At 42.7% G+C, this 56,998-nt stretch carries 68 protein-coding genes, 2 rRNA genes, 2 pseudogenes and 1 other annotated feature (1 of these 73 cut by a window edge); of the genes and pseudogenes, 1 reads left to right on the top strand and 71 read right to left on the bottom strand.

Annotation, left to right across the window (positions count from 1 at the left end):
• The 61 genes and pseudogenes from sat to GQY27_RS17675 all read right to left on the bottom strand — a co-directional run.
• Positions 1 to 324, bottom strand: the 5' end (the start) of a protein-coding gene (gene sat / locus GQY27_RS17975; protein ID WP_160036633.1) for a sulfate adenylyltransferase. Its footprint begins 846 nt before the window's first position; 324 of the gene's 1,170 nt are visible here — the first part of the coding sequence; the start codon lies at positions 322 to 324; the stop codon falls past the left edge of the window.
• Positions 325 to 372: 48 nt separating this feature from the next.
• Entirely contained in the window at positions 373 to 1,065 is a 693-nt protein-coding gene (locus tag GQY27_RS17970) for a phosphoadenylyl-sulfate reductase (RefSeq protein ID WP_160036632.1), read from the bottom strand.
• 326 nt (positions 1,066 to 1,391) lie between these two features.
• Positions 1,392 to 1,787, bottom strand: coding sequence for a 30S ribosomal protein S9 (rpsI, locus tag GQY27_RS17965; RefSeq protein ID WP_160036631.1), 396 nt, complete (start codon positions 1,785 to 1,787; stop codon positions 1,392 to 1,394).
• Between the two features lie 19 nt (positions 1,788 to 1,806).
• Positions 1,807 to 2,244 (bottom strand): 50S ribosomal protein L13, encoded by a 438-nt coding sequence (rplM, locus tag GQY27_RS17960; protein WP_160036630.1) that lies wholly within the window; start codon positions 2,242 to 2,244, stop codon positions 1,807 to 1,809.
• 167 nt (positions 2,245 to 2,411) lie between these two features.
• Positions 2,412 to 3,227 carry a tRNA pseudouridine(38-40) synthase TruA gene (gene truA, locus GQY27_RS17955; protein WP_160036629.1) on the bottom strand — a complete coding sequence of 272 codons (816 nt, stop codon included), beginning with the start codon at positions 3,225 to 3,227 and terminating at the stop codon, positions 2,412 to 2,414.
• Positions 3,228 to 3,400: 173 nt separating this feature from the next.
• The gene (gene rplQ, locus GQY27_RS17950) at positions 3,401 to 3,766 is read right to left on the bottom strand and encodes a 50S ribosomal protein L17 (RefSeq protein WP_160036628.1); all 366 of its coding nucleotides are present in this window, start codon (positions 3,764 to 3,766) and stop codon (positions 3,401 to 3,403) included.
• 35 nt (positions 3,767 to 3,801) lie between these two features.
• Positions 3,802 to 4,746: a DNA-directed RNA polymerase subunit alpha gene (locus GQY27_RS17945; protein ID WP_160036627.1), complete on the bottom strand. Its 945-nt coding sequence runs from the start codon at positions 4,744 to 4,746 to the stop codon at positions 3,802 to 3,804.
• A gap of 132 nt (positions 4,747 to 4,878) precedes the next feature.
• Entirely contained in the window at positions 4,879 to 5,274 is a 396-nt protein-coding gene (gene rpsK / locus GQY27_RS17940; RefSeq protein WP_068537278.1) for a 30S ribosomal protein S11, read from the bottom strand.
• A gap of 19 nt (positions 5,275 to 5,293) precedes the next feature.
• Positions 5,294 to 5,662, bottom strand: a complete 369-nt coding sequence (gene rpsM, locus GQY27_RS17935; protein ID WP_160036626.1) for a 30S ribosomal protein S13 — start codon at positions 5,660 to 5,662, stop codon at positions 5,294 to 5,296.
• 21 nt (positions 5,663 to 5,683) lie between these two features.
• Positions 5,684 to 5,797 (bottom strand): 50S ribosomal protein L36, encoded by a 114-nt coding sequence (rpmJ, locus tag GQY27_RS17930; RefSeq protein ID WP_003333770.1) that lies wholly within the window; start codon positions 5,795 to 5,797, stop codon positions 5,684 to 5,686.
• Positions 5,798 to 5,955: 158 nt separating this feature from the next.
• Positions 5,956 to 6,171 carry a translation initiation factor IF-1 gene (infA, locus tag GQY27_RS17925; protein WP_017692098.1) on the bottom strand — a complete coding sequence of 72 codons (216 nt, stop codon included), beginning with the start codon at positions 6,169 to 6,171 and terminating at the stop codon, positions 5,956 to 5,958.
• Between the two features lie 2 nt (positions 6,172 to 6,173).
• A pseudogene (locus tag GQY27_RS17920) lies at positions 6,174 to 6,480 on the bottom strand (KOW motif-containing protein).
• Between the two features lie 130 nt (positions 6,481 to 6,610).
• Positions 6,611 to 6,733, bottom strand: a pseudogene (locus GQY27_RS22100) (type I methionyl aminopeptidase); the annotation flags it as partial.
• Positions 6,734 to 6,846: 113 nt separating this feature from the next.
• Positions 6,847 to 7,491 carry an adenylate kinase gene (locus GQY27_RS17910; RefSeq protein WP_160036625.1) on the bottom strand — a complete coding sequence of 215 codons (645 nt, stop codon included), beginning with the start codon at positions 7,489 to 7,491 and terminating at the stop codon, positions 6,847 to 6,849.
• Positions 7,492 to 7,602: 111 nt separating this feature from the next.
• On the bottom strand, positions 7,603 to 8,901 hold the full coding sequence (gene secY / locus GQY27_RS17905) for a preprotein translocase subunit SecY (protein WP_160036624.1): 1,299 nt from the start codon (positions 8,899 to 8,901) through the stop codon (positions 7,603 to 7,605).
• Positions 8,901 to 9,341 (bottom strand): 50S ribosomal protein L15, encoded by a 441-nt coding sequence (gene rplO, locus GQY27_RS17900; protein ID WP_160036623.1) that lies wholly within the window; start codon positions 9,339 to 9,341, stop codon positions 8,901 to 8,903. The genes secY and rplO overlap by 1 nt, the downstream gene beginning before the upstream one ends.
• Positions 9,342 to 9,388: 47 nt before the next feature.
• Positions 9,389 to 9,574 (bottom strand): 50S ribosomal protein L30, encoded by a 186-nt coding sequence (rpmD, locus tag GQY27_RS17895; protein WP_160036622.1) that lies wholly within the window; start codon positions 9,572 to 9,574, stop codon positions 9,389 to 9,391.
• A 12-nt stretch (positions 9,575 to 9,586) separates the two neighbouring features.
• A complete protein-coding gene (gene rpsE / locus GQY27_RS17890) occupies positions 9,587 to 10,084 on the bottom strand; it encodes a 30S ribosomal protein S5 (protein WP_160036621.1) in 498 nt (165 codons plus the stop codon).
• A 26-nt stretch (positions 10,085 to 10,110) separates the two neighbouring features.
• Positions 10,111 to 10,479: a 50S ribosomal protein L18 gene (rplR, locus tag GQY27_RS17885; protein WP_160036620.1), complete on the bottom strand. Its 369-nt coding sequence runs from the start codon at positions 10,477 to 10,479 to the stop codon at positions 10,111 to 10,113.
• A gap of 119 nt (positions 10,480 to 10,598) precedes the next feature.
• Complete coding sequence (gene rplF, locus GQY27_RS17880; RefSeq protein WP_160036619.1) at positions 10,599 to 11,141, bottom strand: 50S ribosomal protein L6; 543 nt, start codon at positions 11,139 to 11,141, stop codon at positions 10,599 to 10,601.
• Positions 11,142 to 11,171: 30 nt separating this feature from the next.
• A complete protein-coding gene (gene rpsH, locus GQY27_RS17875; RefSeq protein ID WP_160036618.1) occupies positions 11,172 to 11,570 on the bottom strand; it encodes a 30S ribosomal protein S8 in 399 nt (132 codons plus the stop codon).
• A gap of 31 nt (positions 11,571 to 11,601) precedes the next feature.
• Positions 11,602 to 11,787 carry a type Z 30S ribosomal protein S14 gene (locus GQY27_RS17870; RefSeq protein ID WP_010348808.1) on the bottom strand — a complete coding sequence of 62 codons (186 nt, stop codon included), beginning with the start codon at positions 11,785 to 11,787 and terminating at the stop codon, positions 11,602 to 11,604.
• Positions 11,788 to 11,858: 71 nt separating this feature from the next.
• Positions 11,859 to 12,398, bottom strand: coding sequence for a 50S ribosomal protein L5 (gene rplE / locus GQY27_RS17865; RefSeq protein WP_160036617.1), 540 nt, complete (start codon positions 12,396 to 12,398; stop codon positions 11,859 to 11,861).
• 32 nt (positions 12,399 to 12,430) lie between these two features.
• Positions 12,431 to 12,784, bottom strand: coding sequence for a 50S ribosomal protein L24 (gene rplX / locus GQY27_RS17860; RefSeq protein ID WP_076315706.1), 354 nt, complete (start codon positions 12,782 to 12,784; stop codon positions 12,431 to 12,433).
• A gap of 68 nt (positions 12,785 to 12,852) precedes the next feature.
• The gene (gene rplN / locus GQY27_RS17855) at positions 12,853 to 13,224 is read right to left on the bottom strand and encodes a 50S ribosomal protein L14 (protein ID WP_160036616.1); all 372 of its coding nucleotides are present in this window, start codon (positions 13,222 to 13,224) and stop codon (positions 12,853 to 12,855) included.
• A gap of 34 nt (positions 13,225 to 13,258) precedes the next feature.
• Entirely contained in the window at positions 13,259 to 13,525 is a 267-nt protein-coding gene (gene rpsQ, locus GQY27_RS17850) for a 30S ribosomal protein S17 (RefSeq protein WP_160036615.1), read from the bottom strand.
• 52 nt (positions 13,526 to 13,577) lie between these two features.
• Positions 13,578 to 13,775, bottom strand: coding sequence for a 50S ribosomal protein L29 (gene rpmC / locus GQY27_RS17845; RefSeq protein WP_160036614.1), 198 nt, complete (start codon positions 13,773 to 13,775; stop codon positions 13,578 to 13,580).
• Entirely contained in the window at positions 13,765 to 14,199 is a 435-nt protein-coding gene (rplP, locus tag GQY27_RS17840; RefSeq protein WP_160036613.1) for a 50S ribosomal protein L16, read from the bottom strand. Before rplP ends, rpmC begins: the two co-directional genes overlap by 11 nt.
• 2 nt (positions 14,200 to 14,201) lie before the next feature.
• A complete protein-coding gene (gene rpsC, locus GQY27_RS17835; RefSeq protein ID WP_160036612.1) occupies positions 14,202 to 14,864 on the bottom strand; it encodes a 30S ribosomal protein S3 in 663 nt (220 codons plus the stop codon).
• A 13-nt stretch (positions 14,865 to 14,877) separates the two neighbouring features.
• Positions 14,878 to 15,210, bottom strand: a complete 333-nt coding sequence (rplV, locus tag GQY27_RS17830; RefSeq protein WP_160036611.1) for a 50S ribosomal protein L22 — start codon at positions 15,208 to 15,210, stop codon at positions 14,878 to 14,880.
• Positions 15,211 to 15,246: 36 nt separating this feature from the next.
• Complete coding sequence (rpsS, locus tag GQY27_RS17825; protein ID WP_160036610.1) at positions 15,247 to 15,525, bottom strand: 30S ribosomal protein S19; 279 nt, start codon at positions 15,523 to 15,525, stop codon at positions 15,247 to 15,249.
• Between the two features lie 75 nt (positions 15,526 to 15,600).
• Entirely contained in the window at positions 15,601 to 16,431 is an 831-nt protein-coding gene (rplB, locus tag GQY27_RS17820) for a 50S ribosomal protein L2 (protein WP_160036609.1), read from the bottom strand.
• Positions 16,432 to 16,460: 29 nt separating this feature from the next.
• The gene (rplW, locus tag GQY27_RS17815) at positions 16,461 to 16,751 is read right to left on the bottom strand and encodes a 50S ribosomal protein L23 (protein ID WP_160036608.1); all 291 of its coding nucleotides are present in this window, start codon (positions 16,749 to 16,751) and stop codon (positions 16,461 to 16,463) included.
• Entirely contained in the window at positions 16,751 to 17,374 is a 624-nt protein-coding gene (gene rplD / locus GQY27_RS17810; protein WP_160036607.1) for a 50S ribosomal protein L4, read from the bottom strand. The genes rplW and rplD overlap by 1 nt, the downstream gene beginning before the upstream one ends.
• A gap of 26 nt (positions 17,375 to 17,400) precedes the next feature.
• Positions 17,401 to 18,024 (bottom strand): 50S ribosomal protein L3, encoded by a 624-nt coding sequence (rplC, locus tag GQY27_RS17805; protein ID WP_160036606.1) that lies wholly within the window; start codon positions 18,022 to 18,024, stop codon positions 17,401 to 17,403.
• 38 nt (positions 18,025 to 18,062) lie between these two features.
• Positions 18,063 to 18,371, bottom strand: coding sequence for a 30S ribosomal protein S10 (gene rpsJ, locus GQY27_RS17800; RefSeq protein WP_017692074.1), 309 nt, complete (start codon positions 18,369 to 18,371; stop codon positions 18,063 to 18,065).
• A 461-nt stretch (positions 18,372 to 18,832) separates the two neighbouring features.
• A complete protein-coding gene (tuf, locus tag GQY27_RS17795; protein ID WP_160036605.1) occupies positions 18,833 to 20,023 on the bottom strand; it encodes an elongation factor Tu in 1,191 nt (396 codons plus the stop codon).
• A 109-nt stretch (positions 20,024 to 20,132) separates the two neighbouring features.
• Entirely contained in the window at positions 20,133 to 22,211 is a 2,079-nt protein-coding gene (gene fusA / locus GQY27_RS17790) for an elongation factor G (RefSeq protein ID WP_160036604.1), read from the bottom strand.
• A 47-nt stretch (positions 22,212 to 22,258) separates the two neighbouring features.
• Positions 22,259 to 22,729, bottom strand: a complete 471-nt coding sequence (gene rpsG / locus GQY27_RS17785) for a 30S ribosomal protein S7 (RefSeq protein WP_047914093.1) — start codon at positions 22,727 to 22,729, stop codon at positions 22,259 to 22,261.
• 105 nt (positions 22,730 to 22,834) lie between these two features.
• Positions 22,835 to 23,257 (bottom strand): 30S ribosomal protein S12, encoded by a 423-nt coding sequence (gene rpsL, locus GQY27_RS17780; RefSeq protein WP_160036603.1) that lies wholly within the window; start codon positions 23,255 to 23,257, stop codon positions 22,835 to 22,837.
• A gap of 146 nt (positions 23,258 to 23,403) precedes the next feature.
• Positions 23,404 to 23,655 carry a ribosomal L7Ae/L30e/S12e/Gadd45 family protein gene (locus GQY27_RS17775; RefSeq protein ID WP_160036602.1) on the bottom strand — a complete coding sequence of 84 codons (252 nt, stop codon included), beginning with the start codon at positions 23,653 to 23,655 and terminating at the stop codon, positions 23,404 to 23,406.
• Positions 23,656 to 23,865: 210 nt separating this feature from the next.
• Positions 23,866 to 27,480: a DNA-directed RNA polymerase subunit beta' gene (gene rpoC, locus GQY27_RS17770; RefSeq protein WP_160036601.1), complete on the bottom strand. Its 3,615-nt coding sequence runs from the start codon at positions 27,478 to 27,480 to the stop codon at positions 23,866 to 23,868.
• Positions 27,481 to 27,610: 130 nt separating this feature from the next.
• Positions 27,611 to 31,162: a DNA-directed RNA polymerase subunit beta gene (gene rpoB, locus GQY27_RS17765; RefSeq protein ID WP_160036600.1), complete on the bottom strand. Its 3,552-nt coding sequence runs from the start codon at positions 31,160 to 31,162 to the stop codon at positions 27,611 to 27,613.
• Between the two features lie 410 nt (positions 31,163 to 31,572).
• Positions 31,573 to 32,172, bottom strand: coding sequence for a class I SAM-dependent methyltransferase (locus tag GQY27_RS17760; RefSeq protein WP_160036599.1), 600 nt, complete (start codon positions 32,170 to 32,172; stop codon positions 31,573 to 31,575).
• Positions 32,173 to 32,329: 157 nt separating this feature from the next.
• Positions 32,330 to 32,695 carry a 50S ribosomal protein L7/L12 gene (gene rplL / locus GQY27_RS17755; protein ID WP_160036598.1) on the bottom strand — a complete coding sequence of 122 codons (366 nt, stop codon included), beginning with the start codon at positions 32,693 to 32,695 and terminating at the stop codon, positions 32,330 to 32,332.
• A gap of 56 nt (positions 32,696 to 32,751) precedes the next feature.
• Complete coding sequence (rplJ, locus tag GQY27_RS17750) at positions 32,752 to 33,255, bottom strand: 50S ribosomal protein L10 (protein WP_160036640.1); 504 nt, start codon at positions 33,253 to 33,255, stop codon at positions 32,752 to 32,754.
• A 161-nt stretch (positions 33,256 to 33,416) separates the two neighbouring features.
• Positions 33,417 to 33,567: a sequence feature (ribosomal protein L10 leader region), on the bottom strand.
• A 72-nt stretch (positions 33,568 to 33,639) separates the two neighbouring features.
• Complete coding sequence (gene rplA, locus GQY27_RS17745) at positions 33,640 to 34,332, bottom strand: 50S ribosomal protein L1 (protein WP_160036597.1); 693 nt, start codon at positions 34,330 to 34,332, stop codon at positions 33,640 to 33,642.
• An 82-nt stretch (positions 34,333 to 34,414) separates the two neighbouring features.
• On the bottom strand, positions 34,415 to 34,840 hold the full coding sequence (gene rplK, locus GQY27_RS17740; RefSeq protein ID WP_160036596.1) for a 50S ribosomal protein L11: 426 nt from the start codon (positions 34,838 to 34,840) through the stop codon (positions 34,415 to 34,417).
• A gap of 73 nt (positions 34,841 to 34,913) precedes the next feature.
• Positions 34,914 to 35,447: a transcription termination/antitermination protein NusG gene (gene nusG / locus GQY27_RS17735; protein ID WP_160036595.1), complete on the bottom strand. Its 534-nt coding sequence runs from the start codon at positions 35,445 to 35,447 to the stop codon at positions 34,914 to 34,916.
• Between the two features lie 22 nt (positions 35,448 to 35,469).
• Complete coding sequence (gene secE, locus GQY27_RS17730) at positions 35,470 to 35,661, bottom strand: preprotein translocase subunit SecE (RefSeq protein WP_160036594.1); 192 nt, start codon at positions 35,659 to 35,661, stop codon at positions 35,470 to 35,472.
• 21 nt (positions 35,662 to 35,682) lie between these two features.
• The gene (gene rpmG, locus GQY27_RS17725) at positions 35,683 to 35,832 is read right to left on the bottom strand and encodes a 50S ribosomal protein L33 (protein ID WP_072735843.1); all 150 of its coding nucleotides are present in this window, start codon (positions 35,830 to 35,832) and stop codon (positions 35,683 to 35,685) included.
• A 415-nt stretch (positions 35,833 to 36,247) separates the two neighbouring features.
• Positions 36,248 to 36,892: an RNA polymerase sporulation sigma factor SigH gene (gene sigH / locus GQY27_RS17720; protein WP_160036593.1), complete on the bottom strand. Its 645-nt coding sequence runs from the start codon at positions 36,890 to 36,892 to the stop codon at positions 36,248 to 36,250.
• A gap of 171 nt (positions 36,893 to 37,063) precedes the next feature.
• Positions 37,064 to 37,588, bottom strand: a complete 525-nt coding sequence (locus GQY27_RS17715) for an NYN domain-containing protein (RefSeq protein WP_160036592.1) — start codon at positions 37,586 to 37,588, stop codon at positions 37,064 to 37,066.
• A 13-nt stretch (positions 37,589 to 37,601) separates the two neighbouring features.
• A complete protein-coding gene (gene rlmB / locus GQY27_RS17710; protein ID WP_160036591.1) occupies positions 37,602 to 38,342 on the bottom strand; it encodes a 23S rRNA (guanosine(2251)-2'-O)-methyltransferase RlmB in 741 nt (246 codons plus the stop codon).
• A gap of 75 nt (positions 38,343 to 38,417) precedes the next feature.
• Positions 38,418 to 38,894, bottom strand: a complete 477-nt coding sequence (locus GQY27_RS17705) for a Mini-ribonuclease 3 (RefSeq protein ID WP_160036590.1) — start codon at positions 38,892 to 38,894, stop codon at positions 38,418 to 38,420.
• Positions 38,891 to 40,288, bottom strand: a complete 1,398-nt coding sequence (gene cysS, locus GQY27_RS17700) for a cysteine--tRNA ligase (protein WP_160036589.1) — start codon at positions 40,286 to 40,288, stop codon at positions 38,891 to 38,893. Before cysS ends, GQY27_RS17705 begins: the two co-directional genes overlap by 4 nt.
• Positions 40,289 to 40,334: 46 nt before the next feature.
• Positions 40,335 to 41,018 (bottom strand): serine O-acetyltransferase, encoded by a 684-nt coding sequence (gene cysE / locus GQY27_RS17695; RefSeq protein ID WP_160036588.1) that lies wholly within the window; start codon positions 41,016 to 41,018, stop codon positions 40,335 to 40,337.
• 471 nt (positions 41,019 to 41,489) lie between these two features.
• Complete coding sequence (gltX, locus tag GQY27_RS17690; RefSeq protein ID WP_160036587.1) at positions 41,490 to 42,944, bottom strand: glutamate--tRNA ligase; 1,455 nt, start codon at positions 42,942 to 42,944, stop codon at positions 41,490 to 41,492.
• 24 nt (positions 42,945 to 42,968) lie between these two features.
• Positions 42,969 to 43,457 carry a 2-C-methyl-D-erythritol 2,4-cyclodiphosphate synthase gene (ispF, locus tag GQY27_RS17685; protein WP_160036586.1) on the bottom strand — a complete coding sequence of 163 codons (489 nt, stop codon included), beginning with the start codon at positions 43,455 to 43,457 and terminating at the stop codon, positions 42,969 to 42,971.
• Positions 43,454 to 44,149 (bottom strand): 2-C-methyl-D-erythritol 4-phosphate cytidylyltransferase, encoded by a 696-nt coding sequence (ispD, locus tag GQY27_RS17680; RefSeq protein WP_160036585.1) that lies wholly within the window; start codon positions 44,147 to 44,149, stop codon positions 43,454 to 43,456. Before ispD ends, ispF begins: the two co-directional genes overlap by 4 nt.
• 73 nt (positions 44,150 to 44,222) lie before the next feature.
• The gene (locus GQY27_RS17675) at positions 44,223 to 45,311 is read right to left on the bottom strand and encodes a PIN/TRAM domain-containing protein (protein WP_160036584.1); all 1,089 of its coding nucleotides are present in this window, start codon (positions 45,309 to 45,311) and stop codon (positions 44,223 to 44,225) included.
• Positions 45,312 to 45,503: 192 nt separating this feature from the next.
• Here GQY27_RS17675 and GQY27_RS17670 point away from each other — a divergent pair, with 192 nt between their 5' ends.
• Positions 45,504 to 45,899, top strand: coding sequence for a nucleoside triphosphate pyrophosphohydrolase family protein (locus GQY27_RS17670; protein ID WP_160036583.1), 396 nt, complete (start codon positions 45,504 to 45,506; stop codon positions 45,897 to 45,899).
• A 157-nt stretch (positions 45,900 to 46,056) separates the two neighbouring features.
• Here the strand turns inward: GQY27_RS17670 and pssA are convergent, their stop codons facing one another.
• The 10 genes from pssA to GQY27_RS17620 form a co-directional block, all read right to left on the bottom strand.
• Positions 46,057 to 46,782, bottom strand: a complete 726-nt coding sequence (gene pssA, locus GQY27_RS17665; RefSeq protein ID WP_160036582.1) for a CDP-diacylglycerol--serine O-phosphatidyltransferase — start codon at positions 46,780 to 46,782, stop codon at positions 46,057 to 46,059.
• Between the two features lie 58 nt (positions 46,783 to 46,840).
• Entirely contained in the window at positions 46,841 to 47,917 is a 1,077-nt protein-coding gene (disA, locus tag GQY27_RS17660) for a DNA integrity scanning diadenylate cyclase DisA (protein WP_160036581.1), read from the bottom strand.
• A gap of 14 nt (positions 47,918 to 47,931) precedes the next feature.
• Positions 47,932 to 49,299, bottom strand: coding sequence for a DNA repair protein RadA (radA, locus tag GQY27_RS17655; RefSeq protein ID WP_160036580.1), 1,368 nt, complete (start codon positions 49,297 to 49,299; stop codon positions 47,932 to 47,934).
• A 204-nt stretch (positions 49,300 to 49,503) separates the two neighbouring features.
• Complete coding sequence (gene clpC, locus GQY27_RS17650; RefSeq protein WP_160036579.1) at positions 49,504 to 51,948, bottom strand: ATP-dependent protease ATP-binding subunit ClpC; 2,445 nt, start codon at positions 51,946 to 51,948, stop codon at positions 49,504 to 49,506.
• Positions 51,949 to 52,146: 198 nt separating this feature from the next.
• Positions 52,147 to 53,214, bottom strand: coding sequence for a protein-arginine kinase McsB (mcsB, locus tag GQY27_RS17645; RefSeq protein WP_160036578.1), 1,068 nt, complete (start codon positions 53,212 to 53,214; stop codon positions 52,147 to 52,149).
• 29 nt (positions 53,215 to 53,243) lie between these two features.
• A complete protein-coding gene (gene mcsA, locus GQY27_RS17640) occupies positions 53,244 to 53,765 on the bottom strand; it encodes a protein-arginine kinase activator protein McsA (protein WP_160036577.1) in 522 nt (173 codons plus the stop codon).
• Between the two features lie 51 nt (positions 53,766 to 53,816).
• Entirely contained in the window at positions 53,817 to 54,278 is a 462-nt protein-coding gene (locus tag GQY27_RS17635; protein ID WP_160036576.1) for a CtsR family transcriptional regulator, read from the bottom strand.
• A gap of 380 nt (positions 54,279 to 54,658) precedes the next feature.
• Positions 54,659 to 55,834 (bottom strand): GNAT family N-acetyltransferase, encoded by a 1,176-nt coding sequence (locus GQY27_RS17630; protein ID WP_160036575.1) that lies wholly within the window; start codon positions 55,832 to 55,834, stop codon positions 54,659 to 54,661.
• 232 nt (positions 55,835 to 56,066) lie between these two features.
• Positions 56,067 to 56,183, bottom strand: a 5S ribosomal RNA gene (rrf, locus tag GQY27_RS17625).
• 135 nt (positions 56,184 to 56,318) lie between these two features.
• Positions 56,319 to 56,998: ribosomal RNA gene (locus tag GQY27_RS17620) — 23S ribosomal RNA — on the bottom strand; the annotation flags it as partial.

Genomic DNA, 56,998 nt, shown 5'->3' with positions numbered 1-56,998 from the left:
ATCTTCTTGACCTGTAAGTGCAATGGTCTCACCAATCTGAAGGTTTTGTGCAGTCTCCATGTCAACATCAAGCGTAATAGGTATGCTCCAAACTGTACCATCCGCAAGTCTCATTCCTTCAATTACTGACTGATAGTCCGCTTCATTCATAAAGCCCGTAAGAGGAGAAAATGCTCCTACCCCTATGAGATCAAGATCAGAAATGGTCCAATTGTTAATCGGTAAGCGTCTTAGTTTCTCAGCTTCTTGAAGCATTTCTTCCCTATTCCTATCTTCTACAATTCGATTCACTAATGTACCACCGTGAGGTAATATCGATGCCATGATCTCATCTCCCTATAGTCATATACGCTTTAGCAATGTAATAAATATTTATTTATGAAGTCCGCATTCAGTCTTATCATTGCCTGACCAGCGACCTGCGCGCGGGTCTTCACCTGGCATTACCTGTCTGGTGCACTGCTCACAGCCGATACTAGGGTAGTTCTGATCATGCAATGGATTATAGATCAAATTATTATCTTTAATGTATTTCCATACGTCCTCATTCGTCCATCCAGCAATCGGGTTAAATTTCATAAGTCCAAATTTCGTGTCATACTCTACCTTCTTAGAGTTAGCACGAGTTGGCGCTTGATCACGACGAATTCCCGTAATCCAAGCATCGTATTGAGATAAAATACGCGTAAGCGGCTCTACTTTGCGAATATTACAGCAAGCGTTAGGATCTGATTTCCAAAGCTCTGGACTATAAGTAGCAGCTTGCTCATCAGGTGTCAGCGTAGGAGAAACACGAACAAAGTCAATATGATAACGTGCCACAAGTCGATCCCTTGTTTCATAAGTTTCTTTAAAATGAAAGTCTGTATCAAGATAGAAGATATCGGTAGCGGGACTGATTTTTTGTATCATATCCACTAAAACAACATCTTCTGCACCAAAACTACATGCAAGAGTAATGTTCGGAAATGTCTCAACAGCATATTGAATAATCTCTTCAGGAGAAGCATCTTCCAGTTCAATTGCCTTGTCTTTTGCCAATTCTTCTTTTTCTAACAGATTCACAATGTAACCTCCCATAGGGGTGATATTTTTTACACTAAACCGATATATATGATATGAATTACAATTAAGTATAAATATTTCCAGTTATATGTCAATGCTATTTCCAAGGTAAACTGTCAGAATTAAAAGAAATTATTTATATTCTAATCATATTCCTTCGATGTGAATCAAATTCTTACCACATGAAAACAGTAAATTTGTAACGATATAAAAAGGAATAAGAAGCATTTTGTCTATATAGACCTAATAAAGTAACTAAAATTGATTCTTTATACAACAAAAAAGCCCTCTCTTCCGAAGAAGAAAGGACTTTTGATCCGAACAAATTAACGTTTGGAGAACTGAGGTGCGCGACGAGCTGCTTTAAGACCGTATTTTTTACGCTCTTTCATACGTGGGTCACGTGTTAAGAAGCCAGCTTTTTTCAAGCTTCCACGGTACTCAGGATCTACTTTAAGAAGTGCACGGGCGATACCGTGACGAATTGCTCCTGCTTGACCAGTAATACCGCCACCGTGAGCAATAACGAGAATATCGTAGTTGCTTGTAGTTTCAGTCAGTTCAAGTGGTTGTTTAACGATCAGTTTGAGTGTTTCCAAACCGCCGAAATAATCGTTGATATCACGTTTGTTAATGACAATGCGTCCTTCACCCGGTACAAGGCGAACACGAGCTACCGAATGTTTACGACGACCTGTCCCATAGTATTGTACTTGTGCCATGAAACTGTCCTCCTTTTAATTATCCGCGAAGTTCGTAAACTTCAGGTTTTTGTGCTGCATGTGGATGTTCAGCGCCAGCATATGCTTTCAATCTAAGTTTCATTTGGTTACCCATACGAGTTTTAGGAAGCATGCCGTGTACAGCAAGTTCGATCATACGTTCAGGTTTGTTTTTTACCATGTCTTTTGCAACAGTGACTTTAAGACCACCTGGGTGCATGGAATGACGATAGTATTTTTTGTTGTCCATTTTCTTACCTGTAAGAACAATTTTCTCAGCGTTGATGACAACAACGAAATCACCAGTGTCAACGTGTGGAGTAAATTGTGGCTTATGTTTACCGCGGATCAAAGCCGCAGCTTCGCTCGCCAAACGGCCAAGCGTTTTGCCTTCAGCGTCAATGATGTGCCAGTTACGCTCTACTTCATTAGGCTTAGCCATATAAGTGGTACGCATGAAAAGATCCTCCTTTAAATATCGCGTTCATAATACGCATAAATAGTTATCATTTATATTCGTTAAAAGTTGCTGTTAGTTTGATGGATTTACGTGTGTTGCATATCGTTTACTTAAATGGGGCTGTGGGAAAGCCATTAAGAAAACACAACTTATATATTACACGATTAAATGCTACTTCGCAAGACATTATCGCAGGTTTTTTTTAGGAGATGTTCATACTCAACATTCCATAACATTAAACCCTTACTAACCGCTGTTGGGCCAGCCGCAGAACGGTCTTGTGCAGCTAGGATATGTTTCATATCCTTAGGCTGACGTTTCCCTTCTCCTATTTCCAGGAGCGTACCGATAATAATCCGCACCATATGCTGAAGAAAGCCACTACCCGTCAAATAGATATGAATAACACCTTGATCTCGCGGATGATCCACTCTGCACATGGAAGTGTCGTGGTCCAATCGCGCTTCATATAAAGTCCTGACATGGGAATCCTTCGTTGAATGTCTGGATGCGAAAGAAGTAAAGTCGTGTGTACCTAGTAAGTACGGCAAACTTTCATTCATTGCCTTAATATCGAGCTTGCCTGGATGGTGCAACTGTATCCGGCGATTAAATATATCTACAAATTGATTAGCATTAATTGTGTAACGATAAGTCTTTCTTTTGGCAGAACGCCTGGAGTGAAATGAGAGTGGTACTTCGTATGCATCTGTTATAACGATGTCGTCAGGCAGTCTTGTGTTAAGAGCCATGCACCAGCGCTCAAGAGGAATCTTGGACTCTGTGTGAAAGTGAAACACTTGCCCTCTTGCATGGACCCCAGCATCAGTACGTCCCGAAGCATGGATTTTGATTTCCTCTCCAGTCAGATAGTTAATCGATTTTTCGATAATATCTTGTATTGTGTTGCCTATGGGCTGTGTCTGGAAACCAAAGTAATCCGTTCCATCGTAATTCACACGCATACATATATTCCGCATTATTCTCACCTCATCATACCATACTAATCAAAGCATCCATTCGTAATGACAGCATCACAATGAAAAAGAGCTCCTCTCGGAGCTCCTCCCCAAACTACAGCGCAGCACTAGCGAAAAAAAGGGGCAGTTCAGAACCTAGATCCTGTCCACCCTTCCTTCACTCTCGCTTCATATTACACGCGGTCTACTAATTCCAAGTAAACCATAGGTGCAGAATCACCGCGACGAGGTCCCAGTTTCATGATACGAGTGTATCCACCTGGACGCTCAGTGTAACGTGGTGCAATATCGCTGAACAGTTTTTGAATTGCATCCTGTTCACCATCAATTGTTTCACGGCGCACATATGCAGCAACTTGACGACGTGCGTGCAAATCACCTTTTTTAGCTTTAGTGATCAGTTTTTCAGCAATAGAACGAACTTCTTTTGCTTTCGCTTCCGTCGTTTGAATGCGCTCATACAAGAACAGATCCGTTACGAGGTCACGGAACAATGCTTTACGAGCACTGGAGTTACGACCCAACTTTTGGTATGCCATGTTTTCCCCTCCTTCACTTCAAGCAATCGTGTTGCTTATTCTTCTGTACGAAGACCCAAACCAAGCTCTTCGAGCTTCTCTTGCACTTCTTCTAAAGATTTACGACCCAGGTTACGAACCTTCATCATGTCCTCTTCAGTTTTTGTTGTAAGTTCTTGAACCGTGTTGATACCAGCACGTTTCAAGCAGTTATAGGATCGAACAGATAGATCGAGCTCTTCGATCGTCATTTCGAGTACTTTTTCTTTTTTGTCTTCCTCTTTTTCGACCATGATTTCTGCATCTTTCGCTTCGTCTGTTAGACCCACAAAGAGCAGTACATGTTCAGTCAAGATTTTAGCGCCAAGACTTACAGCTTCTTCTGGACGAATGCTGCCATCAGTCCAAATTTCAAGTGTAAGCTTATCGTAGTTTGTTACTTGACCTACACGCGTATTTTCAACACCGTAGTTGACACGCGCAATCGGGGTATAGATCGAATCCACAGGGATGACGCCGATCGGCTGATCATCGCGTTTATTCCGATCTGCCTGGACGTAGCCGCGACCGCGATTGGCATAAATACGCATGTGAAGTCTCGAACCTGGACCAAGAGTAGCGATATGAAGATCCGGATTAAGGATTTCAACATCACTATCCGCACGGATATCTCCGGCTGTAACAGCCCCTTCACCTTCAGCATCAATCTCAAGAATCTTCTCTTCATCAGAGTGAATCTTCAAAGACAAAGCTTTAAGGTTCAGAATGATTTCCGTAACGTCTTCCATTACGCCAGGAACTGTAGCAAACTCGTGCAACACTCCATCGATTTGCACCGATGTAACTGCCGCACCTGGAAGTGAGGAAAGCAAGATACGGCGCAGCGAGTTACCCAGCGTCGTACCATATCCGCGTTCCAGCGGTTCTACCACAAATTTGCCATAAGTGCCATCATCGTTGACGTCTACCGTCTCAATTTTTGGCTTTTCGATTTCTATCACTGCAATACCCCTCCTTCAAAACGTCGGTCCGATATGAAATATTTACCTTATCTAGTGTTACCATGTAGTATGCCTAAACAACCATTATTAACAGATTGTGCCGGATTATACCACACGAAGGGGCAAATCTCATTAGACACGACGACGTTTTGGAGGACGGCATCCGTTATGTGGCACAGGAGTTACGTCTTTGATCAGGTTAACTTCAAGACCAGCAGCTTGCAAAGAGCGAATCGCTGCTTCACGGCCGGCACCTGGACCTTTAACCATAACTTCAACTGATTTCATGCCGTGTTCCATTGCTGCTTTAGCTGCAGTTTCTGCTGCCATTTGAGCTGCGAATGGAGTCGACTTACGGGAACCTCTAAATCCAAGACCGCCGGAGCTTGCCCAAGAGATAGCGTTACCGTGTGGATCCGTAATAGTAACAATTGTGTTATTGAACGTGGAACGAATATGAGCCACGCCAGACTCAATATTTTTACGGTCACGACGTTTAGTACGTACGACTTTTTTCGGTTTAGCCATTGTAGATTATCCTCCCTTCTTATTTCTTTTTATTTGCTACAGTACGACGAGGACCTTTACGCGTACGAGCATTTGTTTTAGTACGTTGTCCACGAACTGGAAGTCCACGACGGTGACGAACACCACGGTAACATCCGATTTCAGTCAAACGTTTAATATTTAAAGAAATTTCTCGACGAAGGTCACCTTCTACTTTAACCGTTTTGTCGATACTTTCACGTAATTTGCTCACTTCATCTTCCGTAAGATCACGGACACGAGTATTCGGACTAATGCCTGTTTCGCTCAAAATTTTCTTGGAAGTCGTTGAACCGATTCCGAAAATATATGTCAAGGCGATCTCAACGCGTTTATCACGTGGCAAATCCACACCAGCTATACGAGCCATTTTACGCTACACCCCCTTCTATTATCCTTGTTTTTGTTTGTGTTTCGGATTTTCGCAGATGACCATTACATTACCTTTGCGGCGAATGACTTTGCATTTCTCGCAGATAGGTTTTACAGAAGGTCTTACCTTCATGTTGATTACCTCCTCAAAGTTTTACGATGAGTAAAACTGACTTCGAAAGCATGCTAACAGCCAGATGATACACAATCTATCTACATAGCGTACACTAGATTAGGATACCATGCAAAGCTGATATAAACCTTCATCGTTATTTCAGAAAATAAGCCTTACTATTTACGATAAGTTATACGCCCTTTTGTTAGGTCATAAGGCGATAACTGAACAACCACTTTATCTCCTGTCAGAATGCGGATAAAGTGCATCCGCAGTTTGCCGGAAACGTGAGCTAGAATTTGATGACCATTCTCAAGCTCTACTTTGAACGTTGCGTTGGGAAGCGGCTCAAGAACCGTTCCTTCCACTTCAATGACATCTTCTTTGGCCACAGTTAGTCTCCTTTCTCTTCAGCTTTGAACTTCGCCTACATTTAAGAACTGCTGAACTGCATAACGCAGTTTTCCGTTCGTTACCCGTCCAACTTCGTTTAAGCTGTTCACAACCTCGCTGCTAATCATCGGCTGGGGTTCCAGGTGAAGAAGGTTCTTCTTCTTTCGTCCGTCAAACTTACGTTTGTATCCGTCAGCAATATACACGAACCTGTTGTCCTCAACAGCAATGACTACTGCAATCTGACCGGCATCTCTGCCTCGAAGTATTTTTACGATCTGTCCGACTTGTGGGATCTTTTGATTCATCGTCTCATCACCTACGCATCTCGCTTTCGTAAAAATTACATCCTGTCTGGTTAAGAACAAAAGAAAGTTCTTGAGCACACAGCACATTGTCATACGACATTGTATACAGCCGAACATTGTTCGACGCTTCATGCACTCTTCGTTCATCGACTGAAGTACAAATACTGGCAGGAAAACCGTTATAACCTGTGAAAGACGGCACAGCCCCTTGACTGCGATTATGTTGATCAGTCATTTGGTCAAGTTCTCCGGACAAAACCCGAGCAATACCGTGAATTGCAGGATCAACCTGCACTAATGTGCGAGTTAACCTTACATCACAGTTTGATCCCAGTTCTGCATCGGACTTACAAATGATCATTACCATTAACCTCGCAGTAAGGATACGATCTCTTGCGACACCGCATGAATTTCCTGTTCCCCGTCGATTTGACGCAGAAGACCTTTGTTCTCATAAAACGTGAGGAGTGGTGCAGTTTTGTTGATATATTCGTCAAGACGTGTACCTACGCTCTCTTCATTATCATCAGAACGTTGATACAATTCGCCGCCGCATTTATCACAAATGCCTTCCTGTTTAGGAGGGTTAAAAACAACATGATACGTAGCACCGCAATTTTTACACAAGCGACGTCCTGTTAGACGAGCAAGAAGCTTGTCACGGTCTACTTTCAAGTTGATGACATGGTCCAAACCAGTATTAAGTCGATTCAGAATACCGTCAAGCGCTTCTGCTTGAGAAATGGTTCTTGGAAATCCATCCAACAGAAACCCTTTCTTGCAGTCCGGCTGATGTAGGCGTTCTTCAACAATACCGATTGTAACATCGTCTGGTACAAGCAGTCCTTGATCCATGTATTCTTTAGCTTTCATCCCGATAGGAGTTCCTTGTTTGATCGCTAAGCGAAATGCATCGCCTGTTGAAATGTGAGGAATGCTGAATTCATTTACAATTGCTTCTGCTTGTGTCCCTTTCCCTGCCCCAGGAGGGCCCATGAATAAAATGTTCACGTTATGTCACTCCCTCCAAGACTATCCCTTCAACAAGAAACAGCACAATAGGTGCCGGTTCTGGCAACAATCAAACAAATGATTAGCTGCTTTCAATACCGGAACCTATGGCTACTTATTGATGAAACCTTTGTAATGGCGTTTAATCAATTGACTTTCGATTTGTTTGGTCGTATCCAGTGCTACACCGATTACGATCAGCATGGATGTACCTGCAAGTTGTGCAACTTGCGGCAAACCAGAAAGTGAACCTAAGAATACAGGTAGAACGGAGATGACAGCCAAGAACAAAGCTCCGGTCATAGTCAAACGAGTCATGACACGGGACAAGTATTTCTCAGTTGCTTTACCCGGGCGAATGCCTGGGATATAACCACCATTCTTCTTCATGTTATCGGCCATTTGTTGCGGATTCATCTGCACGAAAGTGTAGAAGAACGTAAAGCCGATAATCATTAGTACATAGAGCACCATACCCAGCGGTTTGTCATAAGACAAGTTCTGAGTGACCCATGTAGCCCAACCATAATTAGCCCAAAATGAAGCAATAATGACTGGGAACTGGAGAAGAGATACAGCGAAAATGACTGGGATTACACCTGCCGCATTAATTTTCAGCGGAATATGAGTGTTTTGTCCACCGTACATTTTGTTACCTACAACACGTTTCGCATATTGAACCGGAATTTTCCGAATCGCTTGCTGGATGTAGATAACCCCTACTACTGTTAACAGGAGAACAAGTACCACAATAATCACTTTAAGTGCATTCATGAATACTTGATCAGCCTGGATAAATTCAGATTCAACTGTTGTACGGATCACATTAGGAATCGTTGAAACGATACCTGCAAAGATAATAATAGAAATACCGTTACCAATACCTTTTTCAGTAATCTGTTCACCGAGCCACATGAGGAACGAAGTACCTGCAGTCAATACGATAGCAATGACAATATAGTCAATGAATGTTGCATTCGGCACCATTTCCTGTCCATACAAACGGTTAAAACCAATAGATGTACCAAAAGCCTGGATTAACCCCAAAATTACTGTACCATAACGTGTGAGCTGCGCAAGTTTTTTCTTACCATGCTCACCTTGTTTAGCCCATTCCGCTAGTTTCGGAATAACATCCATCGACAGAAGCTGTACAATGATGGATGCTGTAATATATGGCATAATCCCGAGCGCGAAGATCGAAAATTGGAACAACGCTCCGCCCGAGAATGTGTTCAGAAGACCAAACAATTCTCTGCCTTGCGAATCTGCCGCAGTAAAAACTTCTTTATTAACTCCGGGAACCGGAACAAAGGAGCCAATGCGGTAGATTATCAGAACAAAGAGAGTGAATAAAATCCGTTTACGCAGATCTTCAACTCGCCATATATTCTTTAAGGTTGTGAGCATTAGATCACCTCGGTTTTACCGCCGGCAGCCTCGATTTTCTCTACCGCAGATTGAGAGAACTTGTTAGCTTTAACTGTCAATTTCACAGTAATATCGCCATTACCCAGAATTTTGATTCCGGATTTTGTGTTTTTCACAATACCCGAGTTAACCAAAATTTCTGGAGTTACTTCTGTACCTGCTTCAAAACTGTTCAGATCTTGAAGATTCACAACTGCATACTCTTTACGAGTAGGATTTATGAATCCGCGTTTTGGCAGACGACGATACAATGGGTTCTGTCCACCCTCGAAGCCTGGACGTACACCACCGCCAGAGCGAGAGTTTTGACCTTTATGACCGCGACCTGAAGTTTTACCCATACCGCTGGAAGTACCGCGTCCAACGCGTTTGCGTTCTTTGCGGGATCCAGGTGCTGGAGAAAGTTCATGTAACTTCATCGTTCGTTGCACCTCCTTAATGATTTGTGGGACAAGTCCCTTACGTATTACTCTTGGATTTCTTTAACAGAAACCATGTGACTTACTTTGTTCACCATACCGCGGATAGCAGCATTATCGTTATGAACCACAGTTTGGTTGATCTTACGAAGACCGAGTGTGTTAACAGTCGCTCTTTGTGACTCATTACGTCCGATCAAACTGCGAACGAGGGTAATTTCCAATTTAGCCATGAGATTCCCTCCTTAGCCCCGAAGCTCTTCGACAGTTTTTCCACGCAATTTCGCTACATCTTCAGCGCGTTTCAAGCGGGACAAACCTTCCAAGGTCGCATTGACCATGTTCATGGAATTCGAAGAACCCAGTGATTTTGTCAAAATGTCACCTACACCAGCAAGTTCCAGAACGGCACGTACTGGTCCACCAGCGATAACTCCAGTACCTTCAGAAGCTGGTTTCAAAAGAACACGTCCAGCACCGAACTTACCAGTGATCGTGTGAGGAATAGATGTTCCTACGATTGGCACATAAATCAGATTTTTCTTAGCATCATCAATACCTTTGCGAATCGCATCAGGTACTTCGCCAGCTTTACCAATACCAGCTCCAACCCAGCCGTTGCCATCGCCGACAACAACTAGTGCACTGAAACTGAAACGGCGTCCGCCTTTTACTACTTTAGCTACGCGATTAATATTTACAACTCTTTCAGTGAGTTCTAAAGTGTTAGGATCTACACGCAAGTCGTTAACCTCCTTTTAAAAATATCTTAGAATTCAAGCCCTGCTTCACGAGCAGCATCAGCTAATGCTTGAACACGTCCATGATAAAGGTAGCCACCACGATCGAAAACGATGTTAGTGTATCCTTTTTCTTTTGCACGTTTAGCAACGAGTTCGCCGACTTTACGAGCCGCTTCTACGTTACCACCGTTACTGATTTCGCCACTGATTTCTTTATCTACTGTTGATGCGGATACCAGGGTTACACCTGCTACATCATCGATCAATTGAGCGTAGATATGCTTGGATGAACGGAATACGTTCAAACGTGGACGTTCAGCTGTTCCAGAAATTTTACCACGAACACGGATATGTCTTTTCAGACGCACTTTGTTCTTATCTTGTTTAGTAATCATCTTCGTTTCACTCCCTTCAGTTTGCCTTTAAAGCTTCATTTTAAGACGCACAGGGTATATTAGAAACACGAGCATATCGCCACCATATGATAGGGACGAAGGAAAAACGGTAAGAAAACTTATTTCTTCTTACCGGCTTTACCTTCCTTACGGATAATGCGCTCGCCTTCATATTTAATCCCTTTACCTTTATAAGGCTCAGGTTCGCGAACAGAACGGATCTCAGCTGCATATGCACCTACACGCTCTTTGTTGATACCGCGAACGATGATTTTTGTGTTTGTAGGAACATCAAACTCAATACCCGGCTCCGGAGTGATTTCTACCGGATGGGAGTAACCTACGTTCAATACGATTTTATCTCCAGATTTGCTTGCACGATATCCGACCCCAACCAGCTCTAGAGATTTTTCGAAACCTTCAGTTACACCACTTACCATGTTACTAACTACGGAACGAGTAGTACCGTGCAAAGAACGATGGAGTTTGTTGTCAGAAGGACGAGTTACAAGAATTTCATTATTTTCAACAGTTACCTTCATATCTTTATGAAGTTCACGTGTGAGTGTACCTTTAGGACCTTTAACCGTAATAACGGAGTCATTCATAGTGACTTCTACGCCACTTGGTACAGAAATTGGTTTGCGACCAATACGGGACATGTGTTGCACCTCCTTGTTTTGTGACTTATATTACCAAACGTAGCAGATAACTTCGCCGCCAGATTTTGCTTGGCGAGCTTCTTTATCTGTCATTACGCCTTTAGAAGTAGAAATGATCGCGATTCCGAGACCGCCAAGTACGCGAGGTACTTCATTACTCTTCGTGTAAACACGTAGACCTGGTTTACTGATTCTTTTCAGACCAGTAATAACACGCTCGTTGTTTTGTCCGTATTTCAAGAAAATACGGATGATTCCTTGTTTGTTATCATCCACATATTCAGCATCACGGATGAAACCTTCACGCTTCAGGATTTCAGCGATTTGTTTTTTCATCGTCGAAGCAGGCATTTCTACCGTTTCGTGACGAACTGTGTTCGCATTACGAATGCGAGTAAGCATATCTGCAATTGGATCAGACATAGTCATTGTGTGTAACCTCCTTCCCGTTCAGGACTTTTTACCAGCTTGCTTTTTTCACGCCAGGGATCTGGCCTTTATAAGCTAATTCACGGAAACAAATTCTGCAAATTTTAAACTTCTGTAATACAGAATGTGGACGACCACAACGTTCGCAACGAGTATAAGCACGAACTTTAAACTTCGGAGCACGTTGTTGTTTAACTTTCATTGAAGTTTTTGCCACTTAGCCTGACACCTCCTAAATAATTTCGGAGAATTCGGGGTCTCTCAAAGACTCCCGGATACTTTAGATTCTTACTTTGCGAAAGGCATTCCGAGTTGAGTAAGCAATTCGCGAGACTCTTCATCGGTTTTAGCCGTAGTTACGATTACGATATCCATACCGCGGACTTTGTCCACTTTATCATACTCAATCTCAGGGAAGATGAGTTGCTCTTTAAGACCAAGTGTGTAGTTACCACGACCATCAAACGCTTTGTTTGATACCCCTTGGAAGTCACGTACACGAGGAAGAGTAATGTTGAACAATTTATCAAGGAAGTGGTACATACGCTCGCCGCGCAATGTCACTTTAACCCCAATTGGCATGTTCTCACGCAGTTTAAAACCAGCGATTGATTTTTTAGCTTTTGTGATTACTGGTTTTTGACCAGAAATCAGCTGCAAATCATTCACAGCGGAATCAAGCACTTTGGAGTTTTGGACAGCTTCACCCACCCCCATGTTGATAACCACTTTTTCGATTTTAGGAACTTGCATTACTGAGCTATATTCAAACTTCTGCACCAAAGCAGGAGTTATTTCATTTAGAAAACGTTCTTTCAATCTTGCCATGAATTATGGACCTCCTTTCTCATTCGGTTACATTAGTCGATCGATTCTCCGGAACGTTTAGCAACGCGTACTTTTTTGCCGTTGTCTAACACTTTGTAACCAATACGAGTTACATTTCCGCTCTTCGGATCAATATGCATCACGTTCGATACATGGATTGGAGCTTCTTTCTCGATGATTCCGCCTTGCGGATTAAGCTGGTTAGGCTTTTGGTGTTTTTTAACGAGGTTAACACCTTCTACAAGAACACGGTTCTCACGAGGATAAGCTGCGATGACACGGCCTTTTTTGCCTTTGTCTTTACCGCTGATCACCATAACAGTGTCGTCTTTTTTGACGTGCAACTTGTTGTTATGAGATTCCAAGACCTTTTTCACTTTTGCCATTTCGTACACCTCCTATGACTTGCGTGAACAAGCTATAAATCAATCCTCAGAAGGATTAAGTTGTTATATTAGATAACTTCTGGAGCCAAGGAAACGATTTTCATGTAGTCTTTTTCGCGAAGTTCGCGAGCAACTGGTCCGAAAATACGAGTACCACGAGGGCTTCTGTCTTCTTTAACTACCACTGCTGCATTCTCATCAAATGCGATGTAAGATCCATCTTTACGACGAACAGAACGTTTTGTGCGAACCACAACTGCTCTTACCACATCACCTTTTTTGACAACGCCGCCTGGTGTTGCTTGTTTGACAGAACAAACGATAAGGTCTCCGATTGAAGCTGTACGACTACGTCCCGTACCACCCAGTACGCGGATACACATCAGTTCCTTCGCACCAGAGTTGTCTGCTACAGTCAAACGTGTAAATGGTTGAATCATCTTGTTTTCCTCCTTTCAGCCAAGCTGAAAATCATTAAATGATAATCGCTTTTTCCACGACTTCAACAAGTCTCCAGTTCTTGTCTTTCGACAAAGGACGAGTTTCCATGATTTTAACAACATCACCAATTTTAGCAGTGTTATTTTCATCATGTGCTTTGAACTTTTTAGTGTACTTGATGCGTTTATGGTACAAATCATGCTTTTTGTAAGTTTCTACAGCAACCACAATTGTTTTATCCATTTTGTCGCTAACCACTTTACCGACTTGCACTTTACGTGCGTTGCGTTCTTCGCTCATTGTTGGGCCTCCTTCCTCATTTAAAGACGGATTGTCCATCCGGTACTATATATTAGCTAATCCCAAGTTCTCTTTCACGGATGATCGTCTTAGCACGTGCAATTTCTCTACGTACGTCACGAATACGAGTTGGGTTATCAAGCTGACCGGTAGCGAGTTGAAAGCGGAGGTTAAAGAGTTCTTCTTTAAATCCGGCAATCTTTTGCTCAATTTCAGCAGTGGTTAGGTTGCGGAATTCACTAGCCTTCATTTACTTCACCACCCAATTCTTCACGTTTCACAAACTTCGTTTTGATTGGCAGCTTGTGAGCAGCCAGACGCATTGCTTCGCGAGCAACATCTTCTGGTACGCCAGAAAGTTCAAACATGATCTTTCCTGGTTTAACTACAGCAACCCATTTCTCAACGTTACCTTTACCACTACCCATACGAACCTCTAGAGGCTTTTGAGTAATTGGCTTATCAGGGAAAATTTTAATCCAAACTTTACCACCACGTTTGATATAACGAGTCATCGCGATACGAGCAGCCTCGATCTGACGGTTCGTAATCCACGCTGGCTCAGTAGCTTGCAAGCCATATTCACCAAAGTTCAGTGTAGTACCGCCTTTAGCTTGGCCTTTCATGTGTCCGCGTTGTTGCTTGCGGTGTTTAACACGTTTTGGTACCAACATGATTAGTTGCCTCCTTCCTTAGCAGCTTTCTTAGCCGTAGGAAGAACCTCTCCACGATAGATCCATACTTTAACGCCCAGACGGCCGTAAGTAGTATGAGCTTCAGCTGTACCGTAGTCAATGTCGGCACGAAGCGTATGCAGTGGAACAGTTCCTTCGCTGTAGCCTTCAGAACGTGCGATCTCAGCTCCGCCAAGACGTCCGCCTACTTGTGTTTTAATTCCTTTTGCACCAGAGCGCATAGTTCTTTGAATTGCTTGTTTCAGAGCACGACGGAAAGAAACACGGCGTTCCAATTGTTGTGCAATGCTTTCAGCTACAAGAATTGCGTCAAGATCTGGTTGTTTAATTTCAGAAATGTTGATGTGAACTTTTTTACCGCCTGCAATCTTCGTGATTTGACCACGGAGAATTTCAACTTCGGATCCACCTTTACCGATAACCATTCCTGGTTTAGCAGTATGGATCGTTACATTGACACGGTTAGCCGCTCTCTCGATTTCAATACGAGATACTGCGGAGTCTTTCAATTTGTTTTTCAGGTATTCACGAATTTTTACGTCTTCAAGCAAGAGATCACCGAAATCTTTGCCTGCGTACCATTTGGATTCCCAGTCACGGATAACTCCGATACGGAGCCCGATGGGATTTACCTTTTGTCCCACACGTTTTCCCTCCTTATTTTTCGGATACCACCAAAGTAATGTGGCTGGTGCGTTTATTGATACGACTTGCACGTCCCATTGCACGAGGGCGGAAACGTTTCATAGTCGGTCCTTGGTTTACATAAGCTTGTGAGATAACCAGATTGTTAATATCCAAAGAGTAATTGTGCTCTGCATTAGCAATAGCAGAGTTGAGCAATTTCTCAACTACTGGAGAAGCGGATTTTGGAGTGTGACGCAGAATTGCGATCGCCTCGCCCACTTGCTTACCACGAATTAAGTCAACAACAAGTTGAACTTTACGAGGAGCAATCCGAACAAACTTGGCATGTGCTTTTGCTTCCATTGTTTAACCTCCTCTCAAACATTAGCGCTTGATCATTTATCTTCTTGTTTTCTTATCGTCTGCTGCATGACCTTTGTAAGTACGCGTAGGAGCGAACTCACCCAGTTTGTGTCCAACCATATCTTCCGTTACATATACAGGAACGTGTTTACGGCCGTCATACACACCAAACGTATGTCCAATGAATTGCGGGAAAATTGTAGAGCGACGGGACCAAGTTTTGATCACTAGTTTCTTCCCAGACTCGTTCATATCTTCAACTTTTTTCATCAGGTGTCCATCAACAAATGGCCCTTTTTTTAGACTGCGACTCATGTGTAAATCCTCCCTTCATCCAATGTTCTCGTTCATTCACGATCGCGCGCGCGAAGTTATGCACAGTAACGTGTATTACTTCGTGCGGCGGCGAACGATGTATTTGTCAGAAGCTTTGTTTTTCTTACGTGTTTTGTATCCAAGAGTTGGTTTACCCCAAGGAGACATTGGCGATTTACGACCGATTGGAGCTTTACCTTCACCACCACCGTGTGGGTGATCATTAGGGTTCATTACTACCCCGCGGACTTCAGGACGTCTTCCGAGCCAGCGACTACGGCCTGCTTTACCGATTTTAATCAATTCGTGATCTTGGTTACCAACGGATCCGATCGTAGCGCGGCAAACTTTAAGAATGCGGCGAACTTCACCAGATGACAAACGAACAGTCACGTATTTTTCTTCTTTACCAAGAAGTTGTGCTTCTGTACCAGCTGCACGGACCAATTGGCCACCTTTACCTGGTTGAAGCTCGATGTTATGAATAACTGTACCTACTGGAATATTTTCAAGAGGCAAAGCATTACCTGTCTTGATATCTGCAGTTGGTCCAGATTCGATTTGATCTCCTACTTTAAGTCCTTTTGGAGCGATGATGTAACGTTTCTCACCATCTGCGTAGTGGATCAGAGCAATATTGGAAGTCCGGTTAGGGTCATACTCGATTGTAGCAACGCGGCCCGGTATTCCATCTTTAGTACGTTTAAAGTCAATAATACGATATTTACGTTTGTGTCCGCCGCCATGGTGACGAACCGTAATTTTACCTTGGTTGTTGCGGCCTGCTGTTTTGCTCAGCGGAGCTAGCAACGATTTCTCAGGCTGGTTAGTCGTAATTTCTTCGAAAGTGGATACGGACATATTACGTCTAGCCGGAGATGTCGGTTTGTACTTTTTAATTGGCACTGAATTTCCCTCCTTACTTTAGCAGTTTCTTATACAGATTCAAAGAACTCAAGTGCTTTGCTATCTGGAGCGAGAGTTACGAAAGCTTTTTTCCACTCTGGAGTGTAGCCAGAGTAACGGCCGTAACGTTTCAACTTACCAGGCACGCGAAGTGTGTTCACGTTTTTCACTTTAACGTTGAAGATCTCTTCAACAGCAGCTTTGATTTCTGTTTTATTTGCACGAACATCTACTTCGAAAACATATTTCAAATCAGCCATCATATCAGCTGTACGTTCAGTGATTACTGGACGTTTAATGATATCACGAGGATTTTTCATTACGCAAGAACCTCCTCTACCATCTGTACTGCTTCTTTTGTAATGATCAGTTTGTCGTACGTAAGTACGTCAAGAACATTAATGCCGTCAGCCGCAACAAATTTCACACCAGGAATATTTCTCGCGGAAAGAGCAACATTATCATCATAGCCTGAACCAACGATCAAAGCTTTGCGATCTACTTTAAGATTGTTCAAAATAGCTGCAAATTCTTTAGTTTTCGGTGCATTCAGCGTAAGAGCATCCAGAACGATGATTTCGTTGTCGATTACTTTAGAAGACAATGCGGATTTGATCGCCAGACGACGAACTTTTTTAGGTAGTTTGAAAGCGTAACTGCGCGGAGTTGGACCGAATACAGTACCACCACCTACCCATTGTGGTGCACGGATCGAACCTTGACGAGCGCGACCTGTACCTTTTTGTTTCCAAGGTTTACGTCCACCGCCACGTACTTCAGAACGTCCTTTTACTTTGTGTGTACCTTGACGAAGGGAAGCGCGTTGCATAACAACAGCATCATGAAGAACGTGAGTGTTCGGCTCAATTCCGAATACTGCGTCATTCAATTCAACTTCTCCTACTTGGCTACCACTGACATTATAAAGTGCTACTTTTGGCATTTTGTGTTCCTCCTTTCCTTAGGTGATTATTTCTTCACCGATTCTTTAATTTTAACGAAGCTGTTTTTCGGTCCAGGAATAGAACCTTTAACAAGCAATACATTACGTTCAGCGTCTACTTTAATTACTTCAAGACGTTGAATTGTAATTGTTTCGTGTCCCATGTGTCCTGGAAGGTGTTTACCTTTAGGTACACGGTTCGCTTGAATGGAACCCATGGAACCTGGTCCTCTGTGGTAACGGGAACCGTGAGACATTGGGCCTGTTCTTTGTCCCCAACGTTTGATAACACCGGCAAAACCTTTACCTTTAGAAATACCAGTTACGTCAACAAATTCGCCTTCTGCGAAGATGTCTGCTTTAATTTCTTGGCCAACCTCGAATCCCGCAAGATCAACACCGCGGAGTTCGCGAACGTAGCGCTTAGGAGCTGTATTAGCTTTTTTCGCATGTCCTGTTTCAGGTTTGTTAGCATTTTTTTCTTTCTTATCGGCATAACCTAGTTGTACAGCTTCGTAGCCGTCGTTTTCCAGGTCTTTCTTTTGCAAGACAACAGATGGGCCTGCTTCGATAACCGTTACAGGAATCACGTTACCTTCTGGTGTAAATACTTGCGTCATGCCTAGTTTTTTACCTAAGATACCTTTCATGTTGACACCTCTTTTCCTTCATTAATACAAGTTTGATATTACAATTTAATTTCGATATCTACACCGGACGGTAGATCCAAGCGCATCAAGGCATCCACAGTTTGTGGAGTTGGGTTCACAATATCGATCAAACGTTTATGAGTACGTTGTTCGAATTGTTCACGAGAATCCTTGTACTTGTGTACCGCACGAAGAATAGTAATGATTTGTTTTTCAGTTGGAAGCGGAATCGGACCGGATACACCTGCACCCGAACGTTTTGCCGTTTCTACAATTTTCTCAGCGGATTGATCAAGAATCCTGTGGTCGTAAGCTTTCAAACGAATACGAATTTTTTGCTTTGCCATTTTAGTCCCTCCTTTTATCGCCCAATTTAATATCGGACATACTCCGTGAAAATTTTCTAACCCACTCTCCCATGGCAAAGGGGCCGGGTGTGTCAGTAACCTCTCACATCATCGCAACGTCACAGAACAACATTTATTATTATATCGAAAACATAAACATAATGCAAGCATTTAAATGAAAGATTCTAAAATCAATCATTCTTGTAATACTCTACATCTCATTTGGCTTAATACATATTAATATTGCAGCCTACTATAGAAATAGAGATGTTTTGTTTTCTTAATCTGTTGTCCCCGAATCACAACTTTACCTATTATATATTAAATTATAAAAAAAGCAAAAGGAAAAAAATGAAAAAAGGACCCAGCCAGAGTTGGCAGGATCCTTTTTTGCTGTCCAATACAATGTTACTCGTTCCAATACAATGTTGCTCTATATTTAATTTGACTTAGGAGTCAAATTATTTTTGGATGGATGCTACTGCACCAGCGCCAACAGTACGTCCGCCTTCACGGATCGCGAAGCGAGTACCCTCTTCAATAGCGATTGGAGAGATCAGTTGTACTGTAACTTCGATGTTGTCACCAGGCATAACCATTTCAGTACCTTCTGGAAGGTTGATGATACCAGTTACGTCAGTTGTACGGAAGTAGAACTGTGGACGGTATCCAGTGAAGAAAGGTTTGTGACGTCCGCCTTCTTCTTTAGTCAAAACGTATACTTGAGCAGTAAACTCAGTATGAGGATTAACGGAACCTGGTTTGGAAAGAACTTGTCCACGCTCGATTTGGGAGCGGTCTACACCACGAAGCAATGCTCCGATGTTGTCACCAGCTTGAGCGGAATCCAGAAGTTTACGGAACATTTCAACGCCCGTTACAACGGATTTTTTAGTTTCTTCGTGAATACCTACGATTTCGATTTCTTCGCCGACTTTGATAGTACCACGCTCTACACGACCTGTAGCAACAGTACCACGACCAGTGATGGAGAATACATCCTCAACAGGCATCAAGAAAGGTTTGTCAGTGTCGCGCTCTGGATCTGGGATGTAGGTATCGATTTCTTTAAACATCTCAACGATTTTTTGAGCCCATTCACCTTCTGGGTTTTGAAGTGCTTCACGAGCAGATCCACGAGTGATTGGAGTGTCATCACCTGGGAAGTCGTATTCGCTAAGAAGGTCGCGAACTTCCATTTCAACGAGTTCAAGAAGCTCTTCGTCTTCAACCATGTCGCATTTGTTTAAGAATACAACGATGTAAGGTACGCCTACTTGGCGGGACAGAAGGATGTGCTCACGAGTTTGCGGCATAGGGCCGTCAGCTGCGGATACAACCAGGATAGCTCCGTCCATTTGTGCAGCACCAGTGATCATGTTTTTAACATAGTCAGCGTGACCTGGGCAGTCAACGTGTGCATAGTGACGAGCATCAGTTTCATATTCAACGTGTGAAGTAGAGATTGTGATACCGCGTTCGCGCTCTTCTGGAGCTTTATCGATTTGATCGAAAGCGATCGCTGCGCCACCGTAAGTTTTACCCAATACAGTAGTGATTGCAGCAGTCAATGTAGTTTTACCATGGTCAACGTGACCGATAGTACCAATGTTAACGTGTGGTTTAGTACGTTCGAACTTAGCCTTTGCCATTTGAACGTGGCCTCCTTAGAATGGATAGTTTTATATGTTGGCACTGTGTGGATAAGCACCATTTGATTAACATTAATCTTTGGTGCTTTCACACATCAGTTAGTAAAAATTATTCTCCCTTAGTTTTAGCAACAATTTCTTCGGAAATTGTTCTAGGAACTTCTTCATAGTGAGAGAGTTCCATAGAGAACACACCGCGACCTTGTGTACCAGAACGGAGAGTAGTGGAGTAACCGAACATTTCAGAGAGAGGTACCTTAGCACGAATGATTTGCGTACCACCGCGAGAATCCATACCTTCGATTCTACCACGACGGGAGTTCAGCATACCCATTACATCGCCCATGTATTCCTCTGGAACGGTAACTTCAACTTTCATGATTGGCTCAAGCAGGACAGCCTTACACTTGTCTTTAGCTGCTTTAAGTGCCATGGATCCGGCAATTTTAAATGCCATTTCATTGGAATCGACATCATGGTATGAACCATCTACGATTGTAGCTTTAACGTCTACAAGCGGGAATCCTGCAAGGACACCGTTTTTCATAGCTTCTTCAATACCTTGTTGTGCAGGTCCAATGTACTCACGAGGTACAGATCCACCGACAATTTTACTATCAAATTGGTTACCGCTACCCGCTTCGAGCGGTTCGAATTCAACCCATACGTGTCCATATTGACCGCGGCCACCGGACTGACGTACAAATTTACCTTCAACACGCGCTGGTTGACGGAATGTTTCACGGTAAGCAACTTGTGGTTGACCAATGTTAGTATCCACTTTGAACTCACGACGCATACGGTCAATGATGATATCAAGGTGAAGTTCACCCATACCAGCCAAGATCGTTTGACCAGTTTCTTCATCAGTATGTGCACGAAGAGTTGGATCCTCTTCAGTCAACTTACCTAGAGCAACAGCCATTTTATCTTGGTCAGCTTTAGTTTTTGGTTCAACCGCGATTTGAATAACCGGATCTGGGAAGTTCATAGACTCCAAGATAATCGGGTTCTTCTCATCACATAGTGTATCACCTGTACTAGTATCTTTCAAACCTACAGCAGACGCAATATCACCGGAGAATACTTCAGTGATTTCTTGACGGCTGTTAGCGTGCATTTGAAGAATACGTCCGATACGTTCACGTTTCCCTTTTGTTGCATTCAATACGTAAGAACCGGATTGAAGTACACCAGAGTATACGCGGAAGAAAGTAAGTTTACCAACATAAGGGTCTGTCATAATTTTAAACGCAAGAGCTGAGAAAGCTTCTTCGTCAGAAGAATTACGAACCGCTTCTGTTCCATCTTCCAAGTGACCTGTGATCGCAGGAACATCAACAGGAGATGGCAGGTAATCAAGAACAGCATCCAACATAAGTTGAACACCTTTGTTACGATAAGAAGAACCGCAGATAACTGGGAAGATTTTAACTTCTACTACACCTTTACGAAGAGCAGCTTTAATCTCTGAAACAGTGATTTCTTCACCCTCAAGGTATTTCATAGTCAAATCTTCATCAAGTTCTGCAACTTTCTCAATCAGTTCCATACGAAGTTCTTCAACTTGGTCAGCAAATTCTGCTGGCACATCAGTTTCTTCAACTTCTTTACCTAGATCGTCTTTAAAGATAAATGCTCTTTGCTCGATAATGTCAATAATACCAACAAAATCATTTTCAGCTCCGATAGGAAGTTGAATTGCAACAGCATTAGCTTGAAGACGCTCGCGCATATCTTTAACAACGTTAAGATAGTCTGCGCCAATGATATCCATTTTGTTTACATATGCGATACGAGGTACGCCGTAACGATCAGCCTGTCTCCATACAGTTTCAGACTGAGGCTCTACGCCTTCTTTCGCACTGAAAACACCTACTGCTCCGTCCAATACACGAAGGGAACGTTCAACTTCTACTGTGAAGTCAACGTGTCCCGGGGTATCAATGATATTAACGCGGTGACCTTTCCATTGAGCAGTCGTCGCAGCGGAAGTAATCGTGATACCGCGCTCCTGTTCTTGTTCCATCCAGTCCATAGTAGCGGAACCCTCATGGGTTTCACCAATCTTGTGTGTACGTCCTGTGTAGAACAAAATCCGTTCAGTGGTAGTTGTCTTACCAGCGTCAATATGCGCCATGATCCCGATATTACGTGTATTTTGCAAGGAGAACTCTCTAGTAGCCATGACTTAGGTCTCCCTTCAAAATGAAGTATATTTTTAAGACTGAAATCCTACCAACGGTAGTGAGCAAATGCTTTATTTGCTTCAGCCATTTTGTGTGTGTCTTCACGTTTTTTAACGGAAGCACCAGTGTTGTTGGAAGCGTCGATAATCTCAGCTGCCAAACGCTCTTCCATTGTTTTCTCACCGCGGCTACGGGAGTAGTTTACAAGCCAACGTAAACCAAGGGAAGTACGTCTTTCCGGTTTAACCTCGATAGGTACTTGATAGTTAGCACCACCAACACGGCGAGCTTTAACTTCCAGAACCGGCATAATATTTTTGATAGCTGCTTCAAAGACTTCCATAGGATCTTTACCAGTACGTTCTTGAATCAAGTTGAACGCATTGTACAAGATGCTTTGAGCAACACCACGTTTTCCATCAAGCATGATGCGGTTGATCAAACGAGTTACAAGTTTGCTGTTGTAAACCGGATCAGGCAACACGTCTCTTTTGGTAACAGGACCTTTGCGTGGCATAGATATCCCCCTTTCTTAAATGTTTATACTGTTGTTGTTGTTGTTGTTCTGCGACCGAAGCGTCATGCTATCGGTTTACTGACACATTAAGATTAGAAACTAACCTTATGCTTTTTTAGCTTTAGGGCGTTTCGCACCGTATTTAGAACGAGCTTGCATCCGGTTAGCTACACCTGCTGTATCCAAAGCACCACGAACGATATGGTAACGAACCCCTGCAAGGTCCTTTACTTTACCTCCGCGAAGCAATACAACACTGTGCTCTTGTAAGTTATGACCGATACCCGGGATATAAGCTGTTACCTCGAGACGGTTCGTCAAACGAACACGGGCATATTTACGGAGCGCTGAGTTTGGTTTACGAGGAGTCATTGTACCTACACGAGTACAAACACCACGTTTTTGTGGAGCACTAATGTTAGTGGATTCACGTTTAAGGGCATTGTAGCCTTTTTGCAACGCTGGTGATTTAGACTTGTAGACTTTAGCTTGACGTCCTTTACGAACTAGCTGATTAATTGTTGGCATGTTGCCACCCCCTTCCCAGATTCGTCATTCTATTTATAAACCTCACTTTTTAAGTCCACAGACCCAGGCGGTTCATAAAAGAACAAATGAAAAGTTTTTGCCGTATTAGGAAGCTTGAGCATCCAGACAAAAACATCTTCTATAACCTATTGTTTCACAACGGCTACCATCGCCGCTCCTACTTCAATTCCACATGCCTTACCGAGATGTTCCATCGTGTCAACTAGAGTTAGTTTCACTTGGTGTTTCTCACATAAAGCCTGGATCTTCGAAGTAATCCGCATATCAGCATCTTGCGCCACATAAACCTCAGCAGCAATTCCTGACTCAACCATCTTCATGGTCTGCTTGGTACCGATCTTGACATGAGCATCCTGCAAAAAGTTGTCGTTCGACATTTATCAATACCTCCGAAAAGACATGATAACATGTGACTACTCATGCACCTTTGCTATATTAGCACCTAGGGACATTCGTTGTCAAGAGATTCATATAAATTCTAAGCATTGGAATTGTTATATTCAGAGGAGATACTGATCTCCTCTGAATATACAATTGGTACGGACAAGCCGAATTTGGTGTCCTGTACAGACTCCAAAGTAGTGTTACTAGTCTACTGAAACTGTTTCAAGAGCTTCTAGGTTCGTTTCGCCATCTTCCGGTTGTGACAATTTCACACTGCGGTAACGATTCATACCAGTACCAGCCGGAATCAACTTACCAAGAATTACATTCTCTTTCAAACCAAGAAGTTGGTCGACTTTACCTTTGATAGCAGCATCAGTTAAGACACGTGTCGTCTCTTGGAAGGAAGCTGCAGACAAGAATGAATCCGTTTCAAGGGACGCTTTGGTAATACCAAGAAGCACTGGTTTAGCCACAGCAGGTTCCTTGTCACTAAGAATCGCATCTTTATTTGCTGCTTCGTATTCATGAGTGTCCACGAAAGATCCAGGAAGCAACGTTGTATCTCCTGCATCCACAATACGGATCTTGCGAAGCATTTGACGAATCATAACTTCAACGTGTTTGTCGTTAATTTCTACACCTTGGTTACGATATACGCGTTGTACTTCTTGCAAGATATAGTTTTGAACTCCACGAACACCTTTGATTCGAAGCATTTCTTTCGGGTCAATAGAACCGTCTGTAAGCTCGTCGCCTGCTTCAATTTCCATACCTTCACTTACGCGCAGGCGGGATCCGTAGGTAACAGCATATACTTTCGTTTCTGCTTCCCCTTGGATTTCAATTTCACGGCGGTCTTTTGCTTCACGGATTTCTTTAACAACACCATCAATTTCACTGATTGTTGCTTGACCTTTAGGATTACGCGCCTCAAAGAGCTCTTGGATACGCGGAAGACCTTGTGTAATATCGTCTCCAGCAACACCACCGGTATGGAACGTACGCATTGTAAGCTGTGTTCCTGGTTCACCGATGGATTGAGCAGCGATAATACCAACTGCTTCACCAATCTCTACATGTTTACCTGTTGCCAGGTTACGTCCGTAACATTTCTTGCAGACGCCATGACGTGCACGACAACTAAGCACAGAACGAATCTGCAACTTTTGAACACCGGCAGCGACAATCGCTTCCGCTTTATCCGAATCAATTAGCTCATTACGATTAGCGATAACTTCTCCCGTTTCTGGGTGACGAACGGTTTGGAAACAGTAACGGCCTTCGATACGATCGTATAGATCCTCGATAACCTCTTTACCATCTTGAATACGGCTAACCGTAAATCCTTTGTCCGTTCCACAGTCATCTTCTCGAACAATAACATCTTGCGCTACGTCTACCAGACGACGAGTCAGGTAACCGGAGTCAGCCGTACGAAGCGCTGTATCGGCAAGACCTTTACGCGCACCGTGAGTGGACAAGAAGTACTCGAGTACTGTCAGACCTTCACGGAAGTTCGATTTGATTGGGAGCTCGATAATACGTCCAGATGGGTTGGCCATCAGTCCACGCATACCGCCCAGCTGAGTGATCTGTGATTTGTTACCACGGGCTTTAGAGTCCACCATAAGCATAATGGAGTTAAAGCGATCCATGGATTTCATAAGGATATCAGTAATTTCATCTTTTGCTTTGGACCAGATATCAATTACGCGGTCATAACGTTCTTCGTTTGTGATAAGTCCGCGACGATACTGATTCGTAACGACAGCAACTTTCTCATCAGATACACGAAGAATCTCATACTTCTCTTCAGGAATGATAACGTCAGATACACCAACAGTAACCCCTGCACGAGTCGAGTATGTGAAACCAAGTTGCTTGATTTTATCCAAAATAACAGATGTTCTTGTTGTATGATAAACCTCAAAACAACGTGCAATGATGTGACCAAGATACTCTTTACCAACACCATTGGTTTGAGGTGCATTCATGATTGCTTCCTGCAAGTTAGCACCTTTCTCATATACAAATGAAAACTCAGGTGTACCTTGGATAAGGTTTGCACGAGTTGCATCATTAATATAAGGGAAACTGCTAGGGAAAATCTCGTTAAAGATAATCTTACCGATCGTTGTAATCATCATTGCTTCTTGTTGTTTTTCTGTAAAACTTGTTTTATTCAGAGCTTTAACTGGAATAGCAACACGAGCATGAAGACCAGCGGATCCACGTTGGTAAGCAGATACTGCTTCGTTAACCGTACGCAGAATCATACCTGTTCCTTTTTCCTCTTTATTATCCATAGTCAGATAGAAAGAGCCCAGGACCATATCCTGAGATGGAGTTACAACCGGCTTACCATCTTTAGGGTTCAAGATGTTACCTGCTGCAAGCATCAAAAGACGTGCTTCAGCTTGCGCTTCAGCTGACAAAGGTACGTGAACTGCCATTTGGTCACCGTCAAAGTCGGCGTTATAGGCCGTACATACGAGCGGATGCAAACGAATAGCTTTACCTTCTACAAGAATTGGTTCGAATGCTTGAATACCAAGTCTGTGAAGAGTCGGTGCACGGTTAAGTAATACTGGATGTTCTTTAATTACTTCTTCAAGAACGTCCCATACTTCCGGACTTACGCGCTCAACTTTACGTTTTGCACTCTTGATATTGTGAGCAAGACCTTTGTTCACGAGTTCTTTCATAACAAAAGGTTTAAACAATTCAAGTGCCATATCTTTTGGAAGACCACATTGATACATTTTCAGGTAAGGACCTACAACGATAACGGAACGACCAGAATAGTCAACACGTTTACCGAGCAAGTTCTGACGGAAACGACCTTGTTTACCTTTTAGCATATGGCTGAGAGATTTCAAAGGGCGGTTACCAGGACCTGTTACCGGACGACCACGACGGCCATTATCGATAAGAGCATCCACTGCTTCTTGAAGCATCCGTTTTTCGTTTTGAACGATAATATCAGGAGCACCAAGATCCAAAAGGCGTTTCAAACGGTTATTACGGTTAATAACACGACGGTACAGATCATTCAAGTCTGACGTTGCAAAACGTCCACCATCGAGCTGAACCATTGGACGAAGCTCAGGAGGAATGACCGGAAGTACATCCATGATCATCCAGTCTGGCTTATTGCCAGAATTACGGAAAGCTTCAATTACTTCAAGGCGTTTAATCGCACGATTACGACGTTGTCCTTGAGCAGTACGAAGCTCTTCCTTCAAGAATTCAAGTTCTTTTTCAATATCAAGATCTTGAAGTAGTTTTTTAACTGCTTCTGCACCCATGCCTGCATGGAATCCGTAACCGTATTTTTCACGGTAGCTACGATATTCTTTTTCGGACAAAAGTTGTTTTCTTTCCAGTGGAGTTTCACCTGGATCAGTAACAACATATGATGCAAAATAGATGATCTCTTCCAAAGATCTCGGAGACATATCTAGAGCCAGACCCATGCGGCTCGGAATGCCTTTGAAATACCAGATATGTGAAACCGGAGCTGCCAGTTCAATATGCCCCATGCGTTCGCGACGCACTTTAGCGCGAGTTACTTCAACACCACAACGGTCACAAACTACGCCTTTATAACGTACACGTTTGTATTTACCACAGTGACATTCCCAGTCCTTTGTAGGACCAAAAATTTTCTCGCAGAACAGACCTTCTTTTTCCGGCTTCAACGTACGATAGTTAATCGTCTCCGGCTTTTTCACTTCTCCGCGGGACCAAGAGCGAATTTTTTCCGGCGATGCAAGCCCGATTTTCATATATTCGAAATTGTTTACGTCCAACAAGGAGCAACCCTCCTTAACCAAGTCCTAAATTCTAGGTTCTTTCCCCTCTAGCCATCGCGATGACTGCCAAAGGGGAGTAGAGCCTGATGAAAATTCCGGTATTGAGACAAATGACAATGACTTTAATAAATTACTCTGCGCCTACTTCTGAACCTTCAAGATTGAGGCTCAGTTTATCGCTAGCAGCATCGTCATCATCATCTGATTCTTTCAAATCAATTTCTTCTTCATCTTTAGTGAGCATCTTAACGTCCATACCAAGACTTTGAAGCTCTTTAATAAGAACTTTAAAGGATTCTGGAATACCTGGTTCTGGTACATTCTCACCTTTAACGATGGATTCGTAAGTTTTCACACGACCAACCACATCATCTGATTTTACAGTAAGGATTTCTTGAAGCGTGTAGGCAGCACCGTATGCTTCAAGCGCCCATACCTCCATCTCTCCGAAACGTTGTCCACCAAACTGAGCTTTACCACCCAGCGGCTGTTGCGTAACAAGTGAGTAAGGACCTGTAGAACGAGCATGGATTTTATCGTCAACCATGTGGGCAAGTTTGATCATATGCATGACACCAACGGTAACTTCACGCTCGAAGCGATCACCCGTACGTCCATCATACAGAACTGTCTTACCGTTACGTTGCATTCCTGCTTCTTCCATCGTATCAAATACGTCATACTCCGTTGCACCATCAAATACTGGTGTAGCAACATGAATACCTAGTTGCATTGCAGCCATACCCAAGTGAACTTCAAGAACCTGACCGATGTTCATACGGGATGGTACACCCAGTGGATTCAGAACAACTTGAACTGGTGTTCCATCAGGAAGGAATGGCATATCTTCTTCTGGAAGAATACGCGCCACAACCCCTTTGTTACCGTGACGTCCTGCCATTTTATCGCCCTCGGAAATTTTCCGTTTTTGCGCGATATAGACACGAACGAGCTGATTCACACCTGGAGGGAGTTCATCACCATTCTCACGAGTAAACACCTTCACATCGACTACAATTCCGTCAGTACCATGAGGAACTCTCAAAGATGTATCACGAACTTCACGAGCCTTCTCCCCAAAGATTGCATGAAGGAGACGTTCTTCCGCCGTAAGTTCAGTTACCCCTTTAGGTGTAACTTTACCTACCAAGATATCGCCTGCAGCGATCTCGGCACCGATACGGATAATTCCACGTTCGTCTAGATTACGAAGCGCTTCTTCCCCGACGTTCGGAATGTCGCGTGTGATCTCTTCTGGTCCAAGTTTCGTGTCACGAGCTTCGGACTCATACTCCTCGATATGAATTGATGTATAAACATCTTCTTTAACGAGTTTCTCACTAAGAAGGATCGCATCCTCATAGTTGTAACCTTCCCAAGTCATAAAGGCTACGACAACGTTACGACCAAGTGCTAGTTCACCCATTTCAGTAGATGGACCATCTGCCAAAATGTCGCCAACCTTAACGCGATCGCCAATTTTAGCAATTGGACGTTGGTTAATGCATGTTCCTTGGTTCGAACGCATAAATTTGTGTAATTTATGTTTAACAAGATCGCCTTTAACTTCTTTACCATCTACCATTTCAATTTTACGAACCCAAATTTCATTGGCAGAAGATCTTTCAATAATCCCGTCATGTTTGGATACAATACATACACCAGAATCTTTTGCAGCCTTGTGCTCCATTCCTGTACCTACAAGCGGTGCTTTAGGAATTAGAAGAGGAACAGCCTGACGCTGCATGTTAGATCCCATGAGTGCACGGTTGGAGTCATCGTTCTCAAGGAACGGAATGAGTGCCGTTGCAACGGAAACTACTTGTTTAGGCGATACGTCCATATAGTCAACCCGATCATTAGGCATGGTTGTAATGTTGTCTGACTGTTTATTGTAACGTACAACAACCATATCCTCAGCAAATGAACCATCATCATTCAGCTTCGCATTCGCCTGAGCGATAACATAGTTATCTTCCTCGTCAGCTGTAACGTAGCGCACTTGATCAGTAACACGGCCTGTTTTAGGATCTACCCAGCGATAAGGAGCCTCAATAAAGCCGTACTCATTAACGCGAGCAAACGTAGACAAGGAGTTGATCAAACCGATGTTTGGTCCCTCAGGAGTTTCAATCGGACACATACGGCCATAGTGAGATGGATGAACGTCACGCACTTCAAAGCCAGCGCGCTCACGAGTCAAACCACCCGGTCCGAGTGCGGACAAACGACGTTTGTGGGTAAGTTCACCCAGCGGGTTCGTTTGATCCATAAATTGAGACAACTGAGAACTACCGAAGAATTCTTTAATGGATGCAATTACAGGGCGAATATTAATGAGTGCCTGCGGTGTAATTACATTTGCATCTTGGATAGACATTCTTTCACGAACTACACGTTCCATACGGGAAAGACCAATACGGAATTGATTCTGTAAGAGTTCACCTACAGAACGCAGACGACGGTTACCCAAGTGATCGATATCATCTGTATCACCGATGCCTTGCAGCAAGTTCAAGAAATAACTGATGGAAGAGATAATATCTGCTGGAGTTATGTTCTTCACAGATTTATCAACATTGCTGTTTGCGATCAACTTCACAACTTTTCCATCTTCATTTGGTGAGAATACATCAATCGTTTGAACAGGAATATCATTAGCATCAAGAACACCATTAGCTACATGATAAGTACGTGTTCCAACTCCGTGTTCACTTTCAAGGTATGGAAGAATCTCATCAAGCAAGCGGCGGTCAACAATTTGACCTGCTTCTGCAATGATCTCCCCTGTGGAAGTATCAATCAAAGACTCAGCTAGACGCTGATTGAACAAGCGGTTTTTGATGTGAAGCTTTTTATTCATTTTGTAACGACCTACGTTAGCAAGGTCATAACGTTTTGGATCAAAGAAGCGAGCTACAAGCAAGCTTTTTGCATTATCCAATGTTGGCGGTTCGCCTGGACGAAGACGCTCATAAATTTCAATCAGCGCTTTCTCTGTCGAATCCGTATTGTCTTTATCCAGCGTATTCCGGATATACTCGTCATCGCCGAGTAGTTCCAAAATTTCTGCGTCTGTACCGAATCCAAGAGATCTAAGTAATACGGTAACAGGGATTTTACGAGTACGATCGATACGAACATAAATAATGTCCTTCGCATCCATCTCGAGTTCGAGCCAAGCACCACGGTTCGGAATCACTGTTGCTGTATATGATTTCTTTGCATTCTTATCTATTTTAGTGCTGAAATAGACGCTAGGGGAGCGAACCAACTGGCTGACAATAACCCGTTCCGCACCGTTAATGATAAACGTGCCTGTTTCCGTCATCAGCGGGAAATCCCCCATGAATACTTCCTGCTCTTTGACTTCGCCCGTTTCCTTATTAATGAGCCGGACTTTAACCCGAAGTGGTGCGGCATAAGTAACGTCGCGTTCCTTCGCGTCGTCTACCGTATATTTCGGTTCACCGAGACTGTAGTCGATAAATTCCAATACCAGATTACCGGTAAAATCCTGAATTGGCGAGATGTCCTGGAACATTTCGCGCAAACCTTCCTCCAAAAACCATTCGTAAGATTTTTGTTGGATTTCTATCAGGTTCGGAATTTCGAGTATCTCGTTAATTCGTGCATAACTGCGCCGAGTGCGTCGACCATACTGAACAAGATGTCCTGCCAACTTAAACTCACCCCTCAATGTCTACTCACTTTTAAAAATTTCGTTGCGAACCTCTGTTTGTAACCTTATAATGGAACTCATAACAAGATTATCTGTTAACAGAGCTGCATATCCACAAATAAAGAAAAGCCCTTAATTCGAATTTTTTTCGATAAAAGAGCAACTTGATTAGTGGATGTCCTCTTCATCCCAGAAAAACCCACTTACATATAGTTTGCCCAAAATGTACATATTATACGCCGATCTGCACAGAAATATGCCAAAAAAGGCGAAAAAAAGATTGACATTTTCACAAACTAAAGCTAAGTAGGGCATCTTAATACTGACATTCACTAAGAATACCATAACTGATTTGTCAAGTCAATAGTTTAATTGCATTTTTTTGCAATTATATACTTGCCATCTCTTGGTTATTTCTCCGCTCTGAAGATCCGATATCCTTTGTCTTTGGTAACTTCCTCTACATATTTGAACATTGAAGAAAGCTTTTCTTTTGCTGAAGGCGCGCCCTGTTTCTTCTGTATCACAATCCACAGAGATCCTCCAACTCTAAGCTGCTCATATGCCTGTTCAAAAATAGAATGCACGATCTCTTTACCTGCTCGAATCGGTGGATTCGTCAGAATGACATCAAACATTTGATGCCGCACCGCTTCAAGACGATCGCTTTGTTTAATCACCGTATTACTATTCACTTGATTTTGAATGGCATTGTGTCTGGCAAGTTCAACAGCTCTTTCATTAATATCAAGCATGGTCACAATCGCATCCGGAACAAGTTTTGCTGCCGTAATACCGATTGGACCGTACCCACAACCAACATCAAGAATTGCTTTGGCACCTGTCAAATCCATTGCATTTATCAGGACCCGACTACCATAATCCACACCATTCTTCGAAAAAACTCCAGCATCACTTGTCAGTTTTAGTGAAAAACCTCTCAAATCTACTGAAAGCATCTGCCGATCATGAGCAGTTTCAGGCTTACTGGAATAGTAGTGATCGGACATGATACAAAACCCCTTCTCTACAAAGTACATTAGCATAATAAAAGATACCGAGTATCTTCAATTATTACCAATCATGCCCCTTCATAACAACAAACCCCTTGATTGCTTCAAGGGGTTTGTATGTTAATTTTCCTATTCACTTAAATAGTGAAATGGACTATTTCAATTCAACAGAAGCGCCAACTTCTTCAAGTTTAGCTTTAACTGTTTCAGCTTCTTCTTTGCTTACTTTTTCTTTCAAAGCTTTAGGAGCGTTGTCTACTACTTCTTTAGCTTCTTTCAAGCCAAGACCAGTGATTTCGCGAACTGCTTTGATTACGTTGATTTTGGAAGCACCAGCAGATGTAAGGATTACATCAAATTCTGTTTGCTCAGCAGCTTCAGCACCGCCAGCAGCGCCACCCATAACAGCTACAGGAGCTGCAGCAGTTACGCCAAATTCTTCTTCGATTGCTTTAACAAGATCGTTCAGTTCCAATACAGTCATACCTTTGATTGCTTCCAAGATTTGCTCTTTACTCATGGTTGAACCTCCATTATTTTAATTAGTATTTTATATTGCTTGTTCATTCAAAAAAATTAAGCGCCTTGCTCTTCTTTTTCGCTAACTGCTTTAACCGCAAGGGCGAAGTTGCGTACAGGTGCTTGAAGCACGCTGAGGAGCATAGAAAGAAGACCTTCGCGTGAAGGAAGCTCTGCAAGTGCTTGAACTTCTTCAACACTAACTACACGACCTTCAACTACCCCACCTTTAATTTTCAAAGCTTCGTTTTTCTTAGCGAAGTCATTCAAAATTTTGGCTGGAGCAACAACATCATCAGTACTGAATGCAATTGCAGTAGGGCCAGTAAGAACTTCATCAAGTTCAGACAGCTCAGCAGCCGCAGTTGCACGGCGAAGCAATGTGTTTTTCAGTACTTGGAATTCGATTCCCGCATCACGAAGCTGTTTACGCAGCTCAGTTACTTGGGAAACGTTTAGACCACGGTAGTCAGCTACAACAGTAGTTGCACTTTCGCGCAATTTAGCTGTTACTACATCAACCGCTTCTTGTTTTGCTTGGATCACTTTTGCGTTTGCCAAATTGTACACCTCCTGATAGATTTCTTGCAGATCAGCCAGAAGACTGCCCTGCATCCAGCACCTTCTCAATCATTGAAAGATTAGGGCTGTAAAAACCGCTTATTCGCGGAAGATTTTCCGTAAGATTCATGAACCAGGAAGCAATACGATTCCCGATTCATTTATCCATAAGAAAAGCCTCCGTAGAATCACGAAGGCTTGATAAAGTCATATTGAGCAAAACACTCAAATGATACGTTCTATCATCACACCTCGGTAGGAAATTAAGCTTGCTACAGCACCTACTGTCTACGGTAAGCATATTCGAATTTAATGGTCAGTCACAAGGACTAAACAACTTTATCAGAATAACAGATTCAGATGACATAAGTCAACTGGAATTTATTATTTGAAAGAAGCTGTGTTCACACGCGCACCAGGTCCCATTGTGGAGGACATACTGATGTTTTTCAGGTAAACACCTTTTGCAGCAGCTGGTTTCGCACGGTTAAGTGCTTCAACCAAAGCTTTCAGGTTTTCATTCAACTGCTCAGCAGTGAAAGAAGCTTTACCGATTGGCGCATGAATTTGTCCCGCACGATCCAGACGATACTCGATTTTACCAGCTTTAATTTCTTGAACAGCTTTAGTAACATCAAAAGTAACCGTACCAGCTTTCGGGTTAGGCATAAGACCTTTACCACCGAGCAGACGACCCAATTTACCTACTTCACTCATCATGTCAGGTGTAGCTACGCAGACATCAAACTCGAACCAACCTTGTTGGATTTTTGTGATCATATCTTGATCTCCAACGTAGTCTGCTCCAGCTGCTTCCGCCTCTTTCGCTTTTTCACCTTTTGCAAATACCAATACGCGTTGTGTTTTACCTGTACCATGCGGCAAGACAACAACACCACGAACGGCTTGGTCTTGTTTACGAGGGTCTACGCCCAAACGTACTGCAACTTCGATTGTTTCATCGAATTTAGCAGTAGCTGCCTTTTTGACAAGCTCTACAGCTTCCAAAGGCTCGTAGCTTGCTTCGCTGTCAATCAGCTTAGCAGCTTCAACATACTTCTTACCATGTTTAGCCATGTTTTTTTCCTCCTTTGTGGTTTTAGCGGATATACCTCCCACAACACAGGCTGCGAATCAGCCTGTGTACGAACACTTATAATTAGTCTTCGATGGTGATACCCATGCTGCGAGCAGTACCCTCTACCATGCGCATTGCGGACTCAACGTTCGCAGCGTTTAGGTCAGGCATTTTTTGCTCAGCAATTTGACGAACAGCGTCACGTTTTACAGTCGCGACTTTTTTCGTGTTCGGCTCACCGGATCCTTTTTCAAGTTTAGCAGCTACTTTAAGCAATACTGCTGCCGGTGGAGTTTTAGTGATAAATGTGAAAGAACGATCTTCAAACACCGTAATTTCAACTGGAATAATCAAACCTGCTTGATCAGCAGTACGAGCATTAAATTCTTTACAGAATGCCATGATGTTGACACCTGCTTGACCCAATGCTGGACCTACTGGTGGTGCTGGGTTTGCTTTACCTGCAGGAATTTGCAGTTTTACCATTTTCATTACCTTTTTAGCCATGTAAGACACCTCCTTGCATCAATAGTGGTTAGCGAGCATGTAGCCCTCCCACAGAAACCATGAAGCTTGCGCTCTATAATTTTTCCACTTGAGTATAATCTAGCTCAAGCGGGGTTTCCCGTCCAAACATGTTGACGTGAACTTTCAACTTACTCTTCTCAGCCAATATTTCTTCCACGGAGCCCACAAAATTCGCAAAAGGACCAACTTTAATTCGTACGGATTCCTTAATATCGAATTCAATCTTCGGTTTTGGCTCCACAACACCCATATGCTTCAGAATCTGTTCAACTTCATCCGGCAATAGTGGCGTGGGCTTCGAACCAGATCCTGTTGATCCAACAAAACCAGTAACTCCCGGAGTGTTGCGAACAACATACCAAGAATCATCAGTTTGAACCATCTCAACAAGGACATATCCGGGGTAAATTTTACGCATGACAGTTTTTGTCTTACCGTCTTTATTTACCACTTCTTCTTCCATTGGAACAAGAACACGGAATATTTTGTCCTCCATGCCCATGGACTCTACGCGTTTTTCCAAATTGGCTTTGACTTTGTTCTCATACCCTGAATAGGTATGAACGACATACCATCTTTTTTCCATATCAAGCCACCTGGGACCCTTCTTAAATTATCGCTTCAATCACAGCGGAAATACCGATGTCAAGCACCCAAAAATAAAGCGTAATAACAATAACCGTCCCCAAAACAATAAGGGTGTAGTTAGTTAACTCTTTACGATTAGGCCAGCGAACCTTTTTGAGCTCTGCCCAGCTTTCTGAGAAAAAGGAAAACAGAGACTTGAAACTACGTTTCACGCCGACTACACCTCCAAATAACTATCTGGTTTCGCGATGAGAAGTCTGCTCGTTACAAAACTTGCAAAATTTCTTCATCTCCATGCGGTCGGGGTGATTACGCTTGTTTTTAGTCGTTGTGTAATTTCTTTGTTTGCAATTGGTACAAGCCAAAGTAATAATTACCCGCATGATGTGCACCTCCCGAAGACATCCGAACATTATCAGAGTCTCTAAATTGGTTCCTAAAAAATATAGCGCGAATTTAGGCCTACCTAAAACACTTTATCACAAGGGTATATTCATGTCAATCGAAGAATAGGCTTTAATCTCTGCCTAAAATACCCTTTTCTAGAGTTTGTTACTTCAAGTCTAACTTTTTCTCAGAAAGCTGTTCTTGACACCTGTAGCATATCGGACAGAAAAATGAATGAAATAAAATGATATACATTCATCATCTCATGTTCGACAGCTTCGATCGAGCGTACCATCGAAAACGTCAATGTTTATCAGTATGAATCATTCCGCTTTTTTTAAACACTCTTCCTCTTCTCCAACAAAAAAAGACTCGATCTAGTCTGAGTCCTTCTTCAGAAAACGAGTTAATCTAATTATCTCTTACTTCTAGATATTTCTCAAGTTTTCGTTTTACACGTTGTAATGCATTATCAATCGATTTCACATGACGGTTGAGATCCACAGCAATTTCCTGATAAGATCTTCCGTCTAGGTATAACATAAGCACTTTGCGTTCCAAGTCACTTAAAATCTCAGACATTTTGTCTTCTAAGCCAGTAAATTCTTCCTGGTTAATAACAAGTTCTTCTGGATCACTTACTTGTGTGCCACAAATAACATCCATCAAAGTGCGATCAGATTCTTCATCATAGATCGGTTTATCCAGAGAAATATACGAATTCAGTGGTATATGCTTCTGGCGAGTCGCTGTTTTTATAGCCGTAATGATCTGCCTCGTTATACATAACTCAGCAAATGCTTTAAATGATGCCAGCTTGTCCCCTCTGAAATCACGTATCGCTTTGTACAGCCCAATCATTCCTTCTTGAATGATATCTTCTCTATCAGCACCAATTAAAAAGTAAGATCTTGCTTTGGCTCGTACAAAATTACGATACTTGTTGATCAAGTATTCTAGTGCCTCACTGTCGTTGTCATGAACGGCTTGGACAATATCCTCATCACTTAGGTAATCAAACTTGGACAACATGATATCTTTGAGGTCAACACTCACTAACAATCCCTCCGGCTGCAACGCAAGGACCCCGTTACCTATCAAAATATAGCCCAAGTATATATGAACATACCTTCCAACGTCAACCACACTTCGCCTAAAAAAGAAAAGAATGATATAAATGTCAAGAGATTCATAATTCTATTGTTGTACAAAATAGTAGATTCGATCTCAATCTCTTCTCCATTTTTCGAACATACTCCGCACTTCGGGTGACAATTTCGAGTCTATTGTGTTTTTGGTTGATTTTTTTTGGTAATCATCTTTTATCTTTCTACCAAGTTCCTTATCATTCTGTTCCAGCTCGATATAAAGCTCCCGAGCGGATAGACGGAGCGCACCTTGACCAAAAATAACATGCTGCTCCACCATATCACTTGTAGCCACATAGATCTGACGCCTTCGCGAACTAAGCTCCCCTACAAGTCTTTCAATACACTCGTCAGCCGTCTCTTTTTCTTTAGTGAAATGCACCTGCACTTTACTCTCTGTAAAAGATTTACCTAAACCCGGTACTCTATAAGCATCAAAAATTACGATCACTCTTATCCCCGAAAAACCCTGGTAATCGGCCAGCCGTACCAACAGCTTGTCCCGTGCATCCTGCAAATCGGTTCGGGCAAGGGCAGAGAGTTCTTTCCAAGCCCCTATCATGTTATAACCGTCCACGAGAAGCACATCACGGGTATCCTTCATTTCCTGCTAGTCCTTATGACTTCCGAGATCTAAGCACTTCATACATCACTACGCCTGCGGCAACAGAAGCATTCAGGGAGTTGATCTGGCCAGCCATTGGTAACTTCAAAAGAACATCACATTTTTCACGAATAAGCCTTCCCATACCTTTTCCTTCATTGCCGATTACGATAGCGACAGGCCCCGTGAATACTCCGTTTCCAAAAACAGACTCTTCCGCTTGCAAGTCAGTTCCTACAACCCATACACCGGCTTCTTTCAGCTCATCAATGGTTTGTGCCAAGTTACTTACTCTTGCTACAGGAACATATTCAGCTGCACCGGCAGAAGTTTTAGATACAGTTGCAGTTACCTGAGCCGAGCGGCGTTTCGGAACAATAACGCCATGTGCTCCCGTGCAGTCCGCAGTTCGTAAAATAGAACCGAGATTATGTGGGTCCTCAATTTCATCTAGCAAAACAAGAAAAGGATCTTCCCCTTTATCTCGCGCAGCAGCGAGTAGATCTTCCACATGTGCATATTCATAGGGAGCAGCCTGTGCCACAACACCTTGATGCTGTATGCCAGGAACCATTTGCTCTAACTTACGCTTGTCTACCTGTTGAATAATCACGCCTGCTTTTTTCGCCTCAGCATAGATCGGCAAGGTAAGATGCTTTTGTGCCTGCTCAGCAATCCATATTTTGTTTATCGTTCTTCCGGAACGCAGCGCCTCAATAACCGAGTGCTTACCGGCAATCCATTCTTCTTCCATTTCTCTATATCCTCCTAGCTTCAACACACCATACTTTGACTGTTTAGAAGCTCTATATTTCGTTATATTCGATTATTACTTTTGTGCTTTTCCTTCTTTTTTGGCTTGCTCCATTCTCTGAATGCCAAGAACAATAAGTTCGCGGAGTCTTTCTTGATATCCACTCGTGTATAAATACCCGATCAGACATTCAAAAGCGGTAGCGTGTCTATATTCCAAAACATCTGCATTTTTCGGAACACTGGATTTGGCATTTCTGCCTTGCCTCACAATATCTGCTTCCGCAGGTAACAATTCTTCCTCAATATATGACAAAATCCTGCTTTGAGCTTTCGCAGATACAAAACTTGTCGCATTTTGATGAAGATGATTGGGACGGAGGTTAGATTTTGACAGCAAATATTGTCTGACAGCAACCTCATAAATCGCATCTCCTATGTAGGCAAGAGCAATCGGGGGAATAAGTTCCGGCTTACGGGAAGGAGGGTAGGGAAATAACCACCCTTTCTCCCCTTGGCCATCATCATAATTCTGCAGTTGGTTCTCACTCATTTGCGCCGCCACCTTACACCTTGTGGTGTATCTTCGATAACAATACCCATATCTGCCAGTTCATCTCGAATCTCATCAGAACGAGCCCAGTCCTTTGCCTTACGAGCTTCCGCACGCTCTTGGATCAGCTTCTCTACATCGGCATGAAGTTCATCTTGCTCTTCGGTATACACGCGAAGCACCGCATTCATCTCGTCAAACAACGCAAGCATTGCTTCAAGTTCAGCGCGGTTAACTACTTCTGCCTGAAGAATCACATTCGCTTCATTTACCCATTCGAAAACAGCTGTAATCGCATCTGGTGTATTAAAATCATCCTGCATTTTTTCGTGAAATTGATCACGAATTTCTGCGATTTTCGCCTCCCTATCTTGCGGAATCGCTTCGTTAATTGTAACTGTATTCAGTCGGTGCTTCATATTATTAACCGCATTGGCGATCCGATCCACACTATTTTCGGCCTGTTCCATAATATCTTCACTGAAATTAAGTGGATTCCGATAATGTGTCGAAAGCATGAAATATCGAATAGCTTCTTTTTTGTACTGCTCACGCAAATCTTTTACAAGAATACCGTTACCGAGTGATTTCGACATTTTCTCGTTATCAATACGGATAAAACCGTTATGCATCCAGTAATTTGCGAGTGGTTTTCCTGTTAACACTTCCGATTGTGCTACTTCACATTCATGATGCGGGAATTGCAAATCTTGTCCTCCCCCGTGAATATCCAGTGTATCCCCCAAGATGTTACGAGCCATTGCAGAGCATTCAATATGCCAGCCTGGACGACCTTTGCCCCACGGACTATCCCAGAAGATTTCTCCTGGCTTAGCTGCTTTCCAAAGTACAAAATCTTGCGGATGTTCTTTGCGCTCATCGACTCCAATTCGAATTCCAAACTGCAGTTCATCCAGATTCTGTTTCGACAACTTACCGTAATCCGGGAATTTGTGAGTACGGTAATACACATCGCCGCCTTTTTCATAAGCGACCCCTTCATCCTCAAGCTGCTTAACAAAATCAATGATCAAATTCATGTTCTCGGTTACACGAGGATTATGTGTCGCTCTCGGGATCCCTAGACCATCTAGATCTTCGTAGTAGGCTTGAATAAAACGATCCGCTACTTCCGGCACCGTTGTGCCAAGCTGATCTGCTTTCTTAATCAATTTATCATCTACGTCAGTGAAGTTTACGACATAATTCACATCATTACCAATCACTTCAAGGTAACTGCGAACAACGTCGAAAAAAATCATCGGTCTTGCATTACCAATATGAATATAATCATACACGGTTGGTCCGCAGACGTACATTTTCACTTTTCCTGGTTCCTGAGGAACAAAAGTATCTTTATGCCTTGTGAGCGTATTATATATTTGAAGCGTCATCAGTCACATTCCTTTCGATCTTTTCCATCATTATATTGTACCACGTTTACACTTTGTTACCACGAACCACCGGTTCTTTTTCAAGGCAGTCCTGCTCTTTCAGAGATTTCAGCTTTTTTAGTTCTTCCCGCAGTTCATAGATCTCAAGCTGGAGTTCTCGCATGGAGTCAATAATCGGGTCAGGAAGCTGCTGACTTAAACGATCGATTCGTTTGCCATCCTGTTTTACTACTCGTCCTGGTATCCCTACCACTGTGCTATTTGGAGGAATTTCTTTCAGGACAACTGAATTGGCACCAATATTACTGTAATCTCCTACTTTAAATGAACCAAGCACTTTAGATCCAGATGAAATTACGACATTATTCCCGATCGTCGGATGTCGTTTTCCTTTCTCTTTGCCTGTTCCCCCTAAAGTTACCCCCTGATAGATAACAACATCATCACCAATCTCGCAAGTCTCCCCGATCACTACACCCATACCATGATCTATAAAAAGCCGTTCTCCAATCGTAGCACCAGGATGTATTTCAATGCCTGTCGTAAAACGACTCGCTTGGGAAATGGTTCTCGCCATGGTAAACCATCCTCTTCGGTAAAAACGGTGAGCCAGTCGGTGAGCCCAGATCGCATGTAAGCCGGAATACGTAAAGATGACCTCAAACCAGCTTCTAGCTGCAGGATCGTTATCAAATACTGCCTGAATATCCGATTTCAATTTTCTAAACATGTCTGTTCCCCTCTTTGGCACCAAGCACCGTCTTAATTTCGAATTGCTTGCAAGGTCTATGAAAAAAAACACCTCTGCAGCCCATATAGGCTGCAGAGGCGTTATAGTTCCGCGGTTCCACTCTGCTTAGCTATGTTCATCACGAGCATAACTATCTTTGAACGTCCGATAACGAGGACGACACGTCGCTACCTACCTGCCGTGCCTTGTTTATCGCATACAAGGGGCCAGGTTCGGAAGCGCAGCTCCCAGGCGCATTTCGATCGGCAAATTGTGAGATAACTTTCAGCCTGAAGGCCCTCATGGCCTTTCCTGGTTATCTTCTCTGGTTCACAACCACACCGCCTACTTCTCCTGATCACAGCTATTGAATAATCGTTACTTACATTATTATTTCTTATATCTTAACGAAAAGAACGCATACTGACAAGAACAAGAAACATTCGTTTTGATTACTTTATTACCCTTGTTCTATAGTCGTGCATTCAAACGGGAAAGAACCTTCTCACGACCTAGCAAGTAAATCGTCTTGTTCAAATCGCGTCCATGCGTCTGACCCGTTAGAGCCACACGAATTGGCATAAAGAGTTGTTTCCCTTTAAAGCCTGTTTCTTTCTGAACCTCTTTAATAAGTGCAGCCATACGGGGTGCTGAAAAATCTTCCTCTACGGCTACTTTATCAGCAAAAGCACGAAGAACTACAGGAACTTGTTCCTCCTTAAGGATGGCAGCAGCATCACCTTCAAATTCCACTTCTTCTTTGAAGAACAGAGCAGATAATTCAACAATATCAGAAGCCGCCGTCATTTGCTCTTGATAGAGAGCTACTAATTCTTTAGCCCAGCTTTCTTGTTCTGGACTAAGTTCAGCAGGCAAGCGTTCTGCTTTTTGCAAATGAGGGATGGCAAGTTTAGCAATCCGATCCGTGTCCGCATTTTTAATGTACGTATTATTTAAATGAGCCAGTTTGTTTGTATCAAACACAGCTGGGGATTTTGAAAGACGGCTTGGATCAAAAATCTTAATCAGCTCATCTTTGCTATAAATTTCCTCTTCACCTTCTGGAGACCAGCCTAATAAGGAAATAAAATTAAACATCGCTTCCGGCAAGTACCCCAGTTTGTCATACTGCTCAATAAATTGGATGATAGACTCATCCCGCTTACTGAGTTTTTTGTGATTCTCATTCACGATCAGTGTCATATGACCAAAGATTGGAGGTTCCCATCCAAGAGCTTCGTAGATCATGAGCTGTCTTGGTGTATTCGAGATATGATCTTCCCCACGCAGCACATGAGAGATCTTCATTAAATAATCATCTACTACAACTGCAAAGTTATACGTAGGAATTCCATCCTTTTTGACAATAACAAAGTCACCGGTCTCTTTCGAGTTAAAAGAGATCGTTCCTTTTACCATATCATCAAAAGTATAAATCTTCTCATCCGGTACACGGAAACGCACGCTTGGCACACGGCCTTCTGCTTCAAATGCCTTACGCTGTTCTTCCGTTAGATTCCGGTGTTTACCAGAGTAGCGCGGAGTTTCTCCGCGGGCTGTTTGCTCTTCTCTCTCCTGCTCGAGTTCTTCCTCCGTACAGTAGCAGAAGTAAGCAAGACCACGGTCAATAAGATCCTGCCAATATTTACGGTAAATATCAAGACGTTCCGTCTGACGGTAAGGTCCATATTCCCCCGGTACATCAACACTTTCATCCCAGTCCATACCGAGCCATTTCAGGTACTTGAGCTGACTTTCTTCTCCACCCTCCACGTTCCGTTTCACATCGGTATCTTCGATACGAATAATAAATTTTCCACCTTGGTTTCTAGCATACAAATAATTGAAAAGCGCCGTTCTGGCATTCCCAATATGTAAATGACCTGTTGGGCTTGGCGCGTAACGCACGCGGACTTCCGTGCTCATAATATCCCCTCCGAATTGTTTATCTCAAGATGATAGCACAGGTTGGATCAGGCAGACAACCGATTGCGCGGCAATTCCTTCTCCTCGTCCTGCGAAACCTAACTGTTCTGTTGTCGTTGCTTTTACATTCACTTGCGACACCTCAGCACGTAGTGCCTTAGCGATGATTTCCGCCATTTGCGGAATATAAGGAGCCATTTTTGGCTTTTGTGCAATAATAGTAGAATCGATATTTCCAAGCTTATATCCGCGTTCTTCTGCAAGCTCCCAGACTCGCTCCAGCAGCTTCAAGCTGTCAGCATCCTTAAATACAGGATCCGTATCAGGAAAATGCTTACCGATATCCCCCAAGCCTAGTGCGCCGAGGATTGCATCGCTGACTGCATGCAGTAATACATCAGCATCAGAATGACCAATCAAGCCTTTTTCATAAGGAATCGTTACACCGCCGATAATACATGGCCTGCCTTCCACCAACTGATGGACATCAAAACCTTGTCCTACTCGAATCATTGTTCTCTCTCCCCTTTTTGCATAAATGCAGCATAATCTAGATCTTCCGGTGTGGTAATCTTGATATTGGTATAACTGCCCTCTACAATCATAACCTGTCTTCCCAGACGTTCAACCAGCATAGCATCATCGGTTCCTGAAAAACCTGATTCTACCGCTAGTTTATGCGCCTCTTTTACATCCGAAAGACGAAAAGCCTGTGGGGTTTGAATGCTCCACAGACTGCTCCGATCGGGGGTCGCAGTTATTATTCCATCTGTACTTACCTGCTTAATCGTATCTTTGACAGGAACAGCAAGCACTGCAGCCCCAAATTGTTCTGCCGTCTTCATACATGCTTCAATATGATTTGGCTGGACAAAAGGACGGACGCCATCGTGGATAAGTACATAATCCGTCTCAAGCTTCTGGAGACCCGCATAAACCGAATCTTGCCGTTCCTTCCCTCCTGCAACAACGAAAGTCCGATGGTCATGAAGTCCAGATTGCTTAATCCATTCTTCACACCGCTTTACATCGGGCGCACCAGTTACCACAATGATATCCTTAATCATAGGTATGCGGTTAAACACTTCAAGTGTATGTATAAAAATGGGCTTGTCTTGCAACAGCAGAAACTGTTTGCTCTCACTTGTCTTCATTCGTGAGCCTCTTCCTGCTGCTACAATGACTGCCCCCCATGATTTTGTCATATACAATTACCCCTGCCTTGTCCGTCATCTGTCAGTATCCAGTGCATGAACACTTACTCTCCATCATAACGCTTTATTGCGCTTTTTCCAACAGTTTCGGCTTAGCAAAAATCATTCTTCCGGCAGAAGTCTGCAGTACACTCGTCACCAAGACTTCCATCATTGTACCAATATACTCGCGTCCGCCTTCAACGACTATCATTGTACCATCATCTAAGTAGGCTACACCTTGACCATGTTCTTTTCCATCTTTAATAATCTGAACCATAATTTCCTCACCAGGAAGTACAACCGGCTTTACTGCATTAGCAAGATCATTAATATTAAGGACAGAAACACCTTGAAGTTCACATACTTTATTAAGATTAAAATCGTTCGTCACTACTTTACCTTGCAGGACTTTCGCTAGTTTTACTAGCTTGCTGTCTACCTCAGAGATTTCTTCAAAATCCCCCTCATAGATCAGGACTTTAATCTCCAGTTCTTTCTGGATTTTATTCAAAATATCGAGCCCTCTGCGTCCCCGATTTCTTTTCAGTAGATCAGAGGAATCTGCAATATGCTGCAACTCTTCCAGTACAAATTCAGGAATTACAATGGTCCCTTCAATAAATCCAGTTTTACAAATATCTGCGATCCGGCCATCAATAATTACACTCGTATCGAGAATTTTATGCTCTTCAATGCGCCTTTCCTCATTCACTGTACCTGTATTCCATCTTCCTGAAGTCCAGAACGAACCTAAATCTTCTTTTTTGGCAAGACCAACCCGAAGCCCCATATAACCAAATACGAGCATAAGCGCCACTTGAAGTAAGTCCCCCGGTCTGCCAAGCCAGTTAAGTGAAGGATAAAGAAGTAACGAGAACAATAAACCTATACCAAGCCCCAGTGCTCCTGCTGCAAGTTCACTCATCGGAACCCGTGCAAGTTTAGAGACCCCTTCTTCTACCCGTAGATCAAGGAGCGATCCAAGCATCCTACTTAACAGAACAAAGGATACAGCACCAATTAACATAAATAACGTTAAAGCCAAACCTACTCTGAATGTACTTGTCCCCTCACTTAACCAAGGGATCGTTTGCCCTACTGAATAATAAAGCGCATAACCAGACCATGCTCCGCAAAGCCCCGTGAACATAAAAATAAGCTTTCTCCACACGTCCCTACACCTCCTTAAATACATTTCTTTATCCAGTATGAACCAATTTTTTAGGTCCTAATCGTGGTAAGGAGGTATTTTTAACGGTAAATGTATGATTGTTATTTTCTCTATTATGTAAATGATGGTTGAAAATGGTTTGTGTGCTGACATATAATAAGTTCAACTGATAAACCGAGGTGAAAATAAAATATGAGCGCATCAAGTTTGCAAACTTTTCAGAACCAAGTATCCGAGCTGTTGCTCCGCCATCGAAGTCTAATTGACGTTCTGTCCAAGAATGGACAAGCGGATGCTTCTGTTAACCGGGCTGTTTCTAAAGCCATTACAGACTGTGGTTGTATTGAACTCCATGCAACCAAGCAATCTTACGCTCATAATGGCGATCTAGAAGATGCCAAATCTTCGGTACAGACGCATGTACATGGTGATCTGTGTGACCAGTGCAAAGAAGTCATCAGCTCAGAACTTGGACGTAATCTGTTCTACATGTCAGCACTATGCAACCTGCTTAATATTCAGTTAGAAGAAGTGCTCGAAGAGGAAGCTAAAAAGTGTTCTACACTAGGCATCTTCAACCTCTCCTAATCTCTGAACCAGCTTTTTAACAGCTTTTAATCATTACACCGACAATCAACCGACTCCAAAAGTAAATATAGAAAATTAAAAAAGCATTTATCTCTCCATACTAGGAAAGGTAAATGCTTTTTCTTATGATTATTTATTATATGATTTCTTTTTAAGCTTAATGAGAAGTTTCATCTCTTTCTCTTTTCTTTTTCTTCTTGCGACTCCGGGCTAGAATAAGATCAATATTATGAGTCATACCATATATGGCATAAAGCACAAGAGGTATAAATACAAACATAGATAATTGCTCTGAAAAAAGTACCGCAAGTGCAATCGAAAAAAGAACAACGAGCGGAGCAATCCATACTGCTTTTTTAGGAAGACCCACTTTTTTTAGGTTAGGATATTTAAGCGAACTTATCATCAAATAAGCAAGCAATAAAGTTGCAATCATCATGAATGGAGCAGAAATATCTTTACTGAATAAAGACAAGGTTGCAAGTACACCGCCCGCAGCAGGAATAGGAAGCCCTGTAAAGTACCCCGGAATCCCAGGCCGTACATTAAAGCGAGCCAGCCTCAAAGCCCCGCATATCGGGAACAGACACGTTACAATCCAAGCTAGAGCGATAGGTGCCTCCTGAAATGAAACGCTATACATTATATAAGCCGGCGCAGCTCCAAAAGAGATCATATCCGATAAGGAATCAAGCTCTTTGCCAAAATCACTTTGAGCATTTAAAGCTCTAGCAATTCGACCATCCAGTCCATCCATCAGCATCGCTACAACAACCATAATCGCTGCTAAACTGTAACGACCTTCGGATGCGAGCAGAATGGCAATCATTCCGAGAGATAGATTACCTAAAGTAAACAAGTTCGGAATTGATTTTGTTATCATCACGTCACCTCGTAAGTGTAACTGTACAATTTTATTCTAAATTTAAAACTAAACTAATTTACATTTGTCGATCAATAAACATCTGTTCTTGCAGGCGCTTCAAGCCATCCTTAATCGTTCGAGCGCGAACTTCACCAATACCATCCACTTCATCAAGCTCCTCAATCGTAGCCATAATTACATGTGGTAATCTTTCAAATTCTTCAACTAAATTATGAATAATGACATTTGGCAATCTTGGAATTTTGCTTAAAACACGGTATCCTCTTGGAGCTACTGATTCTTCAGAAGCAGCCGCCGCAGCACCATATCCGAGAAGCCGGCCAATATGATGGGTATCAAGCAGCTCATCATCTGTAGATCGTTTTAAGCCATTAATAATATCTTTGATCTTCTCATCACTGTTATCTTTGGCATAATCCTTATACAAAAGCCATGATTCCTCTTCTGTATTCGCCACTAGTTCTTCCATCTGCATGTTAATCAGACGTCCTTCATTGCCCAGTTCATTAATGTAGCGTTTAATCTCCATCTTGATTCGCAGCACCATTTCCACGCGCTGTATTACATTGATTACTTCAGGAATCGTAACCAATTCTTCAAACTCGGAGGCACTCAGATTGGTAAGTGACTGGTTTAAGACTGCTTTATATTTCTCCAAAGTTTGAATCGCTTGATTCGCTTTTGTTAAAATAACTCCAATTTCTTTCAATGCATAACGCAGCGTTCCTTGGTAAAGAGTGATAATATTCCTTCTTTGCGAAATGGAAACAACCAGTTTTCCCGTCTGTTTTGCTACACGTTCTGCCGTACGGTGACGAATACCTGTCTCGGATGAAGAAATGGAGGAATCGGGAATTAACTGCGTATTTGCATACAATATCCGTTTCAAATCTTCACTTAGGATGATCGCTCCATCCATCTTAGCAAGTTCATATAAATAGTTCGGTGAGAAATCGCAATTAATCGAAAATCCACCATCCACTACTTCCATAACTTCTGGACTGTAGCCGACAACAATCAATGCACCCGTTTTTGCACGCAGGACATTTTCAAGCCCTTCCCGAAAAGGCGTTCCAGGTGCAACCAAACGTAACAACTCATTCATTTTATCCAGTTGGCTCGATTCTTTCATCTATTCAATGCCCCCTAATCTAAAGCAGCCGCTAGTGCATCTCCGACCGTATTAATACCGATCAGTTCTATTCCAACAGGATGCTTCCACCCCTTTAAGCTCTTCTCTGGCATAATTACCCGTTTAAACCCAAGTTTCTGCGCTTCTTTGGCTCTTTGTTCCGCTCTTGAAACGCCGCGCACTTCTCCAGTCAAGCCTACTTCTCCAAATATGACATCATAGGGTTTGGTTGGCAAATCGCGAAAACTGGAAGCTATACTTACTGCCATGGCCAAATCGGTTGCAGGTTCATCCAGTTTCACTCCACCAGCTACATTGAGATAAGCATCTTGATTCTGGAGAAACATTCCTTGTCGCTTCTCAAGGACGGCGATGATCAGTGCCATACGGTTATAATCAACGCCGGTAGCCATTCGCCTAGGTGACGGGAATTGCGTAGCCGAGATCAGTGCCTGAAGTTCGACAAGCATGGGACGCGTTCCTTCCATACTCGCTACAACGGTGGAACCTGCCACTCCTAGCGGTCGCTCAGATAAGAACATTTCTGATGGATTAGCCACTTCTCTTAAGCCCGATTCTCCCATCTCGAAAATCCCAATTTCATTCGTCGAACCAAAACGATTCTTTACCGCACGAAGCAAACGATACGTATGATGACGTTCTCCTTCAAAATAAAGCACACAATCCACCATATGTTCGAGCATTCGAGGACCTGCAATAGAACCCTCTTTAGTAACATGCCCTACCAGAACCGTTGCAATGCCTAACCCTTTCGCAATCCGCATAAACCGTGATGTACATTCTCGTACCTGTGCCACACTTCCGGGAGCACTTGTTATTTCCGGTAAAAAAACAGTCTGAATTGAATCAATCACCAGAAAATGAGGGTCAACTTGACTTACCGCCTCTTCGATCCGTTCCATATTGGTTTCACTAAGAACATATAGATCAGGAGACAATGCTTCAAGCCGGTCTGCTCTCAGTTTGGTTTGTCTAACCGATTCCTCACCCGAAATATACAAGACGCGCAGCCCTGAAGCTGTCATAGCATGAGATGTCTGGAGTAAGAGCGTTGATTTACCAATACCCGGATCTCCACCAACAAGAATCAACGAACCAGGTACTACTCCTCCGCCAAGAACTCGATTCAGTTCCTGAATGCCAGTTAGAATACGCGGTTCTTGGTCACTTTCTATATTTATGATAGGAAGCGGTTTTTCTTTACTATCAAAAAGGGAAGAATTCCTCCCCTGTGTCTTCACAATACTTTCGGTTTCCTCCACCATGGAATTCCATGACTGGCAACCTGGACATTTACCGTACCATTTCGGCGATTCATAACCGCATTCTGTACAGTAAAACTTTGTTTTTACTTTAGCCACTTCACTTCTCCTCATTTAACTTTACTTAAACTTCAAGTATAAATTTTACATACCGAATTTACCAATAAAGGATTTATTAAAAGTTTAACATTGAATGCATTTTAACGTAAAGCTTAATCACAAACTTTACATCAAAGACAATCCTTCTGTACCACTAAAAATAAAAAATACCCCCTATAAATTAGGGGGCATTCCTATCAATTATTAAGAATTAGTGGGCACATTGCTCTTTTTTGTAACAGCGAGTGCACCATCCTTCTCATCAATAAGAAGAAAATCTCCTTTTGTAATTGAACCCGTAAGGAGTTCCTCAGATAGACGGTCTTCAATGTGCTTTTGAATCGCACGGCGAAGCGGTCTTGCACCGTAGGCTGGATCGAATCCTTCTTTCGCTAAGAAGGCTTTTGCCTTGTCAGTAAGTTCGAAATCAACATCATGTTCACGCAGACGTTTACGAAGTTCTTCAGACATCAGGGAAACAATCTCTCCAATATGCTTCTCTTCAAGTGAATGGAAAACAATAACTTCATCAATCCGGTTTAGGAATTCAGGACGGAAGCTCTTTTTGAGTTCCTCCATCACTTTACCTTTCATATTAGAATACTCCGCACCCGCATCTGCGACTGCCGTAAATCCTAGCGTAGAATTACGTTTGATTGCATCTGCACCCACATTAGAAGTCAAGATAATGAGGGTATTACGGAAATCTACAACACGACCTTTTGAGTCAGTCAAACGTCCATCCTCAAGAACTTGAAGCAAGATATTGAATACTTCCGGATGAGCTTTTTCGATCTCATCTAAAAGAACGACTGAATACGGTTTACGACGAACTTTTTCAGTTAGCTGACCGCCTTCTTCATATCCAACATATCCTGGAGGCGCTCCTACCAATCGAGAAGTAGAGTGTTTCTCCATGTATTCGGACATATCAATCCGGATTACCGCATTTTCATCTCCAAACATCGCTTCGGCAAGCGCACGAGCAAGTTCTGTTTTACCTACCCCTGTAGGTCCGAGGAAGATAAAAGAGCCCATAGGACGTTTTGGATCTTTTAGACCAGCACGCGCCCGGCGAATTGCACGACTGACAGCTACAACTGCTTCGTCTTGGCCGATTACACGTTCATGAAGAATAGACTCCATATTTAACAAACGATCTGTTTCTTCTTGTTTCAGTTTGCTAACAGGGATTCCTGTCCAGCTTGCTACCACTTGAGCGATATCTTCTGGAGTTACTTCTGAATCAGTACGACCTTGTTTTTCTTTCCACTGATTTTTAGTTATATCCAGTTCTTCACGAATTTTCTGTTCTGTATCACGCAGCGCTGCTGCTTTTTCAAATTCTTGACTTTGAACCGCAGAGTCTTTCTCTTTACGGATATCATCAAGACGATTTTCTAGTTGTTTGAGATTAGGCGGTACGGTGTAAGAATTCAGTCTTACTTTAGAACCCGCTTCATCAATAAGGTCAATCGCTTTATCTGGCAGGAATCGGTCTGTAATATAACGGTCAGACAGCTTTACTGCTTGTTCAATTGCCTCATCTGTAATTTTTACACGGTGATGAGCTTCATAACGATCTCTCAGTCCATGCAAGATTTGAATGGCTTCTTCAACCGATGGCTGATCCACAGTAATTGGCTGGAAACGACGTTCAAGAGCAGCGTCTTTTTCAATATATTTACGATACTCATCAAGCGTAGTCGCACCAATACACTGTAGCTCTCCACGAGCAAGGGCAGGTTTTAAAATGTTAGAAGCATCGATTGCTCCTTCTGCTCCGCCTGCACCAATTAGAGTGTGCAGTTCATCAATAAAGAGAATGATATTTCCTGCTTGGCGAATCTCATCCATAATTTTTTTGAGTCGATCCTCAAATTCACCGCGATACTTCGTTCCAGCAACTACAGAACCCATATCTAGTGTCATTACCCGTTTATCACGCAGTGTTTCAGGTATTTCATTCGCGATAATCTTCTGAGCAAGGCCTTCTGCAATCGCTGTTTTACCAACTCCGGGTTCACCAATCAGAACCGGGTTGTTTTTGGTACGTCGACTAAGCACTTGAATAACACGCTCAATCTCTTTACTACGGCCGATTACCGGATCAAGATTGCTCTCTCTCGCAGTGGCTGTAAGATCTCTTGCCAGACTATCCAGTGTAGGAGTGCTTACATTGGCTTGTGTACCGTTATGACTGGATACTGCTTCACTGCTGCCTAGCAGTTGCAAGACTTGTTGACGTGCCTTATTAAGGCTAATACCCAGGTTGTTCAGCACACGTGCTGCTACACCTTCACCTTCACGAATCAAGCCAAGCAAAATATGTTCGGTTCCCACATAGGTGTGGCCCAACTTACGAGCCTCATCCATGGAAAGCTCAATTACTTTTTTCGCACGCGGCGTATATGCAATATTGGTAGGCTGCTCTTGGCCGCGGCCAATGAGTGTTTCTACCTCATCCTGTATTTTTTCAAGACCAAGGCCAAGGCCGATGAGAGCTTTTGCAGCAATACCTTCACCTTCACGAATCAGGCCGAGCAAAATATGTTCGGTACCGATGTTATTATGACCTAAACGAACTGCTTCTTCCTGAGCTAAAGCGAGAACTTTTTGAGCTCGTTCCGTAAATCTTCCAAACATCATATTCCTTGCACCTCCATAAGTTTAAAAAATAATTCCTTTATCTATATATCTAGGCTATTCTAATGATTGCCCAGCCGACACATGTCGGTAAATCCCATAACTCTCGTTCTTGTGAGACAAGAATGTTAAGGTGTGGGTTATTACTTCATATAAGAACATAGTTCATAATGAGCTTACACTATGCCATACATCCCATGCCTACTGACTTTCTCTTTGAAAAGATTCCCTTATTAACTGTGCCCGGTACATATCTCTTTCTCCTGTCTCAAGCGTTCTTCCGAATTTTTTCTGAAGAAAACCTGGCTGGATTAAGACATTGAGTTCATTCATTTCAACTATTGTTTTTTCTCTAATTAGATCTAAATCAATGCCGAGCCGAACATCAGATATGCGCTGAGCTGCTTCTTTCGAATCCATCAGATAAGCATGAGATAAAATACCATATGATCTCATCACACGATCCGCAATACGAAGTTTAGAATCGGTCATGAGTCTTTCTCTAGCGTTACGCTCGTGACCTATAATCTGTAAAACAACACTATACAAATTATCGATAATCTCAGTTTCAGTTTGTCCTAATGTAATTTGATTCGATATTTGAAACAGATTTCCTGTCGCTTCACTGCCCTCACCGTAAATTCCTCTTACAGCAAGACCTACTTGGGATACAGCAGTGAGTACCCTGCCTATCTGTTTCGTCATCACAAGAGCCGGTAAATGCATCATTACAGAAGCCCGAACTCCAGTCCCTACATTGGTTGGACAACTGGTTAGATATCCTCTGCGATCATCAAAAGAATAATCGATATGGGCTTCAAAAACATCATCTATGGCTGAAGCACGTTTCCACGCTTCTTGAACCTGAAAGCCAGGGTATAAACATTGAATGCGCAAATGATCCTCTTCATTCACCATAATACTAATGGATTCATCTTCACTAAGAATAACCGCACCATTTCTTGATTCATTTGCCAAGTTCGGACTAATGAGATGTTTTTCGACTAGTATTTCTTGGTCAAGTTCAGATAGTTCATTCAGATTTAGGACATGGAAATTGCCAAACTGATGAATATCATCAAATTGAAGGACTTCCGTTACCTTATCGAGTACCGCTCTCGATTGCTGGTCGGTTGCCAACATAGGAAATGGAAAACTCTGCACATTTCGTGCCACTCTTACCCGGCTGCTAATGACAATTTCTGAATCAGCTGCGCTACTACGCATCCATTCACTAAGTGGTTTATCGGTAAACCGGATATCTGACATAGTGCATACCTCCTGCTCTTTACCAAACTTTACTCTTCTGCTATTTCTCTTTCCAGTTCACGAATCTGGTCACGTAATTCAGCTGCAGACTCGAATTCCTGTAGATTAATTTGTTCCTGAAGTTCTTTTTTTAGTTCTTCGACTCTTCGTCTTAAATGAATCTTTCCTCCAGCTCGCACAGGAACTTTCCCAACATGAGTTGTATTACCATGTACGCGCTTTAAGAGCGGATCTAAACGATTAGAAAAGTACTTATAGCATGAGCTACAGCCAAATCGATTAAGCTTACTAAACTGCTGTATCGTCATCCCGCATTCCTTGCACTGAAGAGTTTCAGGAGCAGGTGCACCAGCTGTTTTGTATTTCCCAGATTCAAAATCCATAAGGCCTGAAAGGAGTCCATGGATTGAGAACCCATTAGAGATACCGGTTAGATGATCTCCTTTTTCTCGTGCGCAGCTTTCACAAATATGGAATTCCGTTTTCTCCCCGTTCACAATCTTCGTAAAATGAAGAGTAGCCGGACGTTCATTACATTCTTGACAAAGCATACCGCATACCTCCTTTATTCGTTCCCAACGGAGAAAACTGTGACACTCATACTACTTACCGAGGAGCGAAATTAACATTGCCTTTAACATCCGAGCACGGATTTGATCACGATAGGGAAGCTTTATAAATAATACTTCTCTAGACATCGCAGCTTTGATTAAAGCAGCCTCTCGGCTGTTAAGAAATTTAGCTTCTTCCAACTGGTAGATAAGACCTTCTGCGGAAGCCTGGTTAATTTCATCCCCAATATGCTGATGGAAATGTCCTCCGAGCACAGAGTGTGCAGGGAGTTCTACTCGCTGTATCCGTATATATCCACCACCACCACGCTTACTCTCTACAAGGTAACCTTTTTCAAGAGTAAAACGAGTACTAATTACATAATTAATCTGGGATGGCACACAGGAGAATTTATCTGCTAGATCATTTCTCTGAATTTCAATCATTCCATCAGAGCTATCCTGCAAAATATTTTTCAGATATTGTTCGATAATATCAGAAATATTACGCATCCTCATCCCCCACTGTATAAAACCGGTAAGCTAATCTATTGCATTCATTCAAATTCATCAAAGAGAGGCTCCAATAAATTACCCATCTTAGTTAGTCTGCGAACCTCTTTGGCTTAAATGAATGCTCTCTTTTATATACAACCTTCTATGTGTCATATATAAATGAGCTTAAATTAACTTACTACATAATAATATTGTATAACCAATAATCATATCTGATCTTAGTTGACTTTGACTTTCTTTGACTTTATATCCATTATAACATACTGTACAGAAATCTCAAGTAAGATCCCCTTCTCATTTTTCACTTATTTCCTTAAATTATTCGCTCTATTAAAAAAACTCTCCTGACAGAAGGCAGAAGAGCGGTTTCCTATTTATTAGAAGAAATCCATTAGTAAGGTTTGTGCTTCCGGAATAAGGTGTTCAAATTCTTTTGCTTTTTGCGGTTTCCCTTTTAGCTTCTGTATATGAAACAATTGCGCGGGACGTTGATATCCCAGAAAAAGAGCGGTCCAAACTTGAATATCTGCTATTAAATCTGGCTGAGTCTCTTCTTTTTCTTCCATTAGCTTTATAACCTTCGCTTGTCCTTGGTCATCGATGGATATATTCCACAGTCCGGCATTCCATGGAGCTGCATGATCCTCAATCTGGATCGTTAATTCTAAGCTATTTCCAGATTCGAACGTAAACTGTTGCAGAAAAGACTCTATATCCACAATTCGTCCCATGAAGTATGGAATCGTTTCTTGGGTTACCCGCGGATCTGGAAGCATATACGGTAGAATATCATCAGCTGGAACCATCGTTAACTTCACTTGTTCGATACGGGAATCGTGATTTGAGAAAAAAGTCCAAAGTGCTCCCCGTGCTTCTTCATTCAAGTAAACAAATTCATTACATACCAGCATTTTATCTTTTAGTTCATATAACACATAGCCTTGGGGTTCCCCATTATGAGAATAATAGACAGCACTATGTTTAGTGTTATCTAAGACGGCATACTTCCACCATTCTTCATCTCGAACAAGCGTGCCATGATAGCTGCTTGCAAAAGACTGATACAATTTATTCAGAATAGAGATCTCCTTAATATCCCTTACTACCTTACCTGGGTACTCTATTTTAGGTGGAAACTGTTTTGAGGAAATAAGGTAATTTTTATATTCTGCATATAGCTCCCAACCATACTTACGATAGAATGGAATTGAAAATGGATGTAGAAATGATAGAATTTGCCCTTCCTCTTTCATTACCTTGAGCGCTTGACTAAGTAGTTTAGAGACATGACCTTTACGGCGGTTCTCTGGCCAGGTTGCCACGCCTGCAATTCCGCCCATAGGCATTACTTTGCCTTGCAAGTATACTTTAAAAGGAAGGATCGTTAGCTTAGCTTGCAATTGTCCCTCTTCAAAAATGCCCCAAAATTGTTCAGGCTTAAACCTCTCTTTTCTTTTTTCTTTTTGTTCCAGTGTTAATGTATATTGAAAGGCATATTCTGATAAGCTAATACTTTGCTCGTATTCCTCTGCATTTAATTGTCTGATTTCCACCTGGTCACCTCTTTTATATTTTATTGGATATATTCAGCCTTATTTCCAATATTATGCTCAACCTGAGTGTCTCAGAGCTTCACTTAAAAGTCAATCGCACTGGCACCCTGCCCTTGGTTTATATGTTTGGCTTAGAGTTTGACTGGGAAGAAAGTTAACCTACATCATTTGTAAATAAATCAGCAACAAAAAAAACCGTTGCTGACGTATTGTCAACAACGGTTATCTATTTGCTTGGCGACGTCCTACTCTCCCAGGACCCTGCGGTCCAAGTACCATCGGCGCTGGAGGGCTTAACGGTCGTGTTCGGGATGGGTACGTGTGGAACCCCTCCGCTATCGCCACCAAACGAGCATTTGTGAAACAAATGCGATCCGCGTTGGTTTTGGTACATCACTATAAAGTGTGTATAAAACCAATAGCGTTTTTCAAGGTTTTGCTCCCTGAAAACTAGATACGAAACAATCTTTGCGATTTATATTTTTAGGATAAGCCCTCGACCGATTAGTACTGGTCAGCTCCATGCATTGCTGCACTTCCACCCCCAGCCTATCTACCTCGTCGTCTTCAAGGGGTCTTACTAATTGGGAAATCTCATCTTGAGGTGGGCTTCGCGCTTAGATGCTTTCAGCGCTTATCCCTTCCATACATAGCTACCCAGCGATGCTCCTGGCGGAACAACTGGTACACCAGCGGTATGTCCATCCCGGTCCTCTCGTACTAAGGACAGCTCCTCTCAAATTTCCTACGCCCACGACAGATAGGGACCGAACTGTCTCACGACGTTCTGAACCCAGCTCGCGTACCGCTTTAATGGGCGAACAGCCCAACCCTTGGGACCTACTTCAGCCCCAGGATGCGATGAGCCGACATCGAGGTGCCAAACCTCCCCGTCGATGTGGACTCTTGGGGGAGATAAGCCTGTTATCCCCAGGGTAGCTTTTATCCGTTGAGCGATGGCCCTTCCATGCGGTACCACCGGATCACTAAGCCCGACTTTCGTCCCTGCTCGACTTGTAGGTCTCGCAGTCAAGCTCCCTTGTGCCTTTACACTCTGCGAATGATTTCCAACCATTCTGAGGGAACCTTTGGGCGCCTCCGTTACTCTTTAGGAGGCGACCGCCCCAGTCAAACTGCCCACCTGACACTGTCCTCGCACCGGAT

It is taken from the genome of Paenibacillus sp. An7, from assembly GCF_009870785.1.
Taxonomy (GTDB): Bacteria; Bacillota; Bacilli; order Paenibacillales; family Paenibacillaceae; genus Paenibacillus.
This window is presented reverse-complemented; position numbering and strand designations above follow the sequence as displayed.

Bases quoted from the DNA above. Each gene is read 5' to 3' on its own strand.
- mcsA (WP_160036577.1), bottom strand. From the start codon at position 53,765: ATGCTTTGTCAAGAATGTAATGAACGTCCGGCTACTCTTCATTTTACG.
- cysS (WP_160036589.1), bottom strand. From the start codon at position 40,288: ATGACGCTTCAAATATATAATACGCTCACAAGGCATAAAGATACTTTT.
- rpsG (WP_047914093.1), bottom strand. From the start codon at position 22,729: ATGCCACGCAAAGGTCCTGTTACCAAAAGAGACGTGTTGCCTGATCCG.
- cysE (WP_160036588.1), bottom strand. From the start codon at position 41,018: ATGTTTAGAAAATTGAAATCGGATATTCAGGCAGTATTTGATAACGAT.
- rpmJ (WP_003333770.1), bottom strand. From the start codon at position 5,797: ATGAAGGTAAGACCTTCTGTAAAACCTATCTGCGAGAAATGCAAAGTC.
- clpC (WP_160036579.1), bottom strand. From the start codon at position 51,948: ATGATGTTTGGAAGATTTACGGAACGAGCTCAAAAAGTTCTCGCTTTA.
- rplA (WP_160036597.1), bottom strand. From the start codon at position 34,332: ATGGCTAAACATGGTAAGAAGTATGTTGAAGCTGCTAAGCTGATTGAC.
- ispD (WP_160036585.1), bottom strand. From the start codon at position 44,149: ATGACAAAATCATGGGGGGCAGTCATTGTAGCAGCAGGAAGAGGCTCA.
- nusG (WP_160036595.1), bottom strand. From the start codon at position 35,447: ATGGAAAAAAGATGGTATGTCGTTCATACCTATTCAGGGTATGAGAAC.
- secY (WP_160036624.1), bottom strand. From the start codon at position 8,901: ATGCTCACAACCTTAAAGAATATATGGCGAGTTGAAGATCTGCGTAAA.
- rplO (WP_160036623.1), bottom strand. From the start codon at position 9,341: ATGAAGTTACATGAACTTTCTCCAGCACCTGGATCCCGCAAAGAACGC.
- tuf (WP_160036605.1), bottom strand. From the start codon at position 20,023: ATGGCAAAGGCTAAGTTCGAACGTACTAAACCACACGTTAACATTGGT.
- rplV (WP_160036611.1), bottom strand. From the start codon at position 15,210: ATGGAAGCAAAAGCACATGCCAAGTTTGTTCGGATTGCTCCTCGTAAA.
- rplQ (WP_160036628.1), bottom strand. From the start codon at position 3,766: ATGGCATACCAAAAGTTGGGTCGTAACTCCAGTGCTCGTAAAGCATTG.
- rplE (WP_160036617.1), bottom strand. From the start codon at position 12,398: ATGGCAAGATTGAAAGAACGTTTTCTAAATGAAATAACTCCTGCTTTG.
- rplF (WP_160036619.1), bottom strand. From the start codon at position 11,141: ATGTCCCGTATTGGTCGCAAACCAATTTCTGTACCAAGTGGCGTAGAA.
- GQY27_RS17775 (WP_160036602.1), bottom strand. From the start codon at position 23,655: ATGTCGAACGACAACTTTTTGCAGGATGCTCATGTCAAGATCGGTACC.
- mcsB (WP_160036578.1), bottom strand. From the start codon at position 53,214: ATGTCAGATATCCGGTTTACCGATAAACCACTTAGTGAATGGATGCGT.
- rpmD (WP_160036622.1), bottom strand. From the start codon at position 9,574: ATGGCTAAATTGGAAATTACCCTCGTTCGCAGTTTGATCGGACGTAAT.
- rlmB (WP_160036591.1), bottom strand. From the start codon at position 38,342: ATGGAAGAAGAATGGATTGCCGGTAAGCACTCGGTTATTGAGGCGCTG.
- disA (WP_160036581.1), bottom strand. From the start codon at position 47,917: ATGAAAGAATCGAGCCAACTGGATAAAATGAATGAGTTGTTACGTTTG.
- rpsK (WP_068537278.1), bottom strand. From the start codon at position 5,274: ATGGCTAAACCGAAAAAAGTCGTACGTACTAAACGTCGTGACCGTAAA.
- rplN (WP_160036616.1), bottom strand. From the start codon at position 13,224: ATGATTCAACCATTTACACGTTTGACTGTAGCAGACAACTCTGGTGCG.
- fusA (WP_160036604.1), bottom strand. From the start codon at position 22,211: ATGGCTACTAGAGAGTTCTCCTTGCAAAATACACGTAATATCGGGATC.
- rplK (WP_160036596.1), bottom strand. From the start codon at position 34,840: ATGGCTAAAAAGGTAATGAAAATGGTAAAACTGCAAATTCCTGCAGGT.
- rpmG (WP_072735843.1), bottom strand. From the start codon at position 35,832: ATGCGGGTAATTATTACTTTGGCTTGTACCAATTGCAAACAAAGAAAT.
- rplW (WP_160036608.1), bottom strand. From the start codon at position 16,751: ATGAAAAATCCTCGTGATATCATTAAACGTCCAGTAATCACTGAACGT.
- GQY27_RS17705 (WP_160036590.1), bottom strand. From the start codon at position 38,894: ATGAGTGAGAACCAACTGCAGAATTATGATGATGGCCAAGGGGAGAAA.
- rpsJ (WP_017692074.1), bottom strand. From the start codon at position 18,371: ATGGCAAAGCAAAAAATTCGTATTCGTTTGAAAGCTTACGACCACAGG.
- rplP (WP_160036613.1), bottom strand. From the start codon at position 14,199: ATGTTGGTACCAAAACGTGTTAAACACCGCAAGCAACAACGCGGACAC.
- rpsS (WP_160036610.1), bottom strand. From the start codon at position 15,525: ATGAGTCGCAGTCTAAAAAAAGGGCCATTTGTTGATGGACACCTGATG.
- rplC (WP_160036606.1), bottom strand. From the start codon at position 18,024: ATGAAAGGTATCTTAGGTAAAAAACTAGGCATGACGCAAGTATTTACA.
- GQY27_RS17670 (WP_160036583.1), top strand. From the start codon at position 45,504: ATGAGCGCATCAAGTTTGCAAACTTTTCAGAACCAAGTATCCGAGCTG.
- ispF (WP_160036586.1), bottom strand. From the start codon at position 43,457: ATGATTCGAGTAGGACAAGGTTTTGATGTCCATCAGTTGGTGGAAGGC.
- rplM (WP_160036630.1), bottom strand. From the start codon at position 2,244: ATGCGTACCACTTATATGGCTAAGCCTAATGAAGTAGAGCGTAACTGG.
- pssA (WP_160036582.1), bottom strand. From the start codon at position 46,782: ATGATAACAAAATCAATTCCGAACTTGTTTACTTTAGGTAATCTATCT.
- rpsM (WP_160036626.1), bottom strand. From the start codon at position 5,662: ATGGCTCGTATAGCTGGTGTGGATTTGCCACGTGATAAACGCGTTGAG.
- truA (WP_160036629.1), bottom strand. From the start codon at position 3,227: ATGCGGAATATATGTATGCGTGTGAATTACGATGGAACGGATTACTTT.
- rpsH (WP_160036618.1), bottom strand. From the start codon at position 11,570: ATGACTATGTCTGATCCAATTGCAGATATGCTTACTCGCATTCGTAAT.
- rpmC (WP_160036614.1), bottom strand. From the start codon at position 13,775: ATGAAGGCTAGTGAATTCCGCAACCTAACCACTGCTGAAATTGAGCAA.
- rplL (WP_160036598.1), bottom strand. From the start codon at position 32,695: ATGAGTAAAGAGCAAATCTTGGAAGCAATCAAAGGTATGACTGTATTG.
- GQY27_RS17635 (WP_160036576.1), bottom strand. From the start codon at position 54,278: ATGCGTAATATTTCTGATATTATCGAACAATATCTGAAAAATATTTTG.
- rplR (WP_160036620.1), bottom strand. From the start codon at position 10,479: ATGATTACTAAACAAGATAAGAACAAAGTGCGTCTGAAAAGACATATC.
- rpsQ (WP_160036615.1), bottom strand. From the start codon at position 13,525: ATGAGCGAAGAACGCAACGCACGTAAAGTGCAAGTCGGTAAAGTGGTT.
- GQY27_RS17760 (WP_160036599.1), bottom strand. From the start codon at position 32,172: ATGTCCGATCACTACTATTCCAGTAAGCCTGAAACTGCTCATGATCGG.
- GQY27_RS17715 (WP_160036592.1), bottom strand. From the start codon at position 37,588: ATGAAGGATACCCGTGATGTGCTTCTCGTGGACGGTTATAACATGATA.
- rpsI (WP_160036631.1), bottom strand. From the start codon at position 1,787: ATGGCACAAGTACAATACTATGGGACAGGTCGTCGTAAACATTCGGTA.
- rpsL (WP_160036603.1), bottom strand. From the start codon at position 23,257: ATGCCAACAATTAATCAGCTAGTTCGTAAAGGACGTCAAGCTAAAGTC.
- rplD (WP_160036607.1), bottom strand. From the start codon at position 17,374: ATGCCAAAAGTAGCACTTTATAATGTCAGTGGTAGCCAAGTAGGAGAA.
- rplX (WP_076315706.1), bottom strand. From the start codon at position 12,784: ATGGCAAAAGTGAAAAAGGTCTTGGAATCTCATAACAACAAGTTGCAC.
- gltX (WP_160036587.1), bottom strand. From the start codon at position 42,944: ATGAGCACGGAAGTCCGCGTGCGTTACGCGCCAAGCCCAACAGGTCAT.